Origin of the sequence: Vibrio chagasii, from assembly GCF_024347355.1 — a bacterium.
GTDB lineage: Bacteria > Pseudomonadota > Gammaproteobacteria > Enterobacterales > Vibrionaceae > Vibrio > Vibrio chagasii.
Window position 1 is genome coordinate 979,839 of record NZ_AP025466.1, and the last position, 57,671, is coordinate 1,037,509.

Here is a 57,671-nt window from a genome sequence, read left to right on the forward strand (position 1 = left end):
CATCGTAACCGCGCTCCGTCACCGCCCCCGTTTCACTGATACTGAAGCGCAATTGCCCTTTCTCGTCGTAAATGGACTCACTGATTCGATTGTTCGGCGAGGCCGCTAACCAATCACTGTCGGTCACCGGTTTGGCGTATCGCGTGGTGCGTATAACTCGATTCGCCGCGTCATACTCATAACCCGTGGCATAGTGCAAACCATCAATATCAAATGCCAAACGTCCTGATTCATCATAACGATGTTCGGTGACACGCCCACTGCCCGATAACGCATCATTCACGCTCTCCACCGTCCATGCGTTCATTGGTGCTATAGCCTTGGCATAACGAGTGGTTTGTATTTTTCGGTTGGCCGCATCGTACTCATACGCCGTCACATAATTCAGCGCATTGATGACGTACTGGACCCGGCCCTGCGCGTCATACACAGTGCGCGAAATACCACCTTGACCCGTTTGCTTCTCTATTACTTGACCAGCAGCATTATAGCGATAAGACACGCTGCGGTTACTCGCCCGACCAGACCAGCTCTGACCTGAACGCACGCGCTTTTCAAGGACTGCGCCCATGACGTCTCGCTCATACTCAGTCACACGCTCTTGCTGAATCTGGCCATTCGCTGCCAACGCCCCTTCTACCTGCTCGATTATCCGACCATCGAGGTCATAGGTGTACTCGGTGCCTACCCCGCCTTGCTCAGCCCAGATTTTACGGCCCTGACTGTCAAAGCGCAGGGTCGTCACTCGCCCCTCACGATTTTCACTGATGCGCTGCCCATCGGCGTTGTAGGCGTAAGTGGTGGTTAATTTTTCTCCATCGGCGTCTTGAATCACTTTCCACTGGCGGCCCAGCGCGTCGTAACGATATTCGGTGCGCGTACCATCAGCATTGGTAGAGAAGGTCAACAGCCCAGTTTGGGCGTGGTATTCGTTGGAAGACAAAGTTTGAGGTTCGTCGTCGCCTTTGGCGAGGAAGGTGGTGCGGGTCACTTTACCCTGCGCATTGTATTCAAAGCCACGCTGATGACCCAGCCCATCGGTGATGGTCACTGTTTCACCGTGCGCGTTCTTTTCGGTGACCGTACGAATGCCCCCCGGCGACACCACAGTCACGCGATGGTTCGCATCATCGTACTCATACTCAGTCTTCTCTCCTGCGCCATTGGTCAGCGATAACGTTCGACCCAGAGCATCCATCTCAATGCGCTCTTGCACAGCTCCCGATAACCTCACCGTTTTTATGCGACCACCCGCCACATAATCGGTCACTCGCTCGACGCCTTCACCGTTGGTTTCACTCACCATACGACCTCGATGGTCATATTTACGCTGCCACTGTGAGGCGTACTTCACACGCGAAGAGGTCACGGCCTCTCGCGTATCTCCATCCTCAATACGGGTGCCAGCGCGATAATCTTTGGCGACGGACTGATGAATCACGTTCCCTCGTTCATCGTATTCATACCTCGTGACATGACGCGCGATTTGGCTGCCACTGCGCTCTCCGAAATTCGCGTAAGCCTGTGCCACGTGTTGGCGTACACGATGACTTAGACGACCGTCTTGCTGATATAAGTAAGTGGTGCGCACCCCTTCACCATCCAACTCTCGGCTCAATCGGCCCATTGGGTCATATTCAAACGCCTTAATGACCTCACCATCGATGCGTGTGCCGCTCACTTCGCCATACGTGTTATACGTCTTGCTCCGCGTATTCCCCAGCGCATCCGTGGTTTGAATTAAGTGCCCCGCTTTGTCATATTCGTACGTTGTCGTGCCCGTGGCTGGATGATATTGACTCGACTTACGCCCCATGACATCAAACTCAGTGCGGACACCTCGATCCTCTATCAAGCCAGACAACGCCACACTTTGCCAATCTTGCTGCCCAGCCGCTACCACTTGCCCAGTCAGCTCACCAAAGCCATTGTATGTGCGGTACTCTGAGCGGCTCACTGACGTGTTGGCCCCCGTGATGGTCTGACGCAGCCTTCCCGTCACATCCTCATACACATAGCGCGTTTCCACTCCGTGTCGGTCTGTTGACACCATCAAGCGACCGGCTTCATCACGACGCTCACGTGAAAGCAGCACTTTTGGATAGCTCGCCCCCAATGCAGGCGATGAACCGGAGTTGATGCCTTCAACCACACGAGCGATGTCAACTTGACTCATGTCTTCATCGCCAAATGGATGCCAATACACTTTCTTGTCTCGCCCAGCGTCGAAGTAACAAGTCTCGGTTAAAGCCCCTTGCTCGTTCATCTGAAAACGCACGCGTCCATGATGGTCATAGACGACTTGAGTGCGATCAAACTCGCCGTCTGGTACTCGAATCGGCGAAGATTCCGTAAGGTCAGGGTGATGGTAACGACGCGTTTCTGTCACTTGCCCTCGTGCGTTATACCAATACTGAGTCACGTAACCGCCCTCATCTCGACTCAATACCTTGCGCCCGGCCTCATCGTATTCATGCCGAATCGAAATGCTGCCTCGGCTATTACGCTCAACCAATACCCGCCCTTGCGCATCCAATTCCACGCTATTGACCAGCGCGTCCCTATCGCCAAGAACCACGGTAGTTTTGACCGTCTCTCTGTCATCCTCAAAATAAGACCTCGTCACGCGCGGTTTGATGGTGGTTGACAACCCAGACAAGACCGACTCGCCCGTGACGGTCAGCGTACCGCCCCTAACCCAATCGGATGTGTCAACCTCACTGGCGTACTGCGCTTCCACCGCCACTCGCCCTTGTGGATCTCGTCGGTACTCCGTCACGGCGCCCAATTCCGACACCGTCAACCAAAGCCGACCTTGCGCATCGTAAAACTGAAATTGCTCACTGCCATCCGGGTGCTGCGTCGCCACAAGCTGCCCCGCTTCGTTATAAAGGAACTGACGCTCTCGTGACACCAATGTGGGGGCACTGCGTTGCTCTGATATTAACTGACCCGCAGTACTGAACGTTTGGGTCACGGTAGCACCACTCGCTTGAGACACCACAACCTGACGGCTTTTGTCTAAATATTCGGTGGTCGTGGTCACCCCTTGAGCATCCGTTTGGCTAACAACGCGCCCTAACCCATCATAAACTTGAGTCGCGCGGCTCACGACCTTCGCGGTCCCGCTTTCCAGATCCCCCACTAAGGTATCCGATGCCAATAACTGACCAAACGCATCGTAAGTAAAACGAGTATGCTCGTTCCGACTGTGACGAAGGCTCAACGAGCCTTCGCTCGCTGACTGTTCATCCAACAATTGAGCGGTTTCGCCTTCCGGGTGAATGTCAAAGGCCACCAACAGTACAGAAGGTAACGCCACAACTGGCTCATCCGGCGCCCCTACGCTCGATAGATTCAACGCTAAGTCGACATTCAAAATCAACCCCAGGTCACTCTGTAATAAGTCGCTGCTCCACTCACCTTTTGTTGACAAATATATTCGACCGCCGGCGAGACGGTGACGATTTGTGAGACTCCCTAATTCTCCCAACAGTTGCCCTGACTGCTCTTCGTTCTGGTGAGTATTGAACGTCTTTGAGGACACGAGCTGACCGTCTGCGTTCAATAATGTCAGTGTTACTCCGGAAGTCGCTCCATCAATACGTTGGCCACCCAGCCAAACTCCCGCAGAAGTGTTCGAAGCCACCACCTCAAGGTGAGGCGACGTCAGCCCATCCCCTTGGTCATCAAGCTGTTCATGCCGTGTTTGGGTATGCAATAGACCACGCTGATAACTGAACGTCGTCAACGCTGTTTGACGTTTATCTTGTGCCTCTGACCACTCCATAAGCGCTTGGATTGATGGGGAACCAGTGCCTTGCGCATCAAACACCGCATTCACATACACTCGAGAATGCGTGCGCTGACCAAAGCCATCGTATGCGTATTCCGTCACTAACCCGCCTTCGTTGATTTCGTAACGCAGGTTTACCCCATCATAGAGGGCATAACGGTGCCCTTCTCCCGCTCGCCCATTATTGATGTGCGTCGCCACCAAGCGTTGCATGTCATCGTATTCGTAGCGTTCACGCCATTCACCCAACGCTCGCTTTACCGTGCAATTGCCCATCTCATCATATTGGTAATCGGTGACACGCTCCCCCAATGTCCCTGTCTCAACCGCTGCCACTAAGTTATTCTGACTATCGTAATGGTAACGTGTCGCATGAGGCTCACCGTTTGACTCTTTCAAACCATAACCAATATCTTTGTCGTAGCGCACTTCGGGAGACAAGGTGCCCACTAAACGGCCTTGCTCATCATGCGCGTAATACCACGCCTGCCCTGTGGCATCGGTCACTTTCAACTGGTGCCCATTAGCACGCTCTGGCTGATAATCCAGCAAGGTGACAATGCCGTTATCATCAATACGACTTAGGTGCGGTTTCCCCGCCACCGTGTCATAACCGAGTGTCATCACACTGCCATTACTTTTACTGATGCGGTGAATAAGATGACTGTCGTCATCGTGGTACTCATAACGGGTCGTCAATACTTGACCATCCGTTATTGACTTATCTTCCGGCGAGAGGTCCACCTTCACGCTCGATAAACGCCCTTTAGCATCGTAACCATAATGCACTTTACTGTGCGAGTGAGTGAGGTTGCCTTCGCTGTCCTCTGTCCAGCTATCGATGCGCGTCAACTGACCCTTGGCATCGAACACAAAACGCAGCTCTTCGCCGCTTGCACTCTGAACCGCTGTCAACCGCTCACCTTGATACCGATAATGGGTTTGGTTACCAAATCGGTCTTCTGCGCGCAGCATACGGCCACTGTCGGCATCGTAGTACTCCTTGACGCCTGTGCTGCCTTCTTCATATACCCACTCTTTCCCCTGGCGAATTAAGCTATCATGGGCCCCTGCACCGGCCGTTGACTCGTAGCCGCTCCCCTTAGCGTGAAACACTGAAGCATGCCCATCACCTGAGACACGTTTAATGACCGAGCCTGCCACCTGTATTTCTTGCTCGAATGAGAAGCGCCAGTTATCGCCATTACCATCTTGCTGCTGGCCTTGGCTGTTGTAGGTGCGGACAAGAGACAGATCCAGACCTTTACTGACTAGGGTTTGGTCTTGATGATGCAACACCAAGTTGCCGCTCGACGCGTTGATCTGTAGCCCATTGTTACCACCTAGCTTAATGCTGACTTGCCCTTGTGTATCGAAATGGCCTAACCCATTCCCACCGATGATCGTTGCCATGCTGACCCCGTGTTATTGTTTTATAAAATTAGATGTATATACATGGCGAAAAATCGAAAAAAGATGAGAAAAAAAATCAAAAAGGGCCGATAAATATGAGATGTGTCACATATTGTATTTCACCAACCTACTTGTATGCCAAACAATTGAAAAAAAGGACGTTATCTTCAAATTGTCACTATCGCTCGGTTCTAACGCTCTTAAAATACTGGGCGCACCTCATGGTCGGGTTACAAAATGGCGAAAGCAAAAAAGCATGGGGGTAAGACGTTCAGGGGGACACTTCATGAAGGGGGATGGGGCGACTGATTGATAGCGCTTGTTAACGACTTTTATTGTCGGCTCTAACAGTGCCCCATGCTTGACTGGACTGAACCGCTCAGACACAAGCACATTGTTTAATAATACCAGATGGGCCATAACGAAAAGCCCAGCAAATGCTGGGCTTGATATTACATTATGATTCCTTACCTGGATTGGTACAGGGATAAGGAGTTTAGCTCTTAATATCAACATGTACTGTCTTAACTGTATCAACGTTCTAGTTTTGAGAAATAGTAACGATCTATAACCTTTCAAACTCTCAACTATCCACACCAAACAGAAGTTTGTGAGCGAGATGCTGGATACGGTGATACAACAAGCAAGCGGCTAATGGGAATTAGCCGCTAATTAATGCAAGCAAGATATTAAGACTTCCAGATAGCTCGATAGTTAAAGCCCGTTAGTTGATGCTTTTCAATTTCATTGATAAAACTTTCTGTAAAGTAAATTCTTGCTTCATTTTTATAGGGAAGCCTAAATAAAGCGTTTTCCCCTAACTTTTTAACATCGAATTCATAATCATCGATAACAGGCTGAGGATCTGATAAGTCTAATTCTTCTCTAAACATAATTTCTGACTTATCTAAGTCCAAACAATCAACTACATTAAAGATATTTAATATGTACAGCTCCTTACCTTCACAATCTAAGGGCAAGAATTGGCCGTATGGCTTAATAAAAGAGCTTAATGCTTCTTTACCTTTTTTATTAAATATCATCATGCCATCGCAATTAGACGGCACATCTGACTCTATAAACTTCTCTCCTGTATCACTATCTACATAACTGATATAACAAGAAATAGGCAGCCAACTACTCTCATCAACCTTGTTTTTATCAGCGAACCGAAGCTTTTCCATTTCTTCTGAGTTTCGGCTCCCTACTTCATTTATGCTGCGTAAAAACAGCTCTCCAACCCCAAAAAGGGGTTTATACATACATATTTTCATAATCTAATTTTCCCAAGGCTTCTTACCTGACAGTAAATCTTCACGGATTTGGTTGAGAATTCTCGTTGCCTGATCAGGCGTCGAAGCCCTATCTAGCTTAAAGTTCACATAATCAACATAATCCCTACGGCCTTGACCATACGTGATATCAGAATGCAGAACTTTTCCATATGGGTTATTCACTTTCGCATTATTTGGAAGTGCAACCCCGTTAATTGAAGGGTCATTAACATTCAACCCTAAACTATCCAGCTTTTGACGTGCTGAGTTAGCTAACTTGTCAGTTAATGGGACAGTATGGTGACGCTGCTCTCCTTGTTGAATGATCAACCTAGGATCATTTTGGTTAGCAGCCCAGTTATCATAATCTTTTCTAAACTGTGCCCTTAGTGCTGAGATACTTCTACCCGGGTAACCAGCATTACTTAAGCCTTTAACTAGCCCAGCGGCACCAAGAAGCGCTACTCCCGCTACTGAGAACGAGCCTCCTGCACCATGAACAGAGTTAACTTGATTATAACCAGCTGCGTCAAAACGACTTTCAAGAACGTCGAGCGCTTTATCTTGAGCGTTAGTAATGAAATCGCCAACAGGCGTAGCCATCACAGCTTCACGAACGACAAACGCTGCTGGACCAGTAGCTACATCAATGGCCATCAAGCCATATTCTAAGTAAGGTCTCTCAGCAATATTTTGAGCTATATATGATGACAGCTCACCTGCTCCGATTAGCATGTCATCAATAACACCAGAGCCAAAGGCTGCTCTTTTCGAGCCTCCTGTGATGACTATTTCTAGACGTGTGCTGCCATCACCTAACGATTCTGAGCCTTCACCTAAATACGGAAGTGAAGGGTTCTCTTTAGAAAATATGCTCTGCTCATACAGACCCATAATCTCTTGAGTTTGAGCATCACTAGCACCAGATAAATTGATTAGATCTCTGGTGGTATCGCGTCTAAGGTCTGTTGAAGAGTCTTTACTGCCTAAAATACCTAACGCTGTTTCGAGTGTCTTACGGGCATTAGGGTCATCACCGTCTATACCAAAGCGATCAGCTAATTGATCTATCTGATTTTCATGGTGTTGATGTTTTTGAATACCAGCAACAATAGAGTTACCAAGCGCATTGCCGAAGGAATCGGTTAATATTTGTCCGGCATTGCTTCTCAAAGATTCACCATGCATTAGAGACGTCGTTGCCGAGCCTGTGAAACCGGCAATGGTCCCACCTATGATATTGTTTTCACCATTGAGATACTGGTTTACACGACTACTGACGAGTGATCCAACCGCTGAAGCTGCAAAGCTCTTCCAACTAAAAGAGACATCCATTCCAACCGCTTTACTTCCCATATAGCGAGTTGCATAGCTAACAGCGCTACTCGCAAAATTGTTACCATATGAACCTAAGTTAAAGGCCCCAGTTTGCAGCGCAGCTCCAAAACCAGCAGTAGCACCTGCAGCTAACCCTCCTAGGGCAACTTGTCCCCATGAGAAATCATCCACTACTCCCATGGCTTTACCAACTAATTGACTCGCTATCGAGCCCATAGCGCCCCCAATCGCTGCTGCGCCCATTGCCACACCAGCGGACATACCGACGGTGGCACCTCCTGCTAAGGCTGCAGCTCCTGCAGCAGCACCGGTAGCTGTACCCGCAGCGGCCCCAGTAGCCCCAGCAATCGCTGGAGCGGCTGCCCCAGCAGTATATACAGTAACAACGACAGCAACTACAACCATCACTATCATTGCCACCGGATTACAACTTTTCTTGGGTGGCGGTGGTGGCATTGGTTCTGGGTTTATATCCCCCAAGACTTCACTTTCATTGTATGGCTTAAAACTCTCCGCCCCATTGAACGTTTGTGTATGAACGTTAGGGATGACCAACACCTGTCCAGTTGGAGGCTTCTCATTAGGGGATAATCCATTGGCATCGGCAACCAAATACCAATAACGAGAATCACCAAAAACAGCTTGAGCTATTTGTTGTAGAGTATCGCCAGATTTAACGGTGTAAGAGCTCGGCTCGTTTGAGGCCATAGAGGCGCTATCATCAAGTAAATCGACATCTAAAGTTTCTCCTGATGAAACTGCGAGTAAATTACCAGCGGCGGTAAGATTTACTTTAGGTAATACAGAGCCACCACTCTGGATTTTAATCTGGCCGTCAAAGTCACTCAGTACAGAACGTCGACTCTCTGGCTTAGTACTTCCAACTGACAACAGGTTGCCTGCAGAGTCGTAGTTAAATGTACTTTCACCCGTACTCCAAGTATTGCCCCTTCGTCTAGGCGCTTCATAGGACAATTCCTCCCGTGAATACGTTATCCTAGAGCGTTGACTTGGTTCACGACGACGATAGATACTTCTAATCGTATCGTGGTACGCTAACATATTCTTGTCTTCGCTATATATCCAAATATGTTGAGAAGCAATCTGTCCAGTATAGTGATAGGTGAAATCAGTAACTGTCTCTTTCCTGAATGGTGAGCCATCTCTCCAATTAGTTTGTTTTTCTAACAGCCCATCTTTTTGATATGAATAGGTAATATAGTTATGAGTTTTCTTAGTTTCTACTGGAGTTCCATAAAGAATAGTAAATTCAGTTCTTATATCTCGTGAAGATAGCGTATGACCTGTAATAGCGCTTGTTCGTACAAAAGAGCGAGTCATCACTTCATTGTCACCATAAGTCGTGTACTCTCTAATACCAGACACCTGGCTACTATCATTATCGTAACTTATTATTCTCTCTGTCTTATTATCATCCCTATCCCACTCTACCTCATTAATCTTTCTCCCAGCTATATCGTATTCAATTACTCTGCAGCCAGAAAATCCCTTACTCATTACCTCTTCTTTACTGTGTTGCTCTAGAGACTCATAAGAAGCTACTTCTCTATTTAGAGAATCATAATGATACCAGCGGGTATTTTGATCCCATCCACGTGTTGATGTTACTTTTCTTCGGTTCCCAACCGCATCATAGTAATACTTAATTTCGGCACCGGGTATAAACTGGCCTTTAAAAAAGTTCTCGTAGTTATTCAAGCGTTTAATTCGCCCTAAACTATCCCACTCCGTCCTGGTGATTGTTCGGCCGTATGTACTGAGCCTACCATATCCTTTTAACTGCCTCCATACCTCACGCCCATAGAGATCATAAGAATAGGTCTCAATTTTGTCTCTGCTCTGGCGCATCCTTAAGCTACCGTTATTATAATAACGATAGGTAATATCTATTCCTGCCCCATTCTTACTAATTAACAACCCTGCCTGGTCATAAATATATTTTACCTTAGAGCCATCTGACAATATATCAAACTCTTTATTTCCAGTATAAATATTATATCCATATTCTCTTTTAGACATTTCTACGCCATCACGAAGCCAAGCCTCTGATAATTTTGAACCTCGGACGTTATATGTATATTTTCGATGTATGCCCTTTCCATGACTTTCTAAAACTTGACCTATTTCGTCATATTTTATAAAGCTCTGATATCCAGCACGCCCATGACGGGTTTCGCTAGTTCTTCTGCCCACTTGATCATAGGTGAAACTTTCATAAACAACATTCCCTTTTGATCCAGATGAAATTTTAGACCGACTTATTAGTTGGCTTTTTTTATCATAAACATACCTATCGGCTAAGACTCCTGGCTGAAATCTTACAAGCGTATCCCCATGTATATTTTTTAAATAAAATACGCCTTGACCTTGATTATTAATATCGATTAACTTTGTTCCAGCACTGTCGAAAACAACTCTTTGCCAATTTCCATTTGCGTCTTGAGTGCCAATATTATTTCCCATTAAATCATAGTAGTAAAGAGTGGCAGGACGCCTAAAACTAATAGAACCATCCTCATCAATAACAGTTACCTTAGGGCCAATCTGTTTAATTAGCTGGTTTCTAGAGTTATATTCAAAATTGAACACTTCTCCATTAACCGTTTTCTTTACTACATTACCCCATCGATCTAACTCTTGCTCTACAGTTGGCTTTTCAATTGAATAGCTTGGTTTTTTTCCATTTTTCAAATCTTCATATACATTGTTGTATATGTTGACCCCTGGTTTCTCCTCATATATCACATTACCTAAAAGATCATATTCTCGATGTATTATTGATGGGGCTAAATATTCATCACTAGTGTTATAATAATATTCCGATTCATTTATAACCTTTCCAGAAAGGCCATATTGAAAATTTTTCTTTTTGCCATTTTCTACTTTTTCTACGACATTACCCAGCGCATCATAGATATAGCTCTCAGTAGTAATATCATTGATCTTTTTATTTATAACCTCACCATAAGAGTTGTATACTACAGACTCTTCTATATCCCCAGATGCTAATTTTTTTCTGGTTAAGACTAAGCGTCCAGTTGCGTCATATTCATATTCCGTTGTAATATCATGGGCGTAGCTAATAACGTTATTAGCAATACGAGAGTCAGCATGTTGAGTCTCCTTTATCACTCTATTCATACCATCGATACTTACATAAGAAACATTACCCTCAGCATCTTTCTCGCCAACACGTATTCCCTGTGAGCTATAATAGGTAAATGTTTCTCTGTCTGCAGATTCAACCTTAACTTGGTTTCCCTGCGCGTCATAGAAATAACGACTCTCTAATCGCTGTTTTTTCTGTTTAAAGTTATTACCTTTAGGAGGCGTACTAAAATCAACTATCTTTTTTTCAGCAGACCAAGATGAAACAATACGACCAAATGCGTCATATTGATAACTAATGCTCGATTTTGAATCCGTAGCCCCAAGGTCATCCGTAATAAAGGTTTTAGTGATCCGACTGCTATAGTCAAAATATGACTTAGAAATAATATCTTTGAAATATTCTTTTAAAACACCATTTTCTACACTATGAATTAAAGTGTTCTTTATGATCGTTTCTTTTTTATTACCCTTGTTATCAAAAACAAACGTTGTTTTTCTTATATCTTCGTCTTTTTCTGATTCTATCCATAAATCAATATCTGACAGATCCCATGGGCCGGTATATTTATTTTTTGCCTCTATTTTTGTGGAGATTTCACCGTAACCATTATACCTATAAATAGTTATGTAATTTTCAGCATCTTTTTCGGCGAGCAAATGACCACTCTTCGAATACAGAGATTCTTTAACAGTATAAGACTTGGAACCGTCACTTCTTTCTGAACGAGTTTTTTCTTTGAAAGCATTAAAAGCAATCGTGTCCAATCGTATATCTGCAGAGGCTGTACCGGAAGCCCTAACCGAAGTTTGCAAACCACGTTTATCATACCCATACTCAATTGTTCGCTTATTCGCTTGGACTAGAGGATCTTTTACAAAGAGTTCGATTTCGCTGAGCGATGTAAAGCCTTTTAGGCGGACAAATTTTGTATCTTGCAGATCGTAACGAATACTCATGACACGCTCTCCGAACCCGTTATATTGATGCTCGGTAATGTGTCCTAATTCATCAATATCAAACCTCAATTGACCTGCTTCATCATAAATTTTTTCGCGTTGTCCCCCCTCAGAATTAATATTAACCCTCTCATAACCCCCTTTATAAATAACTTTATTACTATTTAGGCCCTGAGCCGCTATCTGATTGCCCACAATGTCATAAGTATATGTGTCAATGCGTTGCATATTAGTAGACTTTGCATTGGTAATCGCAACAACATTTCCAAAACTATCATATTGATAAGCGCTTTCTATCCTTACACCATCATATTGACGTTCGAATCCTGAAACATCGACTTCAAGAACGTCAACCTTCGCTGATAACTCTTCGATTTTGTTGCCCCTAGAATCATAGCGATAAGAAGTGGTCTGAGCATTGAGTTCATCTGGTGACTGATAGTAATCAAAAAAGACAATATCAGGGTTACTTATCCACCCATTCAGATCCCCACTCGCCATCAGATCTTTCAAAAATTCTTTCAAATGCGTGTTATTAACGAAAACTTGTTTACGCCTTATCTCTGAGTGCGAATTATAGGTATATAATGTTGAATATCCTTCGCCGTCGACCTCAAAGACCAAGCGACCCATCGCATCAAACCCATTCAACTCTGAGCGCACTCGTCCCGCCTGAACTTCTTGCGATAACGCAGCTTTAAATGCCGCCACCTCCGCGTCACTGCGCCCTTGCAGACTCACCGATTGGTCGTAACGAATCGTATGCGTTACCCGACCCATGGCATCGTAACCGCGCTCCGTCACCGCCCCCGTTTCACTGATACTGAAGCGCAATTGCCCTTTCTCGTCGTAAATAGACTCACTGACTCGGTTGTTCGGCGAGGCCGCTACGGTCCCCGGTTTGGCGTATCGCGTGGTGCGTATGACTCGGTTCGCCGCGTCATACTCATACCCCGTGGCATAGCCCAAACCATCAACATCAAATGCCAAACGTCCCGATTCATCATAATGATGTTCGGTGACACGACGAGTGCCCGATAAAGCCTTACTGACAGTACTAGTCTGCCAATTAGTAATACCCGATAAGGCGTTAGCATAGCGTATGGTCGCCACTACGCGATTGGCCCCATCATAGTGGTAGGCCGTCACGTAATTGAGTGCGTTTATCTCATATTTTACACGCCCCAAACCATCATAGAGTGTGCGCGCAACACCGAAATACCCTGAAGGCTTCTCGATAATCTGACCTGCAGCATTATAGCGATAAGACACAGTGCGGTTACTCGCCCGACCCGACCAGTTCTGACCTGAACGCACGCGCTTTTCAAGGACTGCGCCCAGGACATCTCGCTCATACTCAGTCACACGCTCTTGCTGAATCTGGCCATTCGCTGCCAACGCCCCTTCTACCTGCTCGATTATCCGACCATCGAGGTCATAGGTGTACTCGGTGCCTACCCCGCCTTGCTCAACCCAGATTTTACGGCCCTGACTGTCAAAGCGCAGGGTCGTCACGCGCCCCTCACGATTTTCACTGATACGCTGACCCTGAGCGTTGTAAGCGTACGTCGTCTCAAGCTTTTCACCGTAGGCATCTTGAATCACTTTCCACTGGCGACCCAGCGCGTCGTAACGATACTCAGTGCAAGTACCTTCGGCATTGATGATGAACCTCAACAGGCCCGTTTTGGTATCGTACTCTTTACTGGAGAGGATCTCTGGCTGGTCTGCCCCTTTTGCAAGGAAAGTCGTACCAATAACCTGACCATGTTCATTGTATTCAAAGCCACGCTGATGACCCAGCCCATCGGTGATGGTCACCGTTTCACCGTGCGCGTTCTTTTCGGTGACCGTACGAATGCCCCCCGGCGACACCACAGTCACGCGATGGTTCGCATCATCGTACTCATACTCAGTCTTCTCTCCTGCGCCATTGGTCAGCGATAACGTTCGACCCAGAGCATCCATCTCAATGCGCTCTTGCACAGCTCCCGATAACCTCACCGTTTTTATGCGACCACCCGCCACATAATCGGTCACTCGCTCGACGCCTTCACCGTTGGTTTCACTCACCATACGACCTCGATGGTCATATTTACGCTGCCACTGTGAGGCGTACTTCACACGCGAAGAGGTCACGGCCTCTCGCGTATCTCCATCCTCAATACGGGTGCCAGCGCGATAATCTTTGGCGACGGACTGATGAATCACGTTCCCTCGTTCATCGTATTCATACCTCGTGACATGACGCGCGATTTGGCTGCCACTGCGCTCTCCGAAATTCGCGTAAGCCTGTGCCACGTGTTGGCGTACACGATGACTTAGACGACCGTCTTGCTGATATAAGTAAGTGGTGCGCACCCCTTCACCATCCAACTCTCGGCTCAATCGGCCCATTGGGTCATATTCAAACGCCTTAATGACCTCACCATCGATGCGTGTGCCGCTCACTTCGCCATACGTGTTATACGTCTTGCTCCGCGTATTCCCCAGCGCATCCGTGGTTTGAATTAAGTGCCCCGCTTTGTCATATTCGTACGTTGTCGTGCCCGTGGCTGGATGATATTGACTCGACTTACGCCCCATGACATCAAACTCAGTGCGGACACCTCGATCCTCTATCAAGCCAGACAACGCCACACTTTGCCAATCTTGCTGCCCAGCCGCTACCACTTGCCCAGTCAGCTCACCAAAGCCATTGTATGTGCGGTACTCTGAGCGGCTCACTGACGTGTTGGCCCCCGTGATGGTCTGACGCAGCCTTCCCGTCACATCCTCATACACATAGCGCGTTTCCACTCCGTGTCGGTCTGTTGACACCATCAAGCGACCGGCTTCATCACGACGCTCACGTGAAAGCAGCACTTTTGGATAGCTCGCCCCCAATGCAGGCGATGAACCGGAGTTGATGCCTTCAACCACACGAGCGATGTCAACTTGACTCATGTCTTCATCGCCAAATGGATGCCAATACACTTTCTTGTCTCGCCCAGCGTCGAAGTAACAAGTCTCGGTTAAAGCCCCTTGCTCGTTCATCTGAAAACGCACGCGTCCATGATGGTCATAGACGACTTGAGTGCGATCAAACTCGCCGTCTGGTACTCGAATCGGCGAAGATTCCGTAAGGTCAGGGTGATGGTAACGACGCGTTTCTGTCACTTGCCCTCGTGCGTTATACCAATACTGAGTCACGTAACCGCCCTCATCTCGACTCAATACCTTGCGCCCGGCCTCATCGTATTCATGCCGAATCGAAATGCTGCCTCGGCTATTACGCTCAACCAATACCCGCCCTTGCGCATCCAATTCCACGCTATTGACCAGCGCGTCCCTATCGCCAAGAACCACGGTAGTTTTGACCGTCTCTCTGTCATCCTCAAAATAAGACCTCGTCACGCGCGGTTTGATGGTGGTTGACAACCCAGACAAGACCGACTCGCCCGTGACGGTCAGCGTACCGCCCCTAACCCAATCGGATGTGTCAACCTCACTGGCGTACTGCGCTTCCACCGCCACTCGCCCTTGTGGATCTCGTCGGTACTCCGTCACGGCGCCCAATTCCGACACCGTCAACCAAAGCCGACCTTGCGCATCGTAAAACTGAAATTGCTCACTGCCATCCGGGTGCTGCGTCGCCACAAGCTGCCCCGCTTCGTTATAAAGGAACTGACGCTCTCGTGACACCAATGTGGGGGCACTGCGTTGCTCTGATATTAACTGACCCGCAGTACTGAACGTTTGGGTCACGGTAGCACCACTCGCTTGAGACACCACAACCTGACGGCTTTTGTCTAAATATTCGGTGGTCGTGGTCACCCCTTGAGCATCCGTTTGGCTAACAACGCGCCCTAACCCATCATAAACTTGAGTCGCGCGGCTCACGACCTTCGCGGTCCCGCTTTCCAGATCCCCCACTAAGGTATCCGATGCCAATAACTGACCAAACGCATCGTAAGTAAAACGAGTATGCTCGTTCCGACTGTGACGAAGGCTCAACGAGCCTTCGCTCGCTGACTGTTCATCCAACAATTGAGCGGTTTCGCCTTCCGGGTGAATGTCAAAGGCCACCAACAGTACAGAAGGTAACGCCACAACTGGCTCATCCGGCGCCCCTACGCTCGATAGATTCAACGCTAAGTCGACATTCAAAATCAACCCCAGGTCACTCTGTAATAAGTCGCTGCTCCACTCACCTTTTGTTGACAAATATATTCGACCGCCGGCGAGACGGTGACGATTTGTGAGACTCCCTAATTCTCCCAACAGTTGCCCTGACTGCTCTTCGTTCTGGTGAGTATTGAACGTCTTTGAGGACACGAGCTGACCGTCTGCGTTCAATAATGTCAGTGTTACTCCGGAAGTCGCTCCATCAATACGTTGGCCACCCAGCCAAACTCCCGCAGAAGTGTTCGAAGCCACCACCTCAAGGTGAGGCGACGTCAGCCCATCCCCTTGGTCATCAAGCTGTTCATGCCGTGTTTGGGTATGCAATAGACCACGCTGATAACTGAACGTCGTCAACGCTGTTTGACGTTTATCTTGTGCCTCTGACCACTCCATAAGCGCTTGGATTGATGGGGAACCAGTGCCTTGCGCATCAAACACCGCATTCACATACACTCGAGAATGCGTGCGCTGACCAAAGCCATCGTATGCGTATTCCGTCACTAACCCGCCTTCGTTGATTTCGTAACGCAGGTTTACCCCATCATAGAGGGCATAACGGTGCCCTTCTCCCGCTCGCCCATTATTGATGTGCGTCGCCACCAAGCGTTGCATGTCATCGTATTCGTAGCGTTCACGCCATTCACCCAACGCTCGCTTTACCGTGCAATTGCCCATCTCATCATATTGGTAATCGGTGACACGCTCCCCCAATGTCCCTGTCTCAACCGCTGCCACTAAGTTATTCTGACTATCGTAATGGTAACGTGTCGCATGAGGCTCACCGTTTGACTCTTTCAAACCATAACCAATATCTTTGTCGTAGCGCACTTCGGGAGACAAGGTGCCCACTAAACGGCCTTGCTCATCATGCGCGTAATACCACGCCTGCCCTGTGGCATCGGTCACTTTCAACTGGTGCCCATTAGCACGCTCTGGCTGATAATCCAGCAAGGTGACAATGCCGTTATCATCAATACGACTTAGGTGCGGTTTCCCCGCCACCGTGTCATAACCGAGTGTCATCACACTGCCATTACTTTTACTGATGCGGTGAATAAGATGACTGTCGTCATCGTGGTACTCATAACGGGTCGTCAATACTTGACCATCCGTTATTGACTTATCTTCCGGCGAGAGGTCCACCTTCACGCTCGATAAACGCCCTTTAGCATCGTAACCATAATGCACTTTACTGTGCGAGTGAGTGAGGTTGCCTTCGCTGTCCTCTGTCCAGCTATCGATGCGCGTCAACTGACCCTTGGCATCGAACACAAAACGCAGCTCTTCGCCGCTTGCACTCTGAACCGCTGTCAACCGCTCACCTTGATACCGATAATGGGTTTGGTTACCAAATCGGTCTTCTGCGCGCAGCATACGGCCACTGTCGGCATCGTAGTACTCCTTGACGCCTGTGCTGCCTTCTTCATATACCCACTCTTTCCCCTGGCGAATTAAGCTATCATGGGCCCCTGCACCGGCCGTTGACTCGTAGCCGCTCCCCTTAGCGTGAAACACTGAAGCATGCCCATCACCTGAGACACGTTTAATGACCGAGCCTGCCACCTGTATTTCTTGCTCGAATGAGAAGCGCCAGTTATCGCCATTACCATCTTGCTGCTGGCCTTGGCTGTTGTAAGTGCGGACAAGAGACAGATCCAGACCTTTACTGACTAAGGTTTGGTCTTGATGATGCAACACCAAGTTGCCGCTCGACGCGTTGATCTGTAGCCCATTGTTACCACCTAGCTTAATGCTGGCTTGCCCTTGTGTGTCGAAATGGCCTAACCCATTCCCACCGATGATCGTTGCCATGCTGACCCCGTGTTGTTGGTTTATAAAATCAGATGTATATACATGGCGAAAAATCGAAAAAAGATGAGGAAAAAAATCAAAAAGGGCCGATAAATATGATAGGTATCACATATTGTATTTCACCAACCTATTTGTATGGCAAATGCCAAATAATTGAAAAAAGGACGTTATCTTCAAATTGTTACTATCGCTCAGTTCTAACACTCTCAAAATACTTGGCGCACCTCATGGTCGGGTTACAAAATGGCGGAAGCAAAAAGCATGGAGATAAGACGTTCAGGGGGACACTTCATGAAGGGGGGATGGGGCGACTGATTGATAGCGCTTATTAACGGCTTTTATTGTCGGCTCTAACAGTGCCCCATGCTTGACTGGACTGAGCCGCTCAGACACAAGCACAAGCACAAGCACAAGCACATTGTTTAATAATACCAGATGGGCCATAACGAAAAGCCCAGCAAATGCTGGGCTTGATATCTTATATGACTCATCTCCTATGGTTTTGATATCATGACTGAGACTTTTGAACCAGTTTGAGTTCTTTACTTACAAAAACAGAGAAGACAAGACTTTGACATTAGCTAGCCTGTATTGTGACCCTTTAGTCAGTATTAGTGCGATAGATGCAGCCTACAGATTCGCAAAAATTAAACCATCAAGTACCAGTAAATAATAGCGCAGTTCTTTAAAAGAACGGTTCTCGCAAACTTTTGCAATTATAAATTCACTAACTCTCTCACTGTGCTATACACCCCAATCATCACTATGCCTGAGATAGTTTCTATGTAAGTCCTTGCTGCAGTTGTTCCTATACCGAGATAAGAGGTCTCGATAACAATTATGCTAGCAGTGGGGGGCAGTAAACAAATCAAGAAGATCCACGCCAATAGTTGATTCAAAAACTCCGCATTCAAAATTTCGTTAAAGCCGAAAGCAAGGACAACAACACTGACCAATATCATCGTCCTCATAAGATGGTGCGTTGGATACAACGAAAGGTCTGTTTTATCAAAGATTACCTCAGACAACCAAGTACCAAGTATCATCATCCCCTGAAAGCTCACTAATAACTTGGACACAACATATATGATATTCGTATACTTCGATGCTCCTCCCAACAGGAATCAACAAACAGCCAATAGATAGGGCTAGCACCAGAAGCGAAGTCAAAACGCTTTGAATCTAGACCGTCAGGAACACTTAGTTTACAAACTGACAAAAATCACTGTTTATAGATTGATAATAAGGATTCAACTTCATTATTGACCCGATGTTCAGTCATCTCCTCGGAATCGACCACAGCTTCATCAACATTTTTTCGAATCTTAACGAGTAAACTTTCAGCATCGGCATTCAATTCAGGATATTTTTTATTATTTATTATAAAATTTTCTAACCTTCTCTCAGCCTCAGAGAACTCCCTCTGCGCTAATGCTTTAAAGGCTTCACTAAAATCCAAAAAATCATCGAGACCTGACCACGTTTCAAACGCTGATTCGTTGTTGTGTAAAGAAGAGAAAAATTGCGCCACACCCAACTGGAATTTGCACAATTCGTTGTTGGGATCTGCCTCCAAAACAATCAAGTAAAGAGCAATCGCTCTATCATATAGTCCGATTTGACAAAGAATTGCAGCATGAATAAAAGAAATAGAACTAAGCTCATACTTCCTTACCTCACAAATATCTAAAGCCTTCGTTAACTCATTCTGATTTACATAATAATTTAGTAATACAAGAATTTCTTCATCATTTAAATTTTCTAAAATCATTTACATATCCATTTTTTTTCTTAGAAACAAAAGTATTTCTGTGTGAAGTTGTGAAACACGAGAGGGCGAGAGATCTAAGGCCACCGAGATGTCTCTTAACGACTTGCCATTGAAATAATGATCGTTAATTATTGTGAGTTTCCTATCGTCAAATAACCTTTCCAACTCCTGAGTGTTAACATCACACTCGAAGACTTCCATACAGTAAAGGTCATAATCAATAGTAGAGAAGTCCGTTAACTCTATGCCATTGATTCGCAACTCTTCAATCGAATCAGTTTGACTATGATATCTATAATTATCTGAAATTGCTTTACTTAACTCGAATTTCATGCATTTAAGTATATAGTTCTTGAGTTCACCCTTACGAGGTTGGAATTTTTTATAAGCATGAAAGGCAGCTATGTATGCAATATTAAAAAACTCATCAAACTCTATTCCGGAAACGGGCCCATAACGCCTAAAAAATTTACCAGCCATCATGTAGCACCAACCGTACACTGATTCAAGGAAAGTTTCTTTCTTTAAAGTATCCACATTAATCTTTTACATTCCAAAACCTTGAATTAGACTGCCAACAACTAATGTCCAGCCATCCACCAACACAAATATTAGTAATTTAACAGGTAAAGATATTGATATCGGTGGCAGCATAATCATACCTAAAGCCATTAAAACGCTAGCAACAATTAGATCTATCAACAAAAATGGCAGGAAGATTATAAAAGAGAACTGAAAAGCGGCTTTTAACTCTGATAACATGAAAGCAGGTATTAAAACACTTAAATTATAGCCTATAATTTCATAGTCATCCTCTTCCCTTTCTGACAAATTCTCGACAAAATCATAATCGCTGTCGTTAACTTTCCTAGAAAGGAAATCTGAAAATACAGATAATCCATTATCAACTGACTCAGCCTGTGTGATTAAACCCTGTTTAAACTGATCATATGAAGACTTTTTTATTTCCCCAACAACTGGCGTCATCGTGAAAAAACTCATAAAAATAGCCATAGATATAATAACAATATTTGGAGGTGTTTGTTGTAAACCTAGCGCTGTTCTTAGTAACGATAGAACGATAACATAGCGCGTAAAACATGTGGCTGAGACCAATAAAAAAGGTACCAACGCAGTAACAGAAAATATGAAAAATGACTGAACAATAGGGTGAGAAAAATCAATATCCATCATTATTACCTCGGCTTAATTTCTCTGAAGAAATAGAAATAGAGTTGGAGTTGGAAGCAACAAACAATGTTGAGCCTTCATACTCTAAAACATAAACCTTTGTAGAATTATCGAGATATACTTTTTCTTTTACTTTTATATTTTTTTCATCATTAATCTTTCTAAATAACTTTGTTTTAGAAAGAAAACGGACAGAGATTAAAATAAAAGCAAGTAGAAAAAGCACTAAGATATACTCAATGCTTAAAGCCATTAATCACTCCAAAACATCTGTTACTTCTACAGAAAAATAACCGTTTTTATCAATTAAGATACCTTTAGCGATAGTATTACCATCGAGAATAACTGCTACTTTATCTGACAGTTCAACACCAGACTCAATAACATCTCCAGTTTTCATATCCATCAAATTATCTAATGTTGTCGTTAGTTTCCCTACGTTTATTTCCAACTCGACCTTAACGCCTTTAAATTTTCTTGATTTCATAATCAACCTACAATTATTTTAGTATTTTTACCATTAGATATAAATATTCGATTGGGAAGGTAATCACCGTCATGATATAGCTCCAAACCATTTTCAATAATATTCTTAGTAGATATTACACTTCCAACTTCAAGAGCTAAAATTTCATTTATATTAACAGTAACACCTCTAATAACACAATCTAGAGACACTTCTTCTTTGTTACACAATGACAGCAACTTACTTTTATTTATACTCACACCATGACTTTTTGAATATAATTCAACAAAATTTTGAGATAAATACTCTAATGATAAGCCCACAGTAAAGTCCACGCTACCTATAACTTGGAAGTACTTTAAATTAGATGAACAATGAGCACCTACTTTAAAGAGGTTATCAATTTTGTCCGTCAAAACCAGTTTGCATAGGTTCTTGCATTCAGATATTTCGCTATTGACCAAGTTAAAAACGCTACCAAATTCTTTACTTAGAAAATTAACCCAAGCTTGGTCATCGAGCATAACTTTACCGTATTTACCAGAAACACAGACTGCGTTTTGAGCTTCCTCCGCACTATTTAACTCATTTATAGTCAGCAAACACTGGCTGGTGCCTACGATTCTTTCATAAATCGTTTTTATTAACCTATGTTGTGATGATTTTACCAAACTAATACTGTTAACCACCGGAGCCACCGTATAATTGTTCAACGAGCTGGTTTGCTACTGTCATTACTCTAGAGCTGGCTTGATATGATCTCTGTATTACCATCATATCGCCAAATTCTTTCGCCAAATCAACATTCGAAAGCTCTATCGCACCACTGACGAGACTCGCATCTATGCCCTCGCCAATCTTTAAGAGGCTTGGAGCCTCTTCGCTACAAGTCAACAAATGTCCCGAGTAGTTAATAAAATGGTTATAATTTTCTACTTTGGCTAAAGCAATCGTAGCTAATTTCTCGACTGCACCATTACCGTATGTAAGAGAAATATTTCCTTTTTCATCAATAGAAATATCGTTATAAGGGGATTCTGTACTCCCATCGGCGTCACTTATTTTTAGTGATGAAGGTTGGCTAGACTGAGCTAAAATAACCCCAGCCAATGAGCCAGCATCGCCAAAACTGAACTTAATACTCTGCTTTTCGGAAATAGTACACAACACCTCTGTGGCACCAGCTTGTAATGTTCCGTTCGCTCCAAAACTTACTACCCCGTAACCCACTTGATTATCTCTAGCGTCTAAAATTGACACCTCCCATTCATTTGAATCATCAATGCGAGAAACCATCGCTTTTAAAAACTGGAATGAACCATCTGAGCTAACATAACCAATCTGCTCTAACGTCGCTTCTCCTTTGTCAACCGATATTTCTCCCCTTAGTGAAATTGATGTTGTTGGCACTGCTGGTATTGAAAGTCTATTTGAAATATCAACTTTTCCGAGTTGCCCACTCTCGCCAAAAGCGACTATTTGAAGGCCACTGAGCTTGTCAACCAAGACATTATCATCGTTGAGCCTAATGATTCCAGCTCTGGTGTAATACTGATCGTCTCCATCTTGTAAGGTGAATAAGCCTCGACCATCGATGAACAGGTCTGTCGGATTAGATGTTTGCGAAACCTCACCTTGTGTATACCTTTGCTGTACTGAAGAAACCTGTGAACCTAACCCTTTTGATGGGGTTTCAACATTTTGCATAAATACATCTTTGGCTTTGAAACCTGGTGTTTGCATATTTGAGACGTTATCACTAACAATATCCAACGCTTTACTACTAGCATTCATGCCAGATAAACCATTATAAAATGCTTGAAACATTCGCTAATTTTTCCTTTCACTTATAGATTCTAGATAATGTTGATAAGGGTATATTATTGATATAAACATCCTCACCAGACGAGTCTTTTGATTTCAGAGAAACTACCGCTCCTGTTGAGGTCAATCCCACAGATATAACCTCTCCGGTCGTAATCTTGCCTGCCGAAGTAGTCTCTGCGTTTTTACCAATCAAACTGACACCTTGTGTCGACTCTACAAGCCTACGAACGGCAGATAATTCTTGGTTAGACATCCTGCTTGATTCCAATAATGAAAATTGAGCCATTTGTGCTAAAAAATCTTGGTTGTTTACTGGCTCCAAAGGATCCTGAGCCTTGAGTTGTGACATAAATAACTTAATAAAATCATCCTGTCTTAAAGCAGAATTTGCCGAAGAAACATTGCCAGATTGGTTAACACCACTAATTGGTTGTATAGCCACTAATCCTCCTAAATGACCCGTTGTGCTTAATATCTATTTTACTGTATTGGCCTTGGCACAATTTCTCGCGAATGCTTTCAATATCTACTGCTCTTAAGGTACCTCGATAGTCTCGTATATATACTTTCAAAGCACCTTTGTAAGGAACAACTTTAACCAAAAGCAATGAAAAATCTCGAGCGTGATACATAGACGGCTTGGATGTTAAAGAATGAAGCCTCTCTTGCATCTGTACTTGCTGTTTCTGTTTTTGGTCAACTGAAATTACCGTTCCCAAATGAGTATCAGGCTTGTTGTTAACCGTAGGTGAGGAGTTGCTCGCAAATATAGCAGGGCCAGTCTCTTTATAAATTATCGACTTTATTTTCTCGACTACAGGTAAATTTATGGAATCATCTGCCAAACGCTCGACAAGATTAACAAAGTCGCCATTAGCGATTAGGGACTGAAAATATTGACCATCCATTAAGGCCTGCCTGTACCCACCACTATTAGTGATGTTTTCGTGCATATCACTCTCTATATTTGTATTGTGGTCTCTTTTAACACCACTTTGATTTTCTTTAAGGTTAGAAAGAAAATCAAATGAGTTATTTAAAGAAGTCGTGATTCGTTCGCCTAGAAATTTACTATTATTAACAGTGTTTTTTTCTGGTTGGCAGCATACTTTTGTCCCTAGTATTTCTGTTGCACTTCTCATAGATATGCCTACTCAAATTATCATCTAAACTACGATTAACCCTATTAGATTCCAAGTCTTTATTCTGACTGACTTCTAGCTTATTCGAGAAGTTTTTCAAAGCTTCTTGATAAGAGTTAAATTTACTTATCTTTATATTTAGCTCTTGTATTCTTTGTTCGACCTCAGATAGCTCAATCAAATTTTCATTAAAATTATCAACAATGTTACTTACAATTTTATCCATAACATCATGGTTAATATTAAGCTTAGAGTCATTCCAAGATTCTAACTTAAACAATAGCGATTCCTTAGCCTCCTCTAGTTTCTCCGTACGAGAAATCAAGGCTTTTAAGTCTTTCTGGCTATGATAAATCACTCTCTGATTTTGTGCTTTTTTTAGTTCTACTATTCGTTTTGTATTTCGATATTTCATGTATCATTTCTTTATTTAGGCTTTCGCCTGAGGAGTAAAGCTCAACATCCAATAATTCCTTCAATCTAATAAGATCATCGATATCTGAATTTGAGCCTGGTACATGAATGCCTGTTTTCACCACGTCTTCAATATCTGAGTATTTGCTGTATACCAACATTATATCTTTCAATATCGCTATATCACTGCTACTAAGAATTCGCTCGGTAACTCGTGATCTGCTTTTTAAAATATCAACCGAGGGGTATAAGCCTCTATCTGACAAACGGCGATCTAGAAGTAAATGTCCATCTAAAATACCTCGCATATAATCAGAAATAGGTTCGTTTTCATCATCACCATCAACTAAAATCGACATTATTCCAGTAATGCAGCCACCATTTTTAAAGTTTCCGCAAGTTTCAACCACTTTTGATAATTCAGTAAACACTGATGTAGGATAACCACGGGCAATAGGTAGCTCGCCTCGAGAAATGCCAATTTCTCGAAGTGCATGTGCAAAACGAGTTATAGAATCGACGACCAAAAGAACATGTTTACCCTCATCACGAAAGGCTTGTGCATAAGACAAGGCTACGCTCAGCGCCCTATGTTTCATCATTGGACTTTCATCTGAAGTTGACGCAACAATGAACGTATCTTTACAATAAATTTGAGCCAAATACTCCTCATAAAATTCTACGACTTCTCTACTTCGCTCGCCAATCATTGCTACAATTTTTATATCAGCCTGAAGATTTTTTTGTATTTTGTTTAGTAATGTAGATTTACCTACTCCTGAACCAGAAAAAATACCCAATTTTTGTCCACGCCCAATCGGCAATAAGTGGTCAATCACTTTTATAGACGTGTTCGCGATTGTATCGACTGGAGCACGTGTATTTATCGAGGGAATATTAGTAAACAACGATATATTTTCATGAGTAACTGCATGGCTGCGACCAAAAGTAATATCTTGACCTAAGCCATTGAGGATCTTTCCAAAAGGCTCACGTAGGAATGGGATTTCAGGAAAGGATCCCGTGTATTTGACCCTACTTCCGACACTGACTCCTAAGGGCATTTCTAAAGGAGCTAAGAGCGCGAATTCATCAGCAATCGAAACCACTTCACATTCCAATTCCTGTTCATGAGTAAATAATTTTGCGACCTCACCAACTTTGGCGTCTGTATAACTAGCCTCGATAAAGTAACCATGAACCTGCGTCACCTTTCCATAAACCTGAGTTAAGCTAGATACAGAAACTCTATTAAAAGCTTTTTTGACCAGAAGCTTAGAGGGCATCAATTAACTCCTGCACGTTACTTTTAATTTGAGTTTTAATACCTTGTAGCGAAAGATGTATATCTTGGCTTTTTAAGCGAACAATTACCTCCCCGTCAACCAATGATGAATTAATTTTAAGCTTTACTATTTCTTGTTGAGACTGATTAATTTCTTCATAAGCACGAGGAGACACTTCCATAGTGATGCTCTTTTGTGCATTAGCCTCAGCTTGCCCCAAAGCATAATGATAGAAATAATCATTAAATATTTCAGGGCTTAGTACACCATCGAACACTCTAGTTAGGTGGCTAATTATACAAGGGTAGAGAAATTTTTCCTCTTCAACTAATTTATTATTAAATATGTCGATAGACTTTTCAAAATGGCTTAAAATAGAGTTGCTGTCTTTAACTGTGCTAGCTTCTCTTTTCAGTTCAATGAGCTCTTTTTTCGCATGGCATATAGACTGCTCTAGCTCCTTGAGCTCGGTCTTGGTATCACGTAACTCTTCTTGAATTGAAGTATGGGCCTCCTTAGCCGCTTGCTGATAACCTTTGTCCTTTGCGTTTTCAAAGGCTAAATCTAGCTCCTCAGAAAATGTCTCTTGTAAATATTTCTTAATCGACTCCGAATTAAACACTGCCATACTTTCTACAACTCCGTTTAGTTATTTTGCGTAATGAGTGTTTCTAACGCTCTTTTGCTCGAAGTCGAAAAACTAGTGTATGCCACATAAGCTTCCGATACTGATTGAACATTGAAACAATTACTGCTTACGAGATAATCCAGTATTTTCACCATTTTTTGACGCTCCGGCGTCTCTAAAGTTATCTCTGGCGATTCAGGCACCTTATTGGATATAAGAGCCTCACGTAATAGAGAGAGAGGGACTTTAGGTACACTATCTAACTCCTTTCTCAATTCGTTGAGCACTGGTTTATCTAATTTTGAAAAGACAGCTCCTCTTATGGAATCTGATGCTTTCAAAAACAACAGCCAGTCTGAATTATTGGCGTTCAATGCATTTCTCCTCCAACCAATTATCCAAACCTTCCAGAACTATCCCTTCTTCTTTCTTCGTCAACTTTCCAAGCCTCTTTAATCGAAGACTCTGCACAATTAAAAGAATAGAAAGTAAAAGTAATAATGAAATTAAAGCTAAGAACTCTGCGTTAAAAGTACCATTCCACCACATGTTTGGACTTTGCTTTACCTCAGCAGCTTTATCGTCAACTGATGAAGTTACGGTATCTAAGATGGGTTCTAATTCAAAATGTTGCTTTTCCGCAGCAACGATTGTCAGTAAATCACCTCGTGAATAGTCTAAAGAAAGAGCACTTGTTACAAGCTCACGCAGTGTCTCCACAGAAAAATGCGCGCTTATAGGCACAATAAGACTTACTGTAACCTTCTGAATACCGCCTTCAGCATAATCGACACTCCTCGTCACCTCACGATAACCAAACTGCTCATCGGTTATTTTTGTACTTGAAGACTTCTTTTTACCATTCTTTACCTCAGTTTTCCTCTGAGTCACTATGGGCTTAGAACGATCATCTATACCTTGCGACGTTTCACTGACTTTATCGTTGTTTAAAACAACCCAAGAAGAAACGCCAATATCCTCTGGTAGAAAATGTGAACTAAGCAAAGCAATAATCTTTTTGTTGATTTGCTCCTCTAAATGTTCTTTCCGGCTGTTCAAAACAACCGCGCTCTGTTCATTGTGTGAAGAAAGCAACTCACCATTGCTATCGAGAATGCTTACGTTTTCAGGTAGAAGGCCGCTCACCGAGCCCGATACCAATGTGCGTACAGAGTGCATAACTATAGAAATATTATTTCGACCAATGCTAGTTAAACTTAATGTTACAGCTGCCTTAGCTTGCAATTTAGATCGAGAGAATGTTTTCTCTCTCGGAATCGCTAGGTGTACACGCGCACTTTCAACCCCGTTTATTAACAGAATCGACTTTTCTAGCTCTCCTTGCAAAGCCCGCTGATAGTTAACTTTCTGATGTAATTCAGACATTGAAGGGTGTGATTCATTAAACAACTCAAAACCGACAACGTTGGGCTTAAACACATTGTCGTTCGTAAGCTGGATTTTGATCTTATTTACATCTTTAGCTGAAACCATCAAACCATTTACGCCTGAAGGTGGGTAATCGAACTCAATTCCTGACTCCTTCAAACTATTGGATATCGAGGCTAAAGTTTGAGAACTCTGATCTGAAAATAATAGTACCTCCTCTCTATTCAATAAATTGATGTATATTGCTAAAGCTAAAACGGTGATTAAAACACTCCCGATAGCAAACAGATACTTACCTTTTTTACTTAATTCCATTGTCTACACTTGCATTGTTGTGATTTCTTTATAAGCATCGATTAACTTATCTCGTAAAGCGACCGAGTACTCGAGAGTTAGTTTTGCTTGTTCCATATCGACCAAAAGAGTATGCAACTCAACATTATGACCATTAGCCAATGCCGAAATACGATCATCAATACTGCTGAGACGCTCGCTAAAACTAGGTCCGGTTTCATTATTGGAGTCAATACTTAGCCCACCAATAATAGAAACGTCTCCCGAACTAATACCTTCAACTTTCATTCTACTTATTACCTATTGTCATAACTTTTCTCGACATATCTTTCGAGTTATTAAAAAGGCGAATACTTGCTTCATAAGCGTTTTTAGCCTGTGATATATTCAAAGTTTCAGTTTCTAGATCTAGCGCTACTCTATACTCTAAACTCCCGAGTTTAGACTCAGTTTTTACTTTAGTTTTATCCGCATTTATTGAATATGTTGTTATTCCACCTGAACCTTTAATAACATCTTCTATGTTAGGTAACTCTCTTACTCTCAAATAGAACTCACCAGGGAGATCGTTTTTTGAGACAAAAGTTTTATTTATGTTTGTAAGATTCCTAGTAGCGGCTTCTAATTTTTTATATTCCAAGGATAATGATAATTCAATCAATTTAATTGAGGATATTTCTGTCATTTATCGACTCCCTTTAAAATTAATTCTTTCAATATCTAACCTCCTATTCAAAACGTCAACGACCTTGTTGTTATGGCTTGAAAGCTCAATTGAACGCATAATTATATCTTCAATGCTCTGCTCACTTTGTGTTATAACCAAAGAGCTGTCTTGTCCATTTGAAACTCCCTCTCCAAATGCTAGTTTTTCAAAGGACACAGAATATTGTGGCTTCCCAAGCCTACCGGCAATCATGTTGTAGTTGTTAACTCTATTAGAAATTTCTATATTCCTTAGAGTAGATGATATTTCATTTAGTATTAAATTAATTTCCATTTTCTCAACTTATTGAATGACTAACTTTCCATTAATAGCGCCAGCTTTATCAGCAGCTTGTAGAATAACAATAATATCCCGAGTTGATAAACCTAAATCCCTAAGATTTTTAACAAGCTGAAACACCGTTGTAAACTCACCTGTTTTTTTAACACTGTATCCGCTTTCTTTTACATTAATATTAGTTTCAGGAACGACAACTGTATTACCTGAATTTTCATTAAACCGACCGACAATAAAACTATCTGGCTGACTAACATTGTATTTTGTCTTAATCGAAAGCTCTAGATTTCCATGGGCCACAGTAATTGACTTAATTTGAACACTTCCACCAGATACTATTGTTCCAGTCCGTTCATTCACAACAATTAATGCTTCCTCATCCGTTATCACTTTCAAAGATTCAATTTGTGCAATAGAACGAACAATGTCATTCTTGCTTGTGTATGGAATAACTACTTCAACTTTGCCAGAGTGAACAGCTTCAGCATCAAAACCCAAAGATAAAATAGCATCAGCTACGTTGATCGCTGTACCAAAATCGGAGTGGTTTAGAACAATTCCAACTTTGCCATCTGCATTGACCATGCGGGCAATATTTTCTCGTTCGATTGTTCCACCTTTAGGAACGATTCCGACCGTCGGGTGATTCTTTTGTTCAGTGTTACCAAATTGTTCAAATTTATAGCCACCAACTGAGATTTGCCCTTGTGCGACAGCATAAACATCTCCATTCAATGCTTCTAGAGGAGTCAATAAAAGTGTCCCACCAACTAAACTTCTAGAATCTCCAATCGCAGATACAGATACGTCAATTTTGTCTCCTTTTTCAGAAAAACTCCCGATATTCGCTGTAACCATTACTGCAGCGGCATTACTACTGTTTACTTCCTTATCACTAACAAGCACTCCAAATGCTTTTAATGTGTTAGCGATACTACGTATTGTGGATTTATTCTTACGAGAGTCACCACTACCGGCAAGACCAACAACAACTCCATAACCGATTAGGGCATTATCTCTATCTCCTTCGAGCCTAGCGATATCTTTTAACCGAGCGTAGCCTTCATCAGCGAAGAGGTTGGTAGGTAGAGCTGTTAACATCAATACGACTAAAAACAAATTTTTCATATCAGAACCCTAACCACCTAAATAAAAGACGAAAAACATTAGGGTTTCGATTGTCGTTGACCTCCCCGATACCGCTAAGCTCAATAACAGCTGACTCTATCCTTGAAGAAACAACTAAATTCTGAGCAGTCAAATCCTCAGGTCGAACATAACCGCTAATGGTAATTTTTTGCTCTTCGCCATTGACGGTTACGTACTGCTCACCGAAAATTTTCAGCATGTTGTGCTGGTCAATCTCAGTAACCCGAGCAGTAATTGTCGCACTGATACTGCCGTTACGAGAAGTACTGGACTCACCTGCCATGGACCCATTCAAACCAGTATCCAAATTAAACGAGTTACTATTTAGCTGCTGTGAGATACCAACCGAATGCTTATTCTCTGCATCCAAACCAGCAGAAGACGTTGCTTTGGCTGTTTCCTGAACTAATATAGTGACGACATCTCCAACTGAAGTTGCTCTTTGATCAGCCCACTTTGCTTTATAGTTTTTAACATCATATTCAATTGGAAAAGCCGCAGTACTGAAAAATAAAAATTGCGCTGCAGTGTATATTAATAAACACCTTTTGATATTCATATTCATATTCATTTGGCCAACTCAACCTGATCCTTTTCGACTACAACCGCTTGCAATATTTTGGCAGACCTTTTTACACGCACTTTAACAATATCTCCTACATTTCCTGACTCAAGAGCCTTAGCGGAAAGAAATAAATCAAACCCCACGCTTCTCGATATTAACTGAACTACATCATTTTTATTTACGTCGCGTTCCTTTTCAAGGTCACTCAAACACAAGGGTGCGCCCGATTTAATATTAGAAATAACAACTCTGTTAATTAGTTCTTTTTTTTTCAGTGGTGCATTGCTTGTGCAGGTAAAACCATTCCGCATACCCCATTCAATATCAGTGTGGTTGATTTTCTTCCCTTTTGATAAATTATTCTTAGCTTTCCACCCTTGGCTTTGACTTTCAACTCTGTACCATATTGACTTACTTTTTTCATTCAACACCCCACCCTTATTGATTAGCCTATAATTAACAGCACATCGACTAATTTTAAACCTACATACAACTTCATGGAAGGTATAGTTATTATGGTCAATTTTTCCTTCACCTAACGGACTAATTAATACCTGTGTGAACCCCACTTTATTTAGGTGTATTTCTAAATATTCTTTCGGGCTCAATGGCTTGTGATCAGCATATGTGATAGAGGAAAAAATTAGGATGAAGAATATAATTGACATAAAAAATATTAATCATCGAATCAAGTTATTTATCGTCTCTAGTATTTGGTCACTAGTTTGTATCACTCTCGAATTCAACTGATATGCTCTTTGTGCCGCCATTAGTGTCACCATTTCTTCAATCATGTTCACGTTAGACATTTCGGTATACCCCTGTAAAAGGATACCTGCACCATCTTCACCAGGAGTTAAATATTGCATCCCACCAGCCGATTCGGTTTCATACCATAAGCCACCATCACCGGCTTTTAATGACTCAGCCGCATCGAATAAAACGAGTTCTAACTGGCCTAAGACTAAAGGTTCAGTTTCACTTCGTGTACGGCCTGTTACCTCGCCATTTCTATCGACCAAAATTTCTTCTACATCAGGAGGAACAACAATATTTGAGCTTAATTTATGACCTTGAATAGTAGCAAGAGAACCATCCTCGAGCTTTTTGAGCGTTGAAATACGCGTATAGGCTGTGAGCCCATTTTCTGATTCAACCTCCAACAGACCATTTCCTTGTATAGCTAAGTCCATTGGTGAACCAGTAAACTTATATTCCCCATCGGTAAATCGATGAAGTGAACCGGAAATTTCGACACCAGAACCAATCTCAGGCCCCGGAATATCCCCAGCTGGCGTTGGCGAAACCAAGCTGTTGAAAATTGGTGTCGAGGCCTTATAACCAGGAGTATTAATATTGGATATGTTGTTTGAAATCATATCTATATATTGTTGTTGGGTGCGCAAAGCCATTTCAGCCTTACTCAATGCTTCTATCATGGTTTATTTTCCTAACTCTGTTATGGTCTTTTGTAAAATTTGGTCATAGGCTGTGTAAGACTTTTGTACCGATTGTGTATGCTTATTAAGAATCATCAATTGTAAAACTGCATCCGAAGGCTGCACATTTGATTGCTCTATGTAACCTTGACGAAAAAGACTATTGCTAGAGAGTTCTAGCTCTTGCCCACCGGAAATATAGATCTCACCTCCTTGATACTGTTTCTTTTGCCATTGAGCGGGCTCTACAGCTAATAATTTCCCACGATTCACACCCTCAACTAGTATCTCTCCATTTGTTCTTAACTCGAACTGATCATTCCCCAAAAAAATACCACCGTTCCTTCCTTGTAAAATATACCCTGACGATGTCACCAAATGCCCACTAGCATCTATATTAAATTGTCCATTTCTTGTTAACATCCAGGAATCGCCCTTTCGAGCGACAAACCAACCAGAGCCTTCTATTGCTATATCTAGATATCGACCTGATTTAGCTATTTCACCTTGACTACTATCAATACCTACTTTATTGATTAAGTGAGCTTTAAAACCCGGTGTAGTTACATTACTAGTATTGGAGCTAACTCGTTCGATATTATCTAGGTTTTCTTTTATCGACTGAAGTACGATTTCAGGCACTTTGTTCATTATCAACCACTCACTTGACCAACGGTTTTAACAGACAGTACCCCTTTGACCTCAAGCGCTGACAGAACCGCCAACCTTGGAATAACTCTCTCTGTAATTTGTCGTATTGGATATCGCAAAGAGCTTGAACAGAGTAAAACAGGCTCCAAACCTTTAGATATTAGCTTTTCACTTTCACTGACTAACTGTGTAATAATATTTTCTAGATCTGCTGGGCTTGCTGCATCATCTGTAAACGTACTGGTCAATGTTGTTTTTAAACGCGCTTCAACGACTGGAGAGATTGTTATTACTTGTAAACAATCACTTTCATCTAAATAACGCTCGCATAACCTAAGTGAAAGCCTTTCCCTAACTTTTTCAACCATTAAATTGGGAGTTTTTGCTAATTCAGAATGTTCCGAACAAGCCTCTAAAATTAACTCACTATGACGTATACTAACCTTTTCAGATAATAGTAAGCGTAATATTTGTTGTAATTCTGAAACTGACATTGCCTGTGGAATCAACTCATCAACTAGAGAAGTATTCCTGCTTTTTATATTGTTAAGAATATTTTCAACATTCATCCTAGAGATGATTTCATGCATCTGAGACTTCAACGTTTCTGAAATATGGGTAAACAGTATCATTTCAGCTTCTACAAGTGTGCAGGATTGACTTTTTGCAAAACTACTTTGATTATTACCAATCCAAAGGGCTGGTAGCCCATAAGCTGGTTCTTTTGTTTCTTCACCATCTATATTTTTAAGACACTCAGTTTTTCCGATAGCTAAAAGTTTGTCAGGTCGTACTTTTCCTCGAGCATACTTGGCACCGTGAATATATAGTTCGTATGCTTCGCCATCAAAATCATCATCTTTAATTATATTTAATTCAGGTAAAATAAGTCCATATTCCTTAGCAATTGATACTCTCAAAGCCTCAAGTCTAGAGTTAAGTGTCCATTGGTTTTCGGCCACAAGGGTATACAATGTCGAGCCCAAAACAATCTGTATCGGGTGTACTCTGATAACTTCGGTTAAATCCTCTTTAAGTTCATTAGATTCAAGAGCTGAGGTATCAGCTTGTCTTGTTTTAATTGTCAGAAAAACCCCTCCCCCAAAAAGGGCGATTGCAAAAATTAGGGGTAATGGAGGCAAAACACCAAAGCTTAAAACAATACATAAAGCTAGCGTAACCATAATTAGAGTTCTCGGGTGAGAAGCTATTTGCTTACCTATCTCATGACTTAGCTCGTAATCTGTCGCTGCCCTAGTTATAATTATCCCCGTTGCAACGGCAATAATAAGTGAAGGTATCTGAGTGACTATACCGTCACCGATGGTCAAAAGAGAATAAATAGTTAAAGCATCATTCCAGCTCATCGAGTGTTGAGTCACACCAACAGCGATGCCGCCAATAATATCAATTAAGATAATAATTATTCCGGCAATAGCATCACCTTTAACAAACTTAGTTGCACCATCCATCGCACCATAAAAGTTTGCTTCTTTTTCAATCGTGGCTCTTCGTTCTCTTGCTTCCTGTTCTTCAATGAGTCCCATATTCATATCGGCATCTATCGCCATCTGCTTGCCAGGCATACTATCAAGCGTAAACCTAGCAGCGACTTCTGCTACTCTTTGAGCGCCGTTCGTTATAACTACATACTGCACGACAACCAATATGATAAATACAATAAAGCCTACAATATAGTTACCTGATACAACAAACTCGCCAACAGCACTAATAACATCGCCAGCATCGCCCTCTCCGAGAATCAGTCTTGTCGCAGATATATTTAATGCCAGCCTAAATAATGTTGCTATCAGAATAATGGACGGAAATGTTGAAAAATTTAGTGGCTTATCAGTGCAAAAAGTAAGCAACAAAATAAGGAGTGCTACACTGAAATTTATAATTTGCAAAAAATCTAATATTTCTGATGGTACAGGTAAGAATATAACCATTAGTATGGAGGCCACACCAACGATAAATATATTACTTTTCCAATCTTTTACTAAGTACTCTTTGAACAAAATAAGACCTATTATTCCAAACTATACAGCCACCTATATAAAGTAGCAACCTCATCATAAATTTCAGGTGGAACCTCTGAATCAATAGCGACAGAACTATATATCTTCCTAGCTAATAAAATATCGACCTTAGTCGTTACATTATTTTCAACAGCAACATCTTTGATTCGTTTTGCTATGTAACCTTTACCCTTAGCAACAACTTTTGGTGCCAACATTTTATTTTTGTCAAATACCAAAGCTACCGCCAAATGAGTTGGGTTCGTAATCACTACATCTGCGGAACTCACAGATGAAATTGAAGACAACTTTTCCTTTAGCTCTTTCTGCCGTTTTCTTCTCTGCTGCTTTACTTCTGGATCACCTTCTTGGTTTTTGTATTCATCTTTAATCTCTTTTCTACTCATTTTCAATTCCTTAAGGTAAAACCAAGACTGGAATTTAAAATCTATCACGGAAAATGGAATCATCAGAGCTATAAAAAAAAGAACTGTATCTTGTACTATCTTAGAGAGAAAAATCAAAAAACCATCTATAGATGGATTAAAATGATCATAAATCCCCTTAAATGAAAAAATAAAAAAATAATATACAAAAATACCAATAATTATAAGTCTGGTTATATTCTTAAAGAAATCAAAAATTATCTTTTTTGAAAAAATTTTTTTAAATCCTTTTATTGGATCTATTTTCTTTAAATCAGGTTTCAAAGGGTGGAAGCTAATTAACCCACGAGTTTGTAAAACATTTATAGTAACAGATATAATAATACTAAGAAACATGACCGGCATGATAGAAAGAAGAAAACCATCAAACATATTTCTAACAATCCAAAAATTATTATTAGGTTCAATTAAATGTGCATTTTTTAACACCTCCTCCATGATCTTTATAATTTTCAAACCAATAAAATCAAATAAAAAGCATAGGGAAATAAAAAAAACTACTACTCCACCAATTGCACTTAATTCAGTACTCTTTGCTACTTTTCCTTTTTTTCTAGCCTGCTCTACCTTATAAGGGGTAGCATCTTCATTTTTTTCTTCTGAACTCATCTTATAGACTATTTAATACAGTGAATCCCAATACAAAAAATTTGAAGTAAAGATCTTCCTAATTACTTTTTCAGCATAATTGGATATAAATCCAAGCATAAAAATTGCCACTAAAACTTTAGCAGGTAAGCCAACAAAATATATGTTAACTTGAGGCATCATTCTACTACAGAGACCTAATACGACTTCAACCCACAATATAGATATCACAACAGGGGCAACAAGCATAAAACTAACTACCAATTGACGGGTGAAAAAGGCTATTGATTTATTAACTGAAAAATCCTGATAACCACTAAGAATCGGGTAATATTCAAATGTTGAAGAAATAACATATATTATCAAATAATGTATATCAAGAGCAAAAAACAATAGCATTGAAAATATTAATATAGCTCTACTTAATATTGGTTCAGACTGATTCATTGCAGGATTAAATATACCAGAAGGATTAAAGCCGACCTGAATATCCAAAAGCTGAAAAACAGTCATCATAGCGCCATAAGTCAGTATCAATGAAAACCAAAAAAAAGAACCAATGAAAAATTCAGATAATATCGATAAAGCAAAAGGCGCTGCTCTCAAACTCGAAACTTTTTCAATTAAATACGGTTCAAAAATATTAGAGCTGATTAAGAATGACAAATACATTATCAATGCAATCTTTATATACTTTGGAAGCATATACAATGGATTGAAACTCTTAAAAAGCAGAGGTGGTGTAATTCTGGTTATCACAAGTAAAAAAGTAATTATAAAACTTGTAACCTCACCTTCTAAAATTTTCACCCTATAGCCCCGAAGCATAGTGAAATGAAAATTCCGTAAACTCTGTGAGCAGATTTATCATCCAGTTAGAGAAAAACATAATTACACCTGCAACTGCCAACATCTTTGGAACAAAAGTTAACGTCATTTCTTGTATTTGAGTAACAACCTGTAAAATACTAATGACTACTCCAACAGTTAATGCTACAAAAAGAATAGGACCGCAGACAAGTAAAGCTGTACTCATTAGCTTACTCAGTAAAAAGGCTGCAGCGTCTACATTCATCTTAACCTCATACTTAACCTTTCCAGAACAACATCTTTAATGGTTTTATCAGTGGCATCTGAGCTAAATTTAACAATCCCATTCATTATCAACTCAGATTCCTTTGCTTTACCAATATGATCCAAGTATATCGCTCGGCTAAACAGAGCGGACGCGCAGCTACTGTCTAACCTCAGGGCGACTTTCGACAGCTTTTTAACTTCAATCCAGAGCTGTTGACTTGCTCGGATCATTGACATGCCACCATAGGCCTCTGCAAAGTTTTTATCTAATTCAATTGATGCTTGGAAGTTATCTTCTGCATTCTCTAAATCACCTTTTAAAAAGTAACACCATGCTAAATTAACTTTCGAACCGCAATGGAATGGCATAACTTTACACGCCTTCTCGTATAAAGAAATCGCGAATTCAATATTATTACTATACATTTCTAAAAGCGCTTTAATGACAAGAACCCGGCCAACAAGGGGGAAGTCATCATATAAGCTATTAATAGCAACGCTAGCTTCATCAGTTTTAAATTTAAATAGCAATAATGTAGCAATCACAAGTCTTGCATCAAAATTCGTTTTATCTATATTTAAAGAGGCTAAGGCTGATTTCTCAGCATGAACATAATTACCATTATCTAGATAAAGTAGTGCTAGGAGACCCACTCTCTCAGATTCTATTTTTTCGGATATCTCTAATACATCTAAATTGACTAGTATATCTATAGCTAAGGATAAGTCATCTTGAGAGCTCATACAACGTACTTTCAAAATTTGATGCTCGGGGTCAACACTTGAACAATCGTTTAATATTTTTAACGCATCGGGATTATTACCAGCGTTAAAAAGAGCATATGCATAATTTATTCTCAATGAATCGCTGACAATTCCCTTCTCAAAAATTTTTTTGTATATTTTTGCAGCTTCTTCAAATTTCATTTGAGCTATATACAAATGTGCATACCAAGCTTGGAACCTAACATCATCACCATATTTACCAGTATTTTTTTCTAAAAAATCCAATGCAGCTTCGATATCGCCACTACTCGCTGTAGCAGCAACTACTTCTAATGCTAGCTCATCATTATCTGGATCAGCTTGGTAATATTCTAGTAACTTATCTAGTGAGATCATCCGTCTTTTAAAACCATGAGATTATTAATGAACATTTTCTAAAACGTTAGTATCCTGAGAAGTGTCACCAGAATTTAATTCATCAATTAATTTTTTACCATTTTGGGCGTAATAATTGTCTTCTTCAGCAGACTCTATCAACAGTGTTAATAGGTACCTACACTCACTTTCATCATTATTGTTTAACAAAAGTACTGCCTTATGAAATAGCACTGGAGGATAGTTAGGCTCATCTCCTAATACCATATCCCAATGCTCTAACGCTTTGTCTATTTCGCCGATCTCTCGATATACCATTCCCAACTGGAATCTCTCATGAACACGTGATGGAGCTCTTTCTAACAGTCGAGAATAACACTCTGCCGCGTCAATAAATAACTGTAATTTTGCATATACGCTGCCTAACATAGAGTCGAGCTCATCAGAAACAACACCTTTTTTTCTCATGAGTTTTAGTTTTTCTAAACCTAACGCTAATTCATTTTTTTCTAAATCAATGGCAGCTAACGCTAATAGCTCATCAGATGAAAATAATTCTAATTCCAAAATGCACCTCTTTTAATACAAATTCCATCAACTTCATTCGCCTAATTAATTGATAGTAATTTTATAATAGAAAAAACACATGTTAAATGACATATATCTTAAATAGCGCAGCAAACAACAAAACAAATGATAATTATTTTTATTACTATCATTTTTGGGTTAATTTTCATACAAAGCATTGATGAAATACGAGTACAAACACACCAATTGAATGACTCGTTGACAAGTTATTGAAACGTCTGCGTTAAAATGGACAGGCTCCCCACCCAAAATCATACTCATTAAATGCGTCAATATACTGATCACATCTATTTCAGTTCTCTTGCCATTTGATCCATTAATACTAGCAAGCAACTATAGTCAGTCATAGGTAATGTACTGGCAGATGTGGTGTTGTAGCAAGACGCAACTTTTCGATTTGGTAGTGCAGCGACGTTAATGTTTGAGCGGTCTATGGCCAAGAATAAAGAGGCTCAATCTACCAAGTCGCTTCGCAAATAGGAGTGAACCTATCAGTCATGTATACGAACATACGTATCAAAAAACGCTTCCATACCAGCGAAGTTGCCGGACCCCCCTCCGGTAAACATTAAGGAAATCTCCATAGAGAGGTCATTAAAACCTCACTATGTTTATCATTAGCAACATCACCACTTTAGTTCCAAAGAGCATCGATGTACCGCTGCGCCAACTGCATCACCACATCTCAAATTCTCAAATCCAACAATGCAGTGCTAGGTGTCACTCGAGATTATTTCCCTTTTCATTCGCCAAGGTTAAAGTCGGTCACGATTTTCAACCAGCCGATATTATTATCGCGGTGAAGACCTCAACGTTTACCACAGAATCGTTTTTCGTGCTGGATAGTTTAGTAGCATTAACGTTATTCACTAATAAGTGACTCGAGTGATAAGCCGTACTCAACACATTGCGTCACGGATACTCCCAATATGTAAATGAATAAGACATGCTAGTAAGAGGTGAAGTTTACACCAACCTATTTTGTGATGTTTTTAAGTTTTCGCTAAGTGCCAACATAAAAACCAACCACTGCAATACTTTGCAATGACTGGTCTCTATACACAACGGTTAACTATAGGAAAAATCGTGGGCGATTCACTTGTTTTAAAGCACTGTAATATGGTGAGAAATCATCTGCAGCCTCAACATTATAAACATCCCAACCTATTAGTTCTTGATCAAATATGCGAGCACCAGCAAACATGTAGCTCATATCAGTGACATTACCCGTATTCCAATTGCCGATATCTTGGTTAAAAGCCTCAGTGTGAGCAAACATCCCTCTCATATCAGTGACATTACCCGTATTCCAATTGCCAATATCTTGGTTAAAAGCGTCAGCACTACCAAACATTCCGCTCATATCAGTGACGTTACCCGTATCCCAAGTGCCAATAGGTTGGTTAAAGACGCCAGCAGAACGAAACATGAAGCTCATATCAGTGACATTACCCGTATCCCAATTGCCGATATCTTGGTTAAAGTCGCTCGATGAAAATAAACCGCTCATATCGGTGACATGTGACGTGCAAAAACGCAGCCCCCCATCAGCCAGTGCATCTCGATTTTCGCGTAGGCGGATTAAATCGTCATCAACTACGAGATAATCCATGTTTTTATTGGTAAACGTTTCACCGATGTTTTTATCTAAGCAGCTTACGGTTTGTTGATACCAGCCACTGTTGAAGTCACTATAATGACGATCCCACCCAAAGATGTCTGTCATTTCGGCAAGACTGCTGGTGTTCCAGTCACTGATATCTTGGTTAAAAGCGTAAGCATCAGCAAACATCTCTATCATATTAGTGACATTACCCGTATCCCAATTACCGATATCTTGGTTAAAAGCTTCAGTGTGAGAAAACATCCCTCTCATATCAGTGACATTACCCGTATTCCAATTGCCGATATCTTGGTTAAAAGCGTGAGTTTCAAAAAACATGTAGCTCATATTAGTGACATTACCCGTATCCCAATTGCCGATAGGTTGGTTAAAAGCCTCAGTGTGAGCAAACATCCCTCTCATATAAGTGACATTACCCGTATTCCAATTGCCGATATCTTGGTTAAAAGCGTCAGCACTATCAAACATTCCGCTCATATCAGTGACGTTACCCGTATCCCAAGTGCCAATAGGTTGGTTAAAGACGCCAGCAGAACGAAACATGAAGCTCATATCAGTGACATTACCCGTATCCCAATTGCCGATATCTTGGTTAAAGTCGCTCGATGAAAATAAACCGCTCATATCGGTGACATGTGACGTGCAAAAACGCAGCCCCCCATCAGCCAGTGCATCTCGATTTTCGCGTAGGCGGATTAAATCGTCATCAACTACGAGATAATCCATGTTTTTATTGGTAAACGTTTCACCGATGTTTTTATCTAAGCAGCTTACGGTTTGTTGATACCAGCCACTGTTGAAGTCACTATAATGACGATCCCACCCAAAGATGTCTGTCATTTCGGCAAGACTGCTGGTGTTCCAGTCACTGATATCTTGGTTAAAAGCGTAAGCATCAGCAAACATCTCTATCATATTAGTGACATTACCCGTATCCCAATTACCGATATCTTGGTTAAAAGCTTCAGTGTGAGAAAACATCCCTCTCATATCAGTGACATTACCCGTATTCCAATTGCCGATATCTTGGTTAAAAGCGTGAGTTTCAAAAAACATGTAGCTCATATTAGTGACATTACCCGTATCCCAATTGCCGATAGGTTGGTTAAAAGCCTCAGTGTGAGCAAACATCCCTCTCATATAAGTGACATTACCCGTATTCCAATTGCCGATATCTTGGTTAAAAGCGTCAGCACTATCAAACATTCCGCTCATATCAGTGACGTTACCCGTATCCCAAGTGCCAATAGGTTGGTTAAAGACGCCAGCAGAACGAAACATGAAGCTCATATCAGTGACATTACCCGTATCCCAATTGCCGATATCTTGGTTAAAGTCGCTCGATGAAAATAAACCGCTCATATCGGTGACATGTGACGTGCAAAAACGCAGCCCCCCATCAGCCAGTGCATCTCGATTTTCGCGTAGGCGGATTAAATCGTCATCAACTACGAGATAATCCATGTTTTTATTGGTAAACGTTTCACCGATGTTTTTATCTAAGCAGCTTACGGTTTGTTGATACCAGCCACTGGTGAAGTCACTATAAGGATGATCCCACCCAAAGATGTCTGTCATGTCGGCAAGACTACTGGTGTTCCAGTCACTGATATCTTGGTTAAAAGCGTAAGCATGATCAAACATCCTTCTCATATTAGTGACATTACCCGTATCCCAATTGCCGATATCTTGGTTAAAAGCGTCAGCACCAGCAAACATCCCTCTCATATCAGTGACATTACCCGTATTCCAATTGCCGATATCTTGGTTAAAAGCGTGAGTTTCAACAAACATGAAGCTCATATCAGTGACATTACCCGTATTCCAATTGCCGATAGCTTGGTTAAAAGCGAGAGTGCCAGCAAACATCTCTCTCATATTAGTGACATTACCCGTATCCCAATTGCCGATATCTTGGTTAAAGTCGCTAAATAAAAATAAACCGCTCATATCGGTGACATGAGAGGTGCAAAAACGCAGTCCCCCATCAGACAGTGCATCTTGATTTTCGCGTAGGCGGATTAAATCGTCATCAACTACAAGATAATCCGTGTTTTTATACGTGAATGTTTCACCGATGCTTTTATCTAAGCAGCTTACGGTTTGTTGATGCGTACTGTTGGTGGGGAAACTGAAAGCACCAGCCCCCTCAAACATCCCTCTCATATCAATGACATTCGCCGTATCCCAATTGCCAATAGCTTGGTTAAAGTCATAAGAATGAGCAAACATATAGCTCATATCAGTGACATGACCTGTATCCCAATTGCCGATAGGTTGGTTAAAAGCTTGAGCGTGAGCAAACATCTCTGTCATATTAGTGACATTACCCGTATCCCAATTGCCAATAGCTTGGTTAAAGTCATAAGAATGAGCAAACATATAGCTCATATCAGTGACATGACCCGTATCCCAATTACCGATAGGTTGGTTAAAGTCATCAGCACGATAAAACATCCCTCTCATATTAGTGACATTCGCCGTATCCCAATTGCCGATATCTTGGTTAAAGTCGCTCGATGAAAATAAACCGCTCATATCGGTGACATAAGAGGTGCAAAAACGCAGCTCCCCATCAGCCAGTGCATCTTGATTTTCGCGTAAGCGGATTAAATCGTCATCAACTACAAGATAATTCGTATTTTTATACGTGAATGTTTCACCAATGTTTTTATCTAAGCAGCTTACGGCTTTTTTATACCAGCTGCTGTTGGAGTAACTAAAAGCATCAGCTCCCTCAAACATGTTGGTCATATGGGTGACCTTACCCATATTCCAGTTGCCGAGAGGTTGATTAAAGGCGCCAGCAGAATGAAACATTCCGCTCATATCAGTAACATTAGACGTATCCCAGTAACCGATAGGTTGGTTAAAGACGCCAGCAGAATGAAACATTCCGCTCGTATCAGTAACATTAGACGTATCCCAGTAACCGATAGGTTGGTTAAAAGCGCCAGCAGAATGAAACATTCCGCTCATATCAGTGACATTAGCCGTATCCCAGTCGCCGATAGGTTGGTTAAAAGCGCCAGCAGAATGAAACATTCCGCTCATATCAGTGACATTAGCCGTATCCCAGTCGCCGATAGGTTGGTTAAAAGCGCCAGCAGAATGAAACATTCCGCTCATATCAGTGACATTAGCCGTATCCCAGTCGCCGATAGGTTGGTTAAAGGAACTGGCTTTTCGGAACATATTAGCCATATTGGTGACCTGAGCCGTATCCCAGTTGCCAATAGGTTGATTAAAGGCGCCAGCAGAATGAAACATTCCGCTCATATTGGTGACCTTGGCCGTATCCCAGTTGCCAATAGGTTGGTTAAAGGCTTCGGCATAAAAAAACATTTTGCTCATATCGGTTACCTGGCGAGTATCCCAATCACTGATATCGACATTGAAACCCGGATATCTGTGCTGATTAAGCCTTTTCTTCTCAAACAACCCCCTCATATTGGTGACGTGGGAGGTACAAAAGCGCAAAATGTTCCCAACTAAGGCATCTTGATTTTCGCGTAGGCGGATTGAGTGGTCATCAACTACGAGATAATCCATATTGTTATGCGTAAACATTTCACCGATGTTTTTATCTAAGCAGCTTACTGTTTCTTGATGCAAACCGTTGATGCTAGAACTAAAAGCATATGCAGAGAAACTATTTAATAACAAAACAGCACTCAATACCGACAATGTTGCAGGAGTTGTTAAAGCCATAATTTAGTTTACCAATTTTAGGTGGATGAAATGGGCCAAAAGCCTTGGGGTTAGCACAACCAGATGCATAACTACTCTAATGCATGTTAGATACGAACCATTTAACTGACTGAGTGATTATTAGGCTCGCCGTACCACTAACCTGTGGCCTTTATAATTTTCTAATATCATGAACATGCCCCCTCCAAATCGCTTCGCAGCCTCAAACGCTCGTGAAAGGAAGGGATTTGACACGAGTAGAGCTGTTGTTGTCTAAAAAGGGATCATTTAAGTTCCTTACCTGTAAGCTCTCGTTCATGCGCAATCAAATAACTTGGAAGAACGTACTATCAGCCGGATAAGCTTCTACTTTTGGTTCATTATTGGAGCCTCTTAACAAATGAGCTTTGATATAATGGGAAAAACTAAATAAACAAGGGAGCTAGCCTCCCCTCTTTCTTTATTGAAGACCTTTAAAGGTTTTTATAAAAGGTTAACCACTCGCCTCGCTCTAAGCCGCTAACGTTCACTCCAGTGATGCCACTCGAGGTTGTTGCATTAGAAGGAGAGAATGAAAGGTTAACGTTTTTGAATTGTTCAGAAATACGACTTTCTGTTCCAGTTTGAGAAAGGACGTATCCCAAGTTGGTAGAGTTCCAACTTGAATTTCCACTGTCTTCCCATTTTTTGAGGAGTTCTTTTGTTACCAGTTGGCTGCCAACTTTAAGAGCCGGACCACTAATATTTCGAAATTGATAATAATCCACCCCTGAAGAAGTCACTGCAATGACCTTATCCTCTAATACATACAAGAAGTTGATCGCGCTACTTATCAACGCCTGGTGTACAAGTACAGATCTCTTCATGTTATCCACGATATAGAGCGAATTCTCGGTTGTAATAGCGCTCACAATTCCATCCGCCGATGTCGCCATATGGCGAATGGCACCATCAACCGCTAGCCCTCCGAGCTCTTTTTGCTGTGCGGAGTTTGAAATCCACTCGAGCTTATTATCTTCCAAGCCCAATAGAATTTGCTGTTGGGCAACAATGTTCGCGGTTTTCAAATTGATCTTGTCAATCGTCATCTTAGTCGAGAGGTTTGCAGCATTCACAACTTCAGATGCAACATTACTGCTTAAAGGGTGGTTACCGTAGATAACCAATACTTCACTCTCATCATAAGAGGGGAAAATTTGTGGCGACGAGGCCTTAAGCGGATGACGCAAACTCTTCATGGCGAGCGTGTCGGCACTTAACAACTTGAGTTCTTGAGAACCTACTGAACTACTGGAGCCCTTAACCGCCAACAAGGAACCGCTTTGCAACAAGGGGAGTACCGACGCAAAATTATCATTCATACACGATTGATTTGCGGATGGGTCAACCGCTGGTGTAGGTTTAATAACCGGAGGAAGCTCACCACCACTTCGACTGCTATAAGTATCTATTGCGAAAGCTTTTTTCTCTGCATCGTTACTAGAACTGCTTAACCTTGCTAAAAATACGCCATTGGAACCTTGGTCATTACATACATCACTTGCTGTCGGTGAAACGTAAGCCGTCGGCTTATAAACCTTATAAGCTTGAACGCCATCTAATGCTGGTACCAATTGAACGATTTCGTTCGATTTTACCGCGACCTCGCCACCCCCAGACCCACTTCCGTGACCGTGATCGTCATCGTCATCGTCATCGTCATCATGACCGTAGTGATCGTCGTGTGAACGAATACTCATCAAACCTGAATTAACTTCAGGCTCTGCATCTCCAATCAGTGTCACAGACTTATTACGTACAGCACTGTCTATTTGCATCACCATATCATCGGCAGTCAAAAATACGATTTGACCGCTAGCTCGATTCAAAGCGACGGATTTCGCACCAGACAATTGCGGTACCGCTTGTGAACCGCGGACAACCAAATCACTGTCAATTTGCAAGTGCCTCGAAGCGATCCCTGAAACGTCTACGTCAGACAGATCTAACGTTTGATGCTCGATCATAAGATCGAGTGCGTGGGCGATATTAGTATATGCTCTTTGCTTACCATCAGTTTGTGCCTTTTTCAGTGATTTTAGCAACACGTTAGACTTATCTTTAGGACCATATGCAGTGTCTAGTGAGGAAAAATTGACCCCAACGTGATCACCAAGCTTACGTTGAAGGGATGCCTTAGCCTGAGCCAGATCGTTACTAACCGTTGGGTTAAACATCATTTCACTATGAATCAAAGTGGTAAAAGGCGACACCAGTTCAAAGCCAGGAGGGGCGGTCAAAACCGCACCATCGTATTGCCTCAGCTGCGCATGCATAGATACGTTTGCAATACGTTTTTCTAGGTCACTACATACGCCATTCAGATCTGCATCGGCACATACTAATGAATTTTGAAAGGTATAGCTGGAAGGGACAGATCCAACAGGGCTCTCCCCATCAGAGCCCCCCCCACATCCTGTGACCATTAATGCACCACACACAGCAAGTGACAATTTACACATTAAAAAACTATTACCCACTTTCAAACTCATTATTTAAAACCTATTCGACTGACAAATTAATCAATTAAAAGAATATAATTTTGATATTAAATCATTTTTCGAAATAAAAGATCAAACAATATTGATAATCACTATCATTTAAATTAACATCAGCGGCCTTTCTTATGAGTAATTTATAAAATATTTGGAGTTCAAGTGGTAAGGAATCCATACACATTGGTGGGTGTTTCGCTCATGTCCACAATGCTAATGGCTTGTGGTGGCGCAGGATCAGATGAAAAACAGGCACAATCGTTCGTAGAAGCAGATGCAGAAAAACTGTCAGGGGTAGCTCTCGATGGTTACCTACACAAAGCGAAAGTCTGTTTAGATAAAAACCACAATGCTATGTGTGATTCCGCAGATGGAGATGTCTCAACAACAGATTCCAATGGGTACTTTGAATTAAATCTTTATGATGAGAGTTCAGAACAGACGCTCTTGGTTGAGGCAATCGCAAACCAAACCATCGACATGGATATGCCAAACCAGACCATAGATTTAACATTCACACTTGAAATACCAAAAACACACTCCGCGGTTGTTAGCCCGGTCACCTCACTCATCGCCAGCGTCGCACAAAGCAGTGGGATCAGCTTTGACATGGCGGCACAATTGATTGCCCAAGAGCTAGGAGTTGAGAAGCAACTGGTTATAAGTGATTACGCCTCATCAAACTCATCAAATAGCGAAGAATTACATATGCTTGCTCGCGGTTTAACCCGCGTAATTCAAGAGGCACAAAAGGCTTCCATTGAGGCAGGCATAGATCAAATAAATGCTCGTAAAGGCGCTATGTACAAACTCGCTTCGCTAGATCTAATCGCCTTGAAAGCGCGAACAGATTTACTCTCACATGGTGCACCTGGAACAAACAACACGTTGAAAAAACTTGGTGAGGCGTTCAAAGACCAACTTACAATATCTCAATCGGATATCAGCAGTGGTGCAATCTTAATCGCTCCTCCTGCACCTAAACATATCGAAGTAGATGATGTATCTGATACGTTCAACTGGCAATTTGTCCGTGGTTTCAACCAAAATTCAGATTACGAATACTCATTAGACTCGGGAAATACGTGGGCAACCGTGACCCGAAAACCGATTCATGTCGGGTCCCAAGCGCTCAAAGAAGGGGCTGTTCAGGTAAGAGTTGCCGCTTCGAAAACACGAAACACACCAGCAGGAAACATTGCAGTTTCAAATGAAGCATATACGTTAAAAACCGAGCCAGCGGCCCCTTATAAAATTTACGTCGATGATGCAAAAAACCGATTTGATTGGGATTTTGTCGATTCTTTCAATGCTCCAAGCCTTTATGAATACTCACTGGACAACGGAACCAACTGGATCCGGGCAACAGAAAAGCCACAGAATATCGCTGACCTCGATATACCAATTGGTCATTTACAAGTACGAGTTGCTGAAAATAGTACACTTGGACATCTAGCTGGTTCCATCAGAGCGGCAACCGCTCCAATGACCGTTACGCCACCAAAACCAGAGCAACCGACACTCGATTTTGCCAATGACAACAGCAACCTGATCAATTGGTTCTGGGTAGATGGCTACGAGGCCCCATCATTTTATGAGATAAAGCTTGGCCTTGATAAGGACTGGCAGGATGTAACGGGAGTTCCATTCATACTCGAAAATGCATCATACCCAGAGGGTACGATTTCGATTCGTGTGAAAAGTAACTCATCGAATGCGAGACCGACTGGATATGAACTGACGATCGATTCAGCTTTTACCCATTCAGATAGTCAACCGGTCGCCCCAACCAATCCAATGGTTGACGACACACAGGATACATTCCAATGGCAGCCCGTTGAAACATTTGAAGAAGTTGGTTCCTACGAGTATTCACTAGATCGAGGGCTTCACTTTAATGCGGTCACCGGTAATCCTCAGCTCGTTGATAATAAAGCTTTTGCCAGCGGACAGGTCTGCGTGCGAGTAAAAGAAAACGCGATAAAGCAGCACCCTCCTGGTGAACTGCTCTGCTCTGATAAACCCTATACTTTCAAACCTGATGCACCACAAAATCTGGTTGTAAATAATATCGACAACACTCTTGAGTGGAGCATCGTTGAGCCGTATAACCCCACGGATTATGAAGTGTCGCTCGATTCAGGGGCAACATGGACCAAAGTAGTGACAATGCCCTTCCATGTGGGTAACGAAGCGAGAAGCGCAACAGATGTCCAATTACGCGTAGCAAGAAGTGTCAGCCATGCCAGAGCTAGCGGTGAAATAGCTTCGCCTACGGAAGACTTCACCAAGGTATTCGATATCCCGGTACCCAAGGGAGTAGGAGCAAGGATCATTAATCCCGAATTTAAGGCTAACGCTAACCTCACCAACGGTTATGACTGGGATTATTGGCAAAAAGTCACCATTGGGGGGCAAGAAATCAGTTTCGAATTACCTCAACACTACGAATACACAAATGACCAAGGAAAAACATGGCATCCCGTTGTATCGAAGCCACAATTTATCGGCACCGAAGCGTATGACAAAGACAAGGTAGCCATTCGGTTAAAAGAAAATGCTAAAGAAACCGTTAAAAACCCTGCGAGCGAACCTCTTTGGGCAACAACAGATAAAACCGGTGAATTCTACGCAATCACATTTGTTCCGATGCAAGATTTAAATACCTCTGCAAAATTTAAAGAAACTGCATATGGACCGGGTTATAAGTGGGATAGTTTCAATTGCATCGCTGAATATGACAATGAGGGCAAAGGTGAGCCGATTTTTTGGGCTACGATACAGGCGTATAAAAAAATTTCCGATGTGTCCAGCACAGTTCGAGGATTAAACAATTGCGGTATCAACGATTGGAAGCTTCCTACAATGGATCAGGCCATCGAATTATCAAAGCAGAGTCGTGCCAATCTACCCAACAATCTAGACAGCTACTTGATAGAGAATGGAAGTAAGAGTGCTTGGGCCAATGACAATGGCAGTTACGTCATAGTGAAGAATGGTGAGGTTTATAGCACATCAAGTGCTTATGTGTACACAACATGGACGCTGCTCACGACCCAAGGCTTATTGAACCTCATCAATAATGAGACGGTAACAATAGACAACACCCCCAAAACAATCAACGAGTTACTCAATGAACAAAAAAATGGAGTTGATGGTGTTTTAGACGAGGCAAAAACCTTCTTAACAAACTGGTTTAGTAAGAACCAAACAGACAAGAGTTACGCTTTGTTAGAATTTGCGGCAAATGAAAAATTGGAGACACTGTCGGGCTTAACCGAGAAGTGGAAAAGTGGCTCTGATCTTTTCAACTCAAAGATTGCAAAATACGAATTGCAGATCAAGATAGCTCAACAACGCGGCAATACTCACGATACCCAAAAACTTGAAGACGCCCTCAACCATTTCATAGCAAAAACCTATGAACTAGAGCAAAACACTAAAACACTGGCAACACTGATAGAAGGCGCTGAGTTTGCTCAGAAACTGGCAAAAATTCAGCAAAAAAACGCGACGGTAGATGTAAAAGTCGGTTCGCTCAGAACGTCAAAAAATAAGGGTGAGGCAAAGGCAACACATGAAGCGAGTTTAGCGCTCAATCAAGCATTGTACTTGTTAGCGCAAGAGCGCGAGCAGGCAGAAAGTTTCATTGAATCGCTGAATAAGCATATAAGAAACTCTGATGATGAAACGCTGAAAGCACTGTATCGCAACCTTATTGATCAAATGGAAAAGCTAAAATCTCTTGATCTTACGATATTTGAAGGTGAAGCCAATAACGGTTTAAAAAACTCTGGTTACAAGGTACCAGAGGCTGAAGTGTTATTCGATAACGAACGATTTGCCAAGCTTGATAAATTTGGTCATTACCTCGATAAGACAACCACATATGCGCAAGGTTGGCGATGCGTTGAAGACACGCGTATTCCAGGCAAACGCAGAGTTTGGACGTTACTCAAAGACGGCTTACCACAAGGCGAAGACAAGCTCTTCTACGATGCTTCCGCATCTGGATTACCAAGCATTTTAGGGAGCGGCGGGCTTCTCGAAACCACCAATGCCGATGAAGGCATGTGTGGGTTTAAAGATTGGTCAGTCCCAAGTTTGACTCAACTGTGGTCTTTAAAGTCAAAACCAGTAAAACCAGAAAGCGAATACCTGACGTTGAATATAGAGGTATTCCCCCATCATTTAGCTTTGAACCCAGAGTATGATATGCGTACTGATGATGGGACAGTATTTTATTACTGGTCCAAAGATCAAAAAGACAATGCAAATATGCACATTGCACATTTTAAGGCAATCAACAAAAACCAAGAAACAAGCTTTGCAAGCACAGACAGTACTAGCCAAAAAATTACGTTAGCGCGATTGGTTCGTGAAGAAAAGGTAGCTTTAAAAGACTATGAGTATCTGGACGCGATGGGAAAAGTCGTTCCAAACAGAAACGATGCGATATGTGTTAAAGACTCAATCAGCGGCTTAGTATGGCAAATATTTCAATATGTAGATATAGATAAAGATGAATTGAAAAAGTATCGCTATAAAACATACCAACAGATTCAACAGGAGATAAATGTTTGGAATGACAACCAGAAATGCGGCTTGAAAGATTGGCGTATTCCAAGCAAATACCAGCTTTACGGGTTATTTCCCTTAAATACTAAGGTCTTTAAGCATAATAGTTTAGATGGTAGCAAGGATGACTATGTAACCAATAGCCCAGCTGAAAGCGGTAAGTTTAAGACTTTAAATATCACAACATTTTCAGAACGCTCTTATGAAAAAGAAGGTGGCTACAGGCCAAATTCAAAGCTTTATCGACTGGTTGCTGGTGAATAAAACCAACATATTGGCAATTAATCTTAATCTTAATATCAACTCCATCAGCCTCTACCGAGGCTGAATTACGCAAGGAATAACATCATGTTGAACAAAAAAAAGCAACGCGGCGCGGCTGCGATTGAGTACGCCATTCTCGCTGCCGCGATGTCTGTAGTTTTACTGTCTGTGGTTGGTGGCAAAGATGGGACACTGACAAACGCGATCACTGATGCCTATAGCACAGTGGTCGAAAAAATAGAGAAAGCACAAGAATCTGAATAAGCCCGTCTACTTATAACATTAAAGGAATAACCATGACTGCCAAGCGGCTCCTGTTGCTGTCGTTATTATGCTCAGTAGTCGCGTTATCTGTCTTACTGTTCAGTCAAGGCAATAACGCGTCAGAAAAAGTCTCAGTGCCAACCACTCAGCAAACCATTAAAGTATTGGTGCCATCTCGTACTATTGACATAGGCCAGAACTACACCCCAAATTCATTTCAGTGGAAAGCCATTCCCTTAGGTGAGTTGGAGAATTACATCGACTATGTGACACCAGAAAGTATCTCAGCCGACCACTCTATGTCTGGTATTGCCCAAACAAAGCTGGTCGAAGGGTCCGTATTATCACATGCAGACATTACTGAGCCAAAGGGAGGCTACTCACTCTCTTTTAAACTGCAGCCCGGCTATCGCGCTATTTCCGTCCCTGTTGATCAGATCACAGCAAATTCAGGCTTCATCCAACCAGGGGATCGAGTCGATATCCTACTTCTGGGCTCACAAGATGGTGAGCTGCTTCGTTACGGTAATTCGTCACAAGGGCTATATGTCACCACCATTGTTCATGATGCTAGAGTCTTGGCATTTAATAACACTCAAGCGGCAGAATCTTACCAAAAGGTGAGAGACTCCTATGGTGCGGTCATTCCCGATAACAGCAGCGTTTCTCTAGAGGTTACCCCAGAGCAAGCCAACCAAGTCGTGCTTGCTGAACAACTGGGAAAACTCACTCTTGCACTGCGTGGACAAAACGACACCCAAGTTAACGTTCAACAAGCAAACTCAGTCACACTAGAAGTGATTTCTCCAGACACCACTCAGATATTGCCTGACGTCGGTCTGGTGGAATTTAGAGCCGATAACAAAACGATTAATAATAAAACCGGAGCTGATAACAATGGCTAGTACCTGTCGTTGGTGGGGGATTCTCCTGCTATCAAGCCTTTGCCTCTCTTTTGCATCAGCAGCATCTGCGCTTGATGTGACAATCAATGAGGCAAAAATGATTCGCCTGCCAGAAAAAGCGAAGTCGATTTTCATCTCTAGCACTCATATTGCGGATTACCAAACCTTAACCAACACCAAGGTGATGGTATTTGGCAAACGAGCTGGCAGCGCCACCATCACCGTTTTGAACGAGCAAGAACGCGTTATCTATACCAATAAGATTCGTGTGACTCACAACAGCCGCGAATTCAATGAATTAGTGAAAAACAAGTTCCCAGAAGCGTCAGTTAACGCAGAATCCTTAGGCGGCAAACTGTGGTTAAAAGGCCGTGTTCCTTCCCCAATGATGGCGCACAATATCGTGTCATTGGCGAAAGGGTATCTGTCTCCCATTGTTAACCAAACTGAGCAGAAAGAAGGCTCGAACACAAACAAAAATAACAGTAGTGACAGTGCACTGACTCAAAATCAGCCTACCTCCTCCAAAGAAGAGGAGCTGATTAATCAATTGGTTGTCACCATGCCAAATCAAGTCAACATTCGAGTAAAAATCGCCGAAGTCTCTCGAAATGTCTCCAACAAACTCGGAATCAAATGGGGCTCACTCGCCGGAGGCGTAGGACAATTTTACTTTGCAAAGTTTCCTAATGTCAGTAGCTGGGGAAAACCAAGCATCACAACACTGGTTGATGCATTAGCAAGTAACGGCATGATGTCTGTGCTAGCTGAACCTAACTTGACGGCAATGTCTGGTGAAGATGCAGAATTTCTAGTAGGTGGACAGGTTCCACTGCCATTGATTACTGCTGATACCACTCAAATCGAGTACAAAGACTTCGGTGTAAAACTGAACTTTACGCCCACCGTGCTTAGCCAAAATCGCATCAGTTTAAAAGTAAACCCAGAAGTCAGCAACGTCTCGATTGACGGGCAACAAGTAATACAAGGAGCTAACTTTCCCTCTTTCACTACTCGCAGTGCTTCTACCACCATCGAGCTAGCCAGTGGGCAAAGTTTCGCTTTAGGCGGCTTATTAAAGTCTGAAGATATTGAACAATTACAAAAAGTACCACTTGTCGCGGAGATACCAGTACTAGGAAGTCTCTTCCGTTCAACGGAATTCACTCGCCGAGAAACAGAGTTAATCATCATTGTCACGGCTTATCTAGTGCAACCAACTCGTTCAGATTCGATGCAGCTACCAACCGACGGTCTCATTCCATTAAGCGATGTTGAACGTCTTCTGGCACTGCCGAGAATTCAGCGTAAAAGAACACACGACCAAGAAACATACACCGACAACCAGAAGCCTCGCTTGCTGGGTGACAACGGGTTCTATTACTGAGGACATCATGAACAAATTATCCTTATTACTCCCTGCCCTATTTATGTTTGCGGGATGCGCACCTACGCCAACCACTCAGCAACCATCGGTCGATGTGGTGTCGGTTACGAACAAGTTCTCTCTAACGCTTTCAGGAAAAGCCCTGTCAGATCAGGAAAAGGCGGATATTTCTGATTTCATATCTCGCCGAGGTGCATTAAGTAACTTGATGGTCAAAATAACAAAAACAACGCCGAAAGGTGAAAGTCAGATAGAGAAAGTAAGGCTTCACCTGATCGAATCAGGCCTCTATCCATCACAAATTTGGGTAGCAGACGAGGCTACAGAAGGTAAAGGCGACATCACCATTTTAGTCGAGTCTTACCGCGCCAAAGTCACAGCCTGTGACGCGGGTAAAACGCCAAGAACCACAGTCAACGCCTACCGCACACAGCGCAATTTTGGGTGTGCCAATGCCAATGCCCTTGCACAAATGGTAGCCAACCCTAAAGATCTGATCGTCGGTCAACCGATGAGTGGTACTCAAGGACAAAAAGCTGTCTCTAGTATCGATAACTACTTGGCTCCACCACCCCAAAACCAACAAACAATTAATGGCTCTTCGACGAACACGCTAGGGGGCTCGCTATGAATAAAGTACACCAGTTAACGGTACTCATCGCTGCGTCCGAGCAACTCGACACCCTATCGCTTAAAGCGACATTGAGTGACTTTGGTATTAACCACATTATCACCTCTTCCAATCAAGAGGATGAGGTAGTACGACAGGTCCTAAAACATGGTATCACAACTGTATTTCTCGACGTGATGAGTTGTGAGTTAGCAGAATCGAAACAGGCGGTGCAACGCTTAATTAAGCGTACAGGGTGCCAAATTATTGTGATTGGGCAATCCAATGAAATTTTCATTTACCGTGGCATGCTGGCATCAGGCGCGAGTGACTACTTAGTACCTCCTGTGACGACGCAAGACTTAGAACACGTTTCCTTTACGGCCTTGCAAAACAGTAACGGGAAACGCAATGAAAAAGTCATCTCGGTTGTCAGTACCAAAGGGGGCGCAGGTAGCAGCACTATTACCGCAACGCTTTCTCAACAACTGGCCGAACTAGGTAAGCAAGTCGCTTGCCTAGACCTCGACTTTTCAATGGGCGATTTGGATCTACTACTCAATGTTGAAGGGAACCCAGCATTAATAGAGCTTTTACAATATCCAGAAAGACTTGAACCACTTGTATTCGAGCGCTGCGGGATCAGTGTGGATGAAAAACATACTCTTTTTACTGGCTATCTACCTCTAGATGCCGCGCCATTTTGGCCACAAAAGAGTGCTTTGGACCAATTTACCCAGTTTTGCCTACAAAAAGCAGACTACCTGGTAATGGATATCCCAACTTACTCCTTACGTGATCAAGTTGGCTTCAACGCGCTGAAAAGCGCCGATATAAGAGTCATTGTTATTGAACCAACACTGGGGGCTATCCGCAATGCTGGCCAAATTATCAAGCGATTACAGGAGCCGTCCTCTTCACAGACGATAGTGATCCTGAATCATTGTAAGTCAGACTCTGCATCAATGATTTCTGTAAAGGACGTGCAAAAATCATTAGGCGTCAAAGTTGATATTATCATTCCGTTTTTACCTAACCATTTTATAGGCAATTCATCACTCGGACACCCTGCTCACAAAGGTAATAAAAAGGCTAAGCTTGCGTTCAATTCTCTCATCGAGTTGATCACCGGTGAAGTGCCTCAGAGCAGTCGCCGCTTTTGGAAGCGAGGTGCATAATGTTTGGTCAGAACCCTCAGGTCATTGAACAAGATGTAAACGGTGGCGCACGAATAAATCAATCTAGCGTAACCTCGACACCTTCCATACGTGAGCACTACCATGTTATTCACGAAGAGGTTATCAAGGCCATCGACCCATCGGTTGTAGTCAGCTTAAGTGCGTCAGCTCTAGAGGCCCGAATTGCTGAGCTCGTGTCGGAAATAGTGATCTCCAAGCAATTGCCATTAGGCCACAGTGATGTGACTCATTCTGTAGAACAACTGCTGCATGAATTTTTAGGTTTGGGACCGCTTCAGCATTTGATTGAAGACCAAACGGTCACAGACATTATGGTCAATGGTTACCGCGAAGTTTACGTAGAACGTTCCGGAAAACTGCAAAAAACCACGGTTCAATTTCGTAATGAAGAGCAGCTGCTCAACTTAGCACGACGTATCGTGAGCAAGGTGGGTAGGCGAATTGATGAATCGAATCCATTAGTCGATGCAAGACTGGATGATGGCAGTCGTGTCAACGTGATGATTCCACCTTTAGCGCTCGATGGGACCTATATTTCAATCCGAAAATTTAATGAGAATAAACTCTCATTGGCTCAGTTAGAGGGCCTCGGAGCGATGTCCAAATCAATGGTTAAGTTAATCGATATCATCGTTCGTTCTCGTCTTAACGTTCTTGTTGCAGGTGGCACAGGCGCAGGTAAAACTACATTGCTGAATGCGATGTCTTTTAGCATTCCACCTCAAGAACGCATCATTACCATTGAAGACACTGCCGAACTGCGATTACAACAACCACATGTAGTACGTGCAGAAACTCGCCCAGCCAACGCAGAAGGTTTAACACCAATAACCCAGCGAGAATTGGTCAGGAATGCATTGCGTATGCGACCAGATCGCATCATTTTAGGCGAAGTTCGTGGTGATGAGGCCTTTGAGATGATGCAAGCGATGAACACAGGCCACGATGGTTCTCTGTGTACACTGCACGCTAACTCGGCGGCAGATGCTCTGGTTCGAATGGAAAACATGTTGATGATGAGCCAAGCCACTTTACCGCTCTTCGCGCTACGCCGCCAAATCGCTGACACCATTGATGTCGTAATCCAAGTTGAGCGAATGCGTGATGGGAAAAGGCGTATTGTTTCAATAACAGAAGTACAGGGTATTGAAAGCGAACAATACATTACTCATGACCTTTTTACCTTTGATGCATTGTCTGAGGATCAACAAGGAAACATTATGGGGTGCTACAAAAGTGCTAGATGTGTCCCTCACTTCAACGAGAAAGTCAGACACCACCAGCTAGATAAACAACTAAGAGCTGCGATGGAGGTCGACGTCGTATGATCCTAGTTCTAGTAGTACTAAGCACATTACTAAGCCTCTTATTGTTGAGGCGTCGAGCGAGACATGCCAACGTCAATAAACGATTACAGCTTGTCAGCTATCAGCAACAGGCATCTAGCATCTCGATAAAAAAAGACGACCATATACGTTCTAATAAACTATATGCGCGATTTCGAAGAATCAATGCCTTACTCTGCACCTCTGACAAGGGGTTTATTATTCTTACTGCGATTGGCTTTCCAATTGCAAGCCATGCTTTTTTGCCAAAGGTAGCCCTTTACTACCAGGTAATTGCTGTTGCCGGTTTATGGCTCACTTGTTTCTTCGCTTTGGTTTTCTACCGCCGTAAATTGCAAGTAGAAG

The 57,671-nt window shown here is 42.3% G+C and carries 41 protein-coding genes (2 of these 41 cut by a window edge); 8 read left to right on the forward strand and 33 right to left on the reverse strand.

Features of this window, described 5'->3' with window-relative positions:
• From OCV52_RS20230 to OCV52_RS20390, 33 genes are all read right to left on the reverse strand, one after another.
• Positions 1–5,209: the start of a DUF6531 domain-containing protein gene (locus tag OCV52_RS20230; protein ID WP_261900878.1), read on the reverse strand. It extends 8,372 nt beyond the left edge of the window; the window shows 5,209 of its 13,581 coding nt (coding positions 1–5,209); the start codon lies at positions 5,207–5,209; the stop codon falls past the left edge of the window.
• A 689-nt stretch (positions 5,210–5,898) separates the two neighbouring features.
• On the reverse strand, positions 5,899–6,471 hold the full coding sequence (locus OCV52_RS20235; protein WP_261900879.1) for an imm11 family protein: 573 nt from the start codon (positions 6,469–6,471) through the stop codon (positions 5,899–5,901).
• Positions 6,472–6,486: 15 nt separating this feature from the next.
• The gene (locus OCV52_RS20240) at positions 6,487–17,889 is read right to left on the reverse strand and encodes a DUF6531 domain-containing protein (protein ID WP_261900880.1); all 11,403 of its coding nucleotides are present in this window, start codon (positions 17,887–17,889) and stop codon (positions 6,487–6,489) included.
• A 1,222-nt stretch (positions 17,890–19,111) separates the two neighbouring features.
• Positions 19,112–19,660 carry a hypothetical protein gene (locus tag OCV52_RS20245; RefSeq protein ID WP_137407179.1) on the reverse strand — a complete coding sequence of 183 codons (549 nt, stop codon included), beginning with the start codon at positions 19,658–19,660 and terminating at the stop codon, positions 19,112–19,114.
• Complete coding sequence (locus OCV52_RS20250) at positions 19,661–20,197, reverse strand: sigma-70 family RNA polymerase sigma factor (protein WP_137407178.1); 537 nt, start codon at positions 20,195–20,197, stop codon at positions 19,661–19,663. It lies immediately after the preceding gene.
• 9 nt (positions 20,198–20,206) lie between these two features.
• Positions 20,207–20,854, reverse strand: coding sequence for a flagellar type III secretion system pore protein FliP (gene fliP, locus OCV52_RS20255; protein ID WP_240700670.1), 648 nt, complete (start codon positions 20,852–20,854; stop codon positions 20,207–20,209).
• Positions 20,841–21,104, reverse strand: a complete 264-nt coding sequence (locus tag OCV52_RS20260) for a hypothetical protein (RefSeq protein ID WP_137407177.1) — start codon at positions 21,102–21,104, stop codon at positions 20,841–20,843. Before OCV52_RS20260 ends, fliP begins: the two co-directional genes overlap by 14 nt.
• A gap of 3 nt (positions 21,105–21,107) precedes the next feature.
• Positions 21,108–21,338 carry a FliM/FliN family flagellar motor switch protein gene (locus OCV52_RS20265; protein WP_137407176.1) on the reverse strand — a complete coding sequence of 77 codons (231 nt, stop codon included), beginning with the start codon at positions 21,336–21,338 and terminating at the stop codon, positions 21,108–21,110.
• A gap of 2 nt (positions 21,339–21,340) precedes the next feature.
• Positions 21,341–22,006, reverse strand: a complete 666-nt coding sequence (locus OCV52_RS20270; RefSeq protein ID WP_137407175.1) for a hypothetical protein — start codon at positions 22,004–22,006, stop codon at positions 21,341–21,343.
• Positions 21,999–23,144 (reverse strand): flagellar hook-basal body complex protein, encoded by a 1,146-nt coding sequence (locus OCV52_RS20275; protein ID WP_137407174.1) that lies wholly within the window; start codon positions 23,142–23,144, stop codon positions 21,999–22,001. The genes OCV52_RS20270 and OCV52_RS20275 overlap by 8 nt, the downstream gene beginning before the upstream one ends.
• Positions 23,145–23,160: 16 nt before the next feature.
• The gene (locus OCV52_RS20280) at positions 23,161–23,586 is read right to left on the reverse strand and encodes a flagellar hook assembly protein FlgD (protein ID WP_137407173.1); all 426 of its coding nucleotides are present in this window, start codon (positions 23,584–23,586) and stop codon (positions 23,161–23,163) included.
• Complete coding sequence (locus OCV52_RS20285; RefSeq protein ID WP_137407172.1) at positions 23,567–24,286, reverse strand: hypothetical protein; 720 nt, start codon at positions 24,284–24,286, stop codon at positions 23,567–23,569. Before OCV52_RS20285 ends, OCV52_RS20280 begins: the two co-directional genes overlap by 20 nt.
• Complete coding sequence (locus OCV52_RS20290; RefSeq protein ID WP_261900901.1) at positions 24,222–24,701, reverse strand: hypothetical protein; 480 nt, start codon at positions 24,699–24,701, stop codon at positions 24,222–24,224. The genes OCV52_RS20285 and OCV52_RS20290 overlap by 65 nt, the downstream gene beginning before the upstream one ends.
• On the reverse strand, positions 24,631–25,986 hold the full coding sequence (locus OCV52_RS20295) for a FliI/YscN family ATPase (protein WP_137407170.1): 1,356 nt from the start codon (positions 25,984–25,986) through the stop codon (positions 24,631–24,633). The genes OCV52_RS20290 and OCV52_RS20295 overlap by 71 nt, the downstream gene beginning before the upstream one ends.
• A complete protein-coding gene (locus OCV52_RS20300) occupies positions 25,976–26,614 on the reverse strand; it encodes a hypothetical protein (RefSeq protein ID WP_137407169.1) in 639 nt (212 codons plus the stop codon). Before OCV52_RS20300 ends, OCV52_RS20295 begins: the two co-directional genes overlap by 11 nt.
• A 17-nt stretch (positions 26,615–26,631) precedes the next feature.
• Complete coding sequence (locus OCV52_RS20305) at positions 26,632–26,988, reverse strand: hypothetical protein (protein WP_137407168.1); 357 nt, start codon at positions 26,986–26,988, stop codon at positions 26,632–26,634.
• The gene (locus tag OCV52_RS20310; protein WP_137407167.1) at positions 26,975–28,318 is read right to left on the reverse strand and encodes a flagellar M-ring protein FliF C-terminal domain-containing protein; all 1,344 of its coding nucleotides are present in this window, start codon (positions 28,316–28,318) and stop codon (positions 26,975–26,977) included. The genes OCV52_RS20305 and OCV52_RS20310 overlap by 14 nt, the downstream gene beginning before the upstream one ends.
• Positions 28,319–28,321: 3 nt before the next feature.
• A complete protein-coding gene (locus OCV52_RS20315; protein ID WP_137407166.1) occupies positions 28,322–28,585 on the reverse strand; it encodes a flagellar hook-basal body complex protein FliE in 264 nt (87 codons plus the stop codon).
• 1 nt (position 28,586) lies between these two features.
• Positions 28,587–28,982 (reverse strand): flagellar basal body rod protein FlgC, encoded by a 396-nt coding sequence (locus OCV52_RS20320; protein WP_137407165.1) that lies wholly within the window; start codon positions 28,980–28,982, stop codon positions 28,587–28,589.
• A complete protein-coding gene (locus tag OCV52_RS20325) occupies positions 28,983–29,297 on the reverse strand; it encodes a hypothetical protein (protein WP_137407164.1) in 315 nt (104 codons plus the stop codon). It abuts the gene before it with no gap.
• A gap of 9 nt (positions 29,298–29,306) precedes the next feature.
• On the reverse strand, positions 29,307–30,428 hold the full coding sequence (flgI, locus tag OCV52_RS20330; RefSeq protein ID WP_137407163.1) for a flagellar basal body P-ring protein FlgI: 1,122 nt from the start codon (positions 30,426–30,428) through the stop codon (positions 29,307–29,309).
• 1 nt (position 30,429) lies between these two features.
• Positions 30,430–31,020, reverse strand: a complete 591-nt coding sequence (locus tag OCV52_RS20335; protein ID WP_240700669.1) for a flagellar basal body L-ring protein FlgH — start codon at positions 31,018–31,020, stop codon at positions 30,430–30,432.
• Complete coding sequence (flgA, locus tag OCV52_RS20340) at positions 31,017–31,622, reverse strand: flagellar basal body P-ring formation chaperone FlgA (protein WP_170222430.1); 606 nt, start codon at positions 31,620–31,622, stop codon at positions 31,017–31,019. The genes OCV52_RS20335 and flgA overlap by 4 nt, the downstream gene beginning before the upstream one ends.
• A gap of 72 nt (positions 31,623–31,694) precedes the next feature.
• Positions 31,695–32,453 (reverse strand): flagellar hook-basal body protein, encoded by a 759-nt coding sequence (locus OCV52_RS20345; protein ID WP_137407161.1) that lies wholly within the window; start codon positions 32,451–32,453, stop codon positions 31,695–31,697.
• A gap of 3 nt (positions 32,454–32,456) precedes the next feature.
• Positions 32,457–33,104 carry a flagellar basal body rod C-terminal domain-containing protein gene (locus tag OCV52_RS20350; RefSeq protein WP_137407160.1) on the reverse strand — a complete coding sequence of 216 codons (648 nt, stop codon included), beginning with the start codon at positions 33,102–33,104 and terminating at the stop codon, positions 32,457–32,459.
• A gap of 2 nt (positions 33,105–33,106) precedes the next feature.
• A complete protein-coding gene (locus tag OCV52_RS20355; protein ID WP_137407159.1) occupies positions 33,107–35,125 on the reverse strand; it encodes a flagellar biosynthesis protein FlhA in 2,019 nt (672 codons plus the stop codon).
• Positions 35,126–35,136: 11 nt separating this feature from the next.
• A complete protein-coding gene (locus OCV52_RS20360) occupies positions 35,137–36,180 on the reverse strand; it encodes an EscU/YscU/HrcU family type III secretion system export apparatus switch protein (RefSeq protein ID WP_137407158.1) in 1,044 nt (347 codons plus the stop codon).
• A 12-nt stretch (positions 36,181–36,192) separates the two neighbouring features.
• Positions 36,193–36,969 (reverse strand): flagellar biosynthetic protein FliR, encoded by a 777-nt coding sequence (locus OCV52_RS20365; RefSeq protein WP_240700668.1) that lies wholly within the window; start codon positions 36,967–36,969, stop codon positions 36,193–36,195.
• Position 36,970: 1 nt separating this feature from the next.
• Entirely contained in the window at positions 36,971–37,234 is a 264-nt protein-coding gene (locus OCV52_RS20370; RefSeq protein ID WP_137407156.1) for a flagellar biosynthetic protein FliQ, read from the reverse strand.
• Positions 37,231–38,358: a tetratricopeptide repeat protein gene (locus OCV52_RS20375; RefSeq protein ID WP_137407155.1), complete on the reverse strand. Its 1,128-nt coding sequence runs from the start codon at positions 38,356–38,358 to the stop codon at positions 37,231–37,233. The genes OCV52_RS20370 and OCV52_RS20375 overlap by 4 nt, the downstream gene beginning before the upstream one ends.
• Before the next feature lie 24 nt (positions 38,359–38,382).
• Positions 38,383–38,904 (reverse strand): tetratricopeptide repeat protein, encoded by a 522-nt coding sequence (locus OCV52_RS20380; protein ID WP_240700667.1) that lies wholly within the window; start codon positions 38,902–38,904, stop codon positions 38,383–38,385.
• Between the two features lie 1,093 nt (positions 38,905–39,997).
• Positions 39,998–44,260: a BspA family leucine-rich repeat surface protein gene (locus OCV52_RS20385; RefSeq protein WP_261900881.1), complete on the reverse strand. Its 4,263-nt coding sequence runs from the start codon at positions 44,258–44,260 to the stop codon at positions 39,998–40,000.
• Positions 44,261–44,712: 452 nt separating this feature from the next.
• Positions 44,713–46,704, reverse strand: coding sequence for a hypothetical protein (locus OCV52_RS20390; RefSeq protein WP_137407180.1), 1,992 nt, complete (start codon positions 46,702–46,704; stop codon positions 44,713–44,715).
• Between the two features lie 285 nt (positions 46,705–46,989).
• Between OCV52_RS20390 and OCV52_RS20395 the strand changes: the two genes are divergently transcribed.
• From OCV52_RS20395 to OCV52_RS20430, 8 genes are all read left to right on the forward strand, one after another.
• On the forward strand, positions 46,990–51,615 hold the full coding sequence (locus tag OCV52_RS20395) for a coiled-coil domain-containing protein (RefSeq protein ID WP_170222431.1): 4,626 nt from the start codon (positions 46,990–46,992) through the stop codon (positions 51,613–51,615).
• A gap of 84 nt (positions 51,616–51,699) precedes the next feature.
• Positions 51,700–51,879: a Flp family type IVb pilin gene (locus tag OCV52_RS20400; protein ID WP_004740725.1), complete on the forward strand. Its 180-nt coding sequence runs from the start codon at positions 51,700–51,702 to the stop codon at positions 51,877–51,879.
• A gap of 32 nt (positions 51,880–51,911) precedes the next feature.
• Positions 51,912–52,784: a Flp pilus assembly protein CpaB gene (cpaB, locus tag OCV52_RS20405; protein ID WP_017107661.1), complete on the forward strand. Its 873-nt coding sequence runs from the start codon at positions 51,912–51,914 to the stop codon at positions 52,782–52,784.
• Complete coding sequence (locus tag OCV52_RS20410; protein WP_137407151.1) at positions 52,777–54,171, forward strand: type II and III secretion system protein family protein; 1,395 nt, start codon at positions 52,777–52,779, stop codon at positions 54,169–54,171. The genes cpaB and OCV52_RS20410 overlap by 8 nt, the downstream gene beginning before the upstream one ends.
• Positions 54,172–54,178: 7 nt before the next feature.
• On the forward strand, positions 54,179–54,802 hold the full coding sequence (locus OCV52_RS20415; protein WP_137407150.1) for a CpaD family pilus assembly lipoprotein: 624 nt from the start codon (positions 54,179–54,181) through the stop codon (positions 54,800–54,802).
• Positions 54,799–55,959, forward strand: coding sequence for a P-loop NTPase (locus OCV52_RS20420; RefSeq protein WP_137407149.1), 1,161 nt, complete (start codon positions 54,799–54,801; stop codon positions 55,957–55,959). The genes OCV52_RS20415 and OCV52_RS20420 overlap by 4 nt, the downstream gene beginning before the upstream one ends.
• Positions 55,959–57,308, forward strand: coding sequence for a CpaF family protein (locus tag OCV52_RS20425; RefSeq protein WP_137407148.1), 1,350 nt, complete (start codon positions 55,959–55,961; stop codon positions 57,306–57,308). The genes OCV52_RS20420 and OCV52_RS20425 overlap by 1 nt, the downstream gene beginning before the upstream one ends.
• Positions 57,305–57,671: the 5' portion of a type II secretion system F family protein gene (locus OCV52_RS20430; RefSeq protein WP_137407147.1), read on the forward strand. Its footprint extends 542 nt past the window's final position; only the first 367 of its 909 coding nucleotides appear in the window; its start codon is at positions 57,305–57,307; its stop codon lies off the right edge, out of view. The genes OCV52_RS20425 and OCV52_RS20430 overlap by 4 nt, the downstream gene beginning before the upstream one ends.

Coding starts and splice junctions, on each gene's coding strand:
- OCV52_RS20415 (WP_137407150.1), top strand. CDS start 54,179: ATGAACAAATTATCCTTATTACTCCCTGCCCTATTTATGTTTGCGGGA.
- OCV52_RS20425 (WP_137407148.1), top strand. CDS start 55,959: ATGTTTGGTCAGAACCCTCAGGTCATTGAACAAGATGTAAACGGTGGC.
- OCV52_RS20235 (WP_261900879.1), bottom strand. CDS start 6,471: ATGTATAAACCCCTTTTTGGGGTTGGAGAGCTGTTTTTACGCAGCATA.
- OCV52_RS20295 (WP_137407170.1), bottom strand. CDS start 25,986: ATGCCCTCTAAGCTTCTGGTCAAAAAAGCTTTTAATAGAGTTTCTGTA.
- OCV52_RS20275 (WP_137407174.1), bottom strand. CDS start 23,144: ATGTTTCAAGCATTTTATAATGGTTTATCTGGCATGAATGCTAGTAGT.
- OCV52_RS20400 (WP_004740725.1), top strand. CDS start 51,700: ATGTTGAACAAAAAAAAGCAACGCGGCGCGGCTGCGATTGAGTACGCC.
- OCV52_RS20245 (WP_137407179.1), bottom strand. CDS start 19,660: ATGATTTTAGAAAATTTAAATGATGAAGAAATTCTTGTATTACTAAAT.
- OCV52_RS20385 (WP_261900881.1), bottom strand. CDS start 44,260: ATGGCTTTAACAACTCCTGCAACATTGTCGGTATTGAGTGCTGTTTTG.
- OCV52_RS20390 (WP_137407180.1), bottom strand. CDS start 46,704: ATGGTCACAGGATGTGGGGGGGGCTCTGATGGGGAGAGCCCTGTTGGA.
- OCV52_RS20260 (WP_137407177.1), bottom strand. CDS start 21,104: ATGGCTTTAAGCATTGAGTATATCTTAGTGCTTTTTCTACTTGCTTTT.
- OCV52_RS20310 (WP_137407167.1), bottom strand. CDS start 28,318: ATGGAATTAAGTAAAAAAGGTAAGTATCTGTTTGCTATCGGGAGTGTT.
- OCV52_RS20345 (WP_137407161.1), bottom strand. CDS start 32,453: ATGATAGAAGCATTGAGTAAGGCTGAAATGGCTTTGCGCACCCAACAA.
- OCV52_RS20350 (WP_137407160.1), bottom strand. CDS start 33,104: ATGAACAAAGTGCCTGAAATCGTACTTCAGTCGATAAAAGAAAACCTA.
- flgI (WP_137407163.1), bottom strand. CDS start 30,428: ATGAAAAATTTGTTTTTAGTCGTATTGATGTTAACAGCTCTACCTACC.
- OCV52_RS20315 (WP_137407166.1), bottom strand. CDS start 28,585: ATGAAAGTTGAAGGTATTAGTTCGGGAGACGTTTCTATTATTGGTGGG.
- OCV52_RS20265 (WP_137407176.1), bottom strand. CDS start 21,338: ATGAAATCAAGAAAATTTAAAGGCGTTAAGGTCGAGTTGGAAATAAAC.
- cpaB (WP_017107661.1), top strand. CDS start 51,912: ATGACTGCCAAGCGGCTCCTGTTGCTGTCGTTATTATGCTCAGTAGTC.
- OCV52_RS20285 (WP_137407172.1), bottom strand. CDS start 24,286: ATGAGAAGTGCAACAGAAATACTAGGGACAAAAGTATGCTGCCAACCA.
- OCV52_RS20290 (WP_261900901.1), bottom strand. CDS start 24,701: ATGAAATATCGAAATACAAAACGAATAGTAGAACTAAAAAAAGCACAA.
- OCV52_RS20320 (WP_137407165.1), bottom strand. CDS start 28,982: ATGACAGAAATATCCTCAATTAAATTGATTGAATTATCATTATCCTTG.
- OCV52_RS20240 (WP_261900880.1), bottom strand. CDS start 17,889: ATGGCAACGATCATCGGTGGGAATGGGTTAGGCCATTTCGACACACAA.
- OCV52_RS20300 (WP_137407169.1), bottom strand. CDS start 26,614: ATGGCAGTGTTTAATTCGGAGTCGATTAAGAAATATTTACAAGAGACA.
- OCV52_RS20420 (WP_137407149.1), top strand. CDS start 54,799: ATGAATAAAGTACACCAGTTAACGGTACTCATCGCTGCGTCCGAGCAA.
- OCV52_RS20325 (WP_137407164.1), bottom strand. CDS start 29,297: ATGGAAATTAATTTAATACTAAATGAAATATCATCTACTCTAAGGAAT.
- OCV52_RS20360 (WP_137407158.1), bottom strand. CDS start 36,180: ATGAGTTCAGAAGAAAAAAATGAAGATGCTACCCCTTATAAGGTAGAG.
- OCV52_RS20370 (WP_137407156.1), bottom strand. CDS start 37,234: ATGAATGTAGACGCTGCAGCCTTTTTACTGAGTAAGCTAATGAGTACA.
- OCV52_RS20375 (WP_137407155.1), bottom strand. CDS start 38,358: ATGATCTCACTAGATAAGTTACTAGAATATTACCAAGCTGATCCAGAT.
- OCV52_RS20410 (WP_137407151.1), top strand. CDS start 52,777: ATGGCTAGTACCTGTCGTTGGTGGGGGATTCTCCTGCTATCAAGCCTT.
- fliP (WP_240700670.1), bottom strand. CDS start 20,854: ATGATGGATATTGATTTTTCTCACCCTATTGTTCAGTCATTTTTCATA.
- OCV52_RS20335 (WP_240700669.1), bottom strand. CDS start 31,020: ATGAATATGAATATGAATATCAAAAGGTGTTTATTAATATACACTGCA.
- OCV52_RS20395 (WP_170222431.1), top strand. CDS start 46,990: ATGGCTTGTGGTGGCGCAGGATCAGATGAAAAACAGGCACAATCGTTC.